The 54,297-nt window shown below is 39.8% G+C and carries 36 protein-coding genes, 1 tRNA gene, 1 pseudogene and 1 CRISPR repeat array (1 of these 39 cut by a window edge); of the genes and pseudogenes, 22 read left to right on the plus strand and 16 right to left on the minus strand.

Annotated features, from left to right (window positions below):
• Positions 1 to 1,101, minus strand: partial view of a translation elongation factor 4 gene (lepA, locus tag H6G73_RS08195; protein ID WP_190603117.1) — the 5' portion only. Its footprint begins 711 nt before the window's first position; 1,101 of the gene's 1,812 nt are visible here — the first part of the coding sequence; its start codon is at positions 1,099 to 1,101; the stop codon falls past the left edge of the window.
• Between the two features lie 249 nt (positions 1,102 to 1,350).
• On the opposite strand from lepA, the gene H6G73_RS08200 reads away from it, so the two are divergent.
• The 7 genes from H6G73_RS08200 (at position 1,351) to H6G73_RS08225 (ending at position 10,489) form a co-directional block, all read left to right on the plus strand.
• Positions 1,351 to 1,587: a hypothetical protein gene (locus H6G73_RS08200; RefSeq protein WP_190603119.1), complete on the plus strand. Its 237-nt coding sequence runs from the start codon at positions 1,351 to 1,353 to the stop codon at positions 1,585 to 1,587.
• 176 nt (positions 1,588 to 1,763) lie between these two features.
• Positions 1,764 to 3,512 carry a sensor histidine kinase gene (locus tag H6G73_RS08205; RefSeq protein WP_190603121.1) on the plus strand — a complete coding sequence of 583 codons (1,749 nt, stop codon included), beginning with the start codon at positions 1,764 to 1,766 and terminating at the stop codon, positions 3,510 to 3,512.
• A gap of 146 nt (positions 3,513 to 3,658) precedes the next feature.
• Positions 3,659 to 3,790: a hypothetical protein gene (locus H6G73_RS24755; protein WP_277925178.1), complete on the plus strand. Its 132-nt coding sequence runs from the start codon at positions 3,659 to 3,661 to the stop codon at positions 3,788 to 3,790.
• A 265-nt stretch (positions 3,791 to 4,055) separates the two neighbouring features.
• A complete protein-coding gene (locus tag H6G73_RS08210; protein WP_190603123.1) occupies positions 4,056 to 4,286 on the plus strand; it encodes a NifU family protein in 231 nt (76 codons plus the stop codon).
• 140 nt (positions 4,287 to 4,426) lie between these two features.
• The gene (locus tag H6G73_RS08215; protein WP_190603125.1) at positions 4,427 to 6,664 is read left to right on the plus strand and encodes a glycoside hydrolase; all 2,238 of its coding nucleotides are present in this window, start codon (positions 4,427 to 4,429) and stop codon (positions 6,662 to 6,664) included.
• 326 nt (positions 6,665 to 6,990) lie between these two features.
• Positions 6,991 to 8,061: a serine/threonine-protein kinase gene (locus H6G73_RS08220; protein ID WP_190603127.1), complete on the plus strand. Its 1,071-nt coding sequence runs from the start codon at positions 6,991 to 6,993 to the stop codon at positions 8,059 to 8,061.
• Positions 8,062 to 8,443: 382 nt separating this feature from the next.
• Positions 8,444 to 10,489, plus strand: coding sequence for a serine/threonine-protein kinase (locus H6G73_RS08225; protein ID WP_190603193.1), 2,046 nt, complete (start codon positions 8,444 to 8,446; stop codon positions 10,487 to 10,489).
• A gap of 761 nt (positions 10,490 to 11,250) precedes the next feature.
• Here H6G73_RS08225 and H6G73_RS08230 read toward each other — a convergent pair.
• A complete protein-coding gene (locus tag H6G73_RS08230; RefSeq protein WP_190603130.1) occupies positions 11,251 to 11,889 on the minus strand; it encodes a transaldolase family protein in 639 nt (212 codons plus the stop codon).
• A gap of 99 nt (positions 11,890 to 11,988) precedes the next feature.
• Here H6G73_RS08230 and H6G73_RS08235 point away from each other — a divergent pair, with 99 nt between their 5' ends.
• Both H6G73_RS08235 and H6G73_RS08240 read left to right on the plus strand, forming a co-directional pair.
• A complete protein-coding gene (locus H6G73_RS08235; protein WP_190603196.1) occupies positions 11,989 to 14,535 on the plus strand; it encodes a sigma 54-interacting transcriptional regulator in 2,547 nt (848 codons plus the stop codon).
• Positions 14,536 to 14,610: 75 nt separating this feature from the next.
• Entirely contained in the window at positions 14,611 to 14,892 is a 282-nt protein-coding gene (locus H6G73_RS08240; RefSeq protein ID WP_190603132.1) for a hypothetical protein, read from the plus strand.
• A 70-nt stretch (positions 14,893 to 14,962) separates the two neighbouring features.
• Here the strand turns inward: H6G73_RS08240 and H6G73_RS08245 are convergent, their stop codons facing one another.
• The 3 genes from H6G73_RS08245 to H6G73_RS08255 form a co-directional block, all read right to left on the minus strand.
• Positions 14,963 to 15,736 carry a hypothetical protein gene (locus tag H6G73_RS08245; protein ID WP_190603134.1) on the minus strand — a complete coding sequence of 258 codons (774 nt, stop codon included), beginning with the start codon at positions 15,734 to 15,736 and terminating at the stop codon, positions 14,963 to 14,965.
• 185 nt (positions 15,737 to 15,921) lie between these two features.
• Positions 15,922 to 17,004, minus strand: a complete 1,083-nt coding sequence (locus tag H6G73_RS08250) for a WG repeat-containing protein (RefSeq protein WP_190603135.1) — start codon at positions 17,002 to 17,004, stop codon at positions 15,922 to 15,924.
• Positions 17,005 to 17,416: 412 nt separating this feature from the next.
• A CRISPR array of direct repeats spans positions 17,417 to 18,250; the repeat unit is 37 nt; unit sequence GTTTTAAAACTCTATAATCCCTATTAGGGATTGAAAC.
• A gap of 290 nt (positions 18,251 to 18,540) precedes the next feature.
• Entirely contained in the window at positions 18,541 to 19,944 is a 1,404-nt protein-coding gene (locus H6G73_RS08255) for an aromatic ring-hydroxylating dioxygenase subunit alpha (RefSeq protein ID WP_190603137.1), read from the minus strand.
• A 126-nt stretch (positions 19,945 to 20,070) separates the two neighbouring features.
• On the opposite strand from H6G73_RS08255, the gene H6G73_RS08260 reads away from it, so the two are divergent.
• Entirely contained in the window at positions 20,071 to 20,823 is a 753-nt protein-coding gene (locus H6G73_RS08260; RefSeq protein ID WP_190603138.1) for a PAP/fibrillin family protein, read from the plus strand.
• A gap of 74 nt (positions 20,824 to 20,897) precedes the next feature.
• Here the strand turns inward: H6G73_RS08260 and H6G73_RS08265 are convergent, their stop codons facing one another.
• Positions 20,898 to 21,305 (minus strand): hypothetical protein, encoded by a 408-nt coding sequence (locus tag H6G73_RS08265; RefSeq protein ID WP_190603198.1) that lies wholly within the window; start codon positions 21,303 to 21,305, stop codon positions 20,898 to 20,900.
• A gap of 629 nt (positions 21,306 to 21,934) precedes the next feature.
• Here H6G73_RS08265 and H6G73_RS08270 point away from each other — a divergent pair.
• Positions 21,935 to 22,813 carry a 2OG-Fe(II) oxygenase gene (locus H6G73_RS08270; protein WP_190603140.1) on the plus strand — a complete coding sequence of 293 codons (879 nt, stop codon included), beginning with the start codon at positions 21,935 to 21,937 and terminating at the stop codon, positions 22,811 to 22,813.
• 81 nt (positions 22,814 to 22,894) lie between these two features.
• Here H6G73_RS08270 and psaK read toward each other — a convergent pair whose 3' ends face one another.
• Positions 22,895 to 23,155, minus strand: a complete 261-nt coding sequence (gene psaK / locus H6G73_RS08275; protein ID WP_190603142.1) for a photosystem I reaction center subunit PsaK — start codon at positions 23,153 to 23,155, stop codon at positions 22,895 to 22,897.
• Between the two features lie 314 nt (positions 23,156 to 23,469).
• Here psaK and H6G73_RS08280 point away from each other — a divergent pair, with 314 nt between their 5' ends.
• From H6G73_RS08280 to H6G73_RS08290, 3 genes are read left to right on the plus strand one after another with little or no spacing between them, the layout of a single operon-like run.
• Entirely contained in the window at positions 23,470 to 23,904 is a 435-nt protein-coding gene (locus H6G73_RS08280; RefSeq protein ID WP_190603144.1) for a SufE family protein, read from the plus strand.
• Positions 23,905 to 23,940: 36 nt separating this feature from the next.
• On the plus strand, positions 23,941 to 24,837 hold the full coding sequence (locus H6G73_RS08285) for an alpha/beta fold hydrolase (RefSeq protein ID WP_190603147.1): 897 nt from the start codon (positions 23,941 to 23,943) through the stop codon (positions 24,835 to 24,837).
• 47 nt (positions 24,838 to 24,884) lie between these two features.
• Entirely contained in the window at positions 24,885 to 25,856 is a 972-nt protein-coding gene (locus H6G73_RS08290; protein ID WP_190603149.1) for a CobW family GTP-binding protein, read from the plus strand.
• A gap of 223 nt (positions 25,857 to 26,079) precedes the next feature.
• Here H6G73_RS08290 and glmU read toward each other — a convergent pair whose 3' ends face one another.
• The 3 genes and pseudogenes from glmU to H6G73_RS08305 all read right to left on the minus strand — a co-directional run bounded on the left by glmU (position 26,080) and on the right by H6G73_RS08305 (position 29,548).
• Positions 26,080 to 27,435 (minus strand): bifunctional UDP-N-acetylglucosamine diphosphorylase/glucosamine-1-phosphate N-acetyltransferase GlmU, encoded by a 1,356-nt coding sequence (glmU, locus tag H6G73_RS08295; RefSeq protein ID WP_190603152.1) that lies wholly within the window; start codon positions 27,433 to 27,435, stop codon positions 26,080 to 26,082.
• Between the two features lie 114 nt (positions 27,436 to 27,549).
• Positions 27,550 to 28,167, minus strand: a pseudogene (locus tag H6G73_RS08300) (HD-GYP domain-containing protein); the annotation flags it as partial.
• A 499-nt stretch (positions 28,168 to 28,666) separates the two neighbouring features.
• Positions 28,667 to 29,548 carry a tRNA (5-methylaminomethyl-2-thiouridine)(34)-methyltransferase MnmD gene (locus tag H6G73_RS08305; protein ID WP_190603154.1) on the minus strand — a complete coding sequence of 294 codons (882 nt, stop codon included), beginning with the start codon at positions 29,546 to 29,548 and terminating at the stop codon, positions 28,667 to 28,669.
• Positions 29,549 to 29,576: 28 nt separating this feature from the next.
• Between H6G73_RS08305 and H6G73_RS08310 the strand changes: the two genes are divergently transcribed.
• Genes H6G73_RS08310 through H6G73_RS08320 form a run of 3 tightly spaced genes read left to right on the plus strand, consistent with a single transcriptional unit; the run spans position 29,577 to position 32,251 of the window.
• Positions 29,577 to 30,422 carry a sulfurtransferase gene (locus tag H6G73_RS08310; protein ID WP_190603156.1) on the plus strand — a complete coding sequence of 282 codons (846 nt, stop codon included), beginning with the start codon at positions 29,577 to 29,579 and terminating at the stop codon, positions 30,420 to 30,422.
• A 9-nt stretch (positions 30,423 to 30,431) separates the two neighbouring features.
• Positions 30,432 to 31,073, plus strand: coding sequence for a YqiA/YcfP family alpha/beta fold hydrolase (locus H6G73_RS08315; RefSeq protein WP_190603202.1), 642 nt, complete (start codon positions 30,432 to 30,434; stop codon positions 31,071 to 31,073).
• 32 nt (positions 31,074 to 31,105) lie between these two features.
• Entirely contained in the window at positions 31,106 to 32,251 is a 1,146-nt protein-coding gene (locus H6G73_RS08320; RefSeq protein ID WP_190603158.1) for a histidinol-phosphate transaminase, read from the plus strand.
• Here H6G73_RS08320 and H6G73_RS08325 read toward each other — a convergent pair.
• Together H6G73_RS08325 and H6G73_RS08330 are read right to left on the minus strand one after the other, a co-directional pair.
• Complete coding sequence (locus H6G73_RS08325; protein ID WP_190603160.1) at positions 32,248 to 32,778, minus strand: hypothetical protein; 531 nt, start codon at positions 32,776 to 32,778, stop codon at positions 32,248 to 32,250. The genes H6G73_RS08320 and H6G73_RS08325 overlap by 4 nt on opposite strands.
• A 306-nt stretch (positions 32,779 to 33,084) precedes the next feature.
• Positions 33,085 to 33,690 (minus strand): GNAT family N-acetyltransferase, encoded by a 606-nt coding sequence (locus H6G73_RS08330; protein ID WP_190603162.1) that lies wholly within the window; start codon positions 33,688 to 33,690, stop codon positions 33,085 to 33,087.
• A gap of 937 nt (positions 33,691 to 34,627) precedes the next feature.
• Here H6G73_RS08330 and H6G73_RS08335 point away from each other — a divergent pair.
• The 4 genes from H6G73_RS08335 (at position 34,628) to H6G73_RS08350 (ending at position 44,633) form a co-directional block, all read left to right on the plus strand.
• On the plus strand, positions 34,628 to 38,113 hold the full coding sequence (locus H6G73_RS08335; RefSeq protein ID WP_190603164.1) for a response regulator: 3,486 nt from the start codon (positions 34,628 to 34,630) through the stop codon (positions 38,111 to 38,113).
• A gap of 150 nt (positions 38,114 to 38,263) precedes the next feature.
• On the plus strand, positions 38,264 to 39,355 hold the full coding sequence (locus tag H6G73_RS08340) for a hypothetical protein (RefSeq protein WP_190603166.1): 1,092 nt from the start codon (positions 38,264 to 38,266) through the stop codon (positions 39,353 to 39,355).
• 50 nt (positions 39,356 to 39,405) lie between these two features.
• A tRNA-Gly gene (locus H6G73_RS08345) sits at positions 39,406 to 39,476 on the plus strand.
• Positions 39,477 to 39,641: 165 nt separating this feature from the next.
• The gene (locus H6G73_RS08350; protein WP_190603168.1) at positions 39,642 to 44,633 is read left to right on the plus strand and encodes a GAF domain-containing protein; all 4,992 of its coding nucleotides are present in this window, start codon (positions 39,642 to 39,644) and stop codon (positions 44,631 to 44,633) included.
• Here the strand turns inward: H6G73_RS08350 and H6G73_RS08355 are convergent.
• Complete coding sequence (locus tag H6G73_RS08355) at positions 44,630 to 45,046, minus strand: ATP-binding protein (protein WP_190603170.1); 417 nt, start codon at positions 45,044 to 45,046, stop codon at positions 44,630 to 44,632. The genes H6G73_RS08350 and H6G73_RS08355 overlap by 4 nt on opposite strands.
• Before the next feature lie 250 nt (positions 45,047 to 45,296).
• Here H6G73_RS08355 and H6G73_RS08360 point away from each other — a divergent pair, with 250 nt between their 5' ends.
• Positions 45,297 to 46,487, plus strand: a complete 1,191-nt coding sequence (locus H6G73_RS08360) for a SpoIIE family protein phosphatase (protein ID WP_190603172.1) — start codon at positions 45,297 to 45,299, stop codon at positions 46,485 to 46,487.
• A gap of 48 nt (positions 46,488 to 46,535) precedes the next feature.
• On the opposite strand, the gene H6G73_RS08365 is transcribed toward H6G73_RS08360, so the two are convergent.
• From H6G73_RS08365 to H6G73_RS08375, 3 genes are all read right to left on the minus strand, one after another.
• Positions 46,536 to 46,883, minus strand: a complete 348-nt coding sequence (locus H6G73_RS08365) for an STAS domain-containing protein (protein ID WP_190603176.1) — start codon at positions 46,881 to 46,883, stop codon at positions 46,536 to 46,538.
• 127 nt (positions 46,884 to 47,010) lie between these two features.
• The gene (locus tag H6G73_RS08370; RefSeq protein ID WP_190603178.1) at positions 47,011 to 52,839 is read right to left on the minus strand and encodes an ATP-binding sensor histidine kinase; all 5,829 of its coding nucleotides are present in this window, start codon (positions 52,837 to 52,839) and stop codon (positions 47,011 to 47,013) included.
• 273 nt (positions 52,840 to 53,112) lie between these two features.
• Positions 53,113 to 53,985, minus strand: a complete 873-nt coding sequence (locus H6G73_RS08375) for a hypothetical protein (protein ID WP_190603180.1) — start codon at positions 53,983 to 53,985, stop codon at positions 53,113 to 53,115.
• Positions 53,986 to 54,297 lie beyond the last annotated feature (312 nt).

Raw genomic sequence — 54,297 nt, forward strand, 5'->3', positions numbered from 1 at the left:
ATCTAAGTTATACTCTCGCTCTAGCCGTTCTTGGACAATTTCCATGTGTAGCAAACCCAAGAAGCCGCAACGGAAACCAAACCCCATGGCACTGGAGGTTTCCGGTTCATAATGCAAAGCCGCATCATTGAGTCGGAGTTTTTCTAAAGCTTCCCGTAAATCTTCAAATTGGTCAGCATCAATGGGGAACATGCCACAAAAGACCATGGGGTTGGCTTCTGTGTAACCAGGTAAAGGTTCTGTGGCTTTAGCATTGGAAAGGGTAATGGTGTCTCCTACCCGTGCGTCAGCTACAGCTTTAATGGCAGCAGCTAAATAACCTACTTCCCCCGCGTGTAATTCATCTACTTGCTTTTGGGTGGGAGAAAGGACACCTAACTCATCAATTTCGTATTCTTTACCGGATGCCATCAAATAGACGCGATCGCCTTTTTTCAGGTTACCATCCATCACCCGGAAGTAAACAATTACTCCCCGATAACTGTCGTAGTAGCTGTCAAAAATTAAAGCCCGTAACTTTTGATCAACCGTATTGGGTGCCGGTGGAACTCGCTCAACAATAGCCTCTAAAATTTCATCAATTCCGACTCCCTCTTTCGCAGAAGCCAAAATTGCACCGCTACAATCTAAACCAATAATTTCTTCAATTTCACCAATTACCCGGTCAGGTTCTGCACCAGGTAAATCGATTTTATTCAAAACAGGAATAATTTCTAGATTATGTTCCAGTGCCAAATAAACATTCGCTAAAGTTTGCGCCTCTACACCTTGGGACGCATCTACTACCAATAAAGCTCCTTCACAAGCTGCCAAAGAACGAGATACTTCATAAGAAAAATCCACGTGTCCCGGCGTATCGATTAAATTCAGCACATACTGCTGGCCATCCTTAGCAGTGTAATTCATCCGGGCAGCTTGCAGCTTAATTGTAATGCCGCGCTCCCGTTCCAGATCCATGTTGTCAAGAAATTGCTCCTTCATCTGTCGCTCATCGACAGTGCCAGTAGCTTGTAACAAGCGGTCAGCCAGAGTCGATTTCCCGTGGTCAATGTGGGCAATAATACAAAAATTGCGAATGCGAGCGGCGGGAACGTCAGTCATATACTATCTTTGCTTAAGCAGCAACCAAAGTGAAAGCTATTTACTTAATGTATTTTAATGCTTTCTTCGGTCAGACGCTGCATAGGATTGGAGAAGGAAATAAATATTCTGATCTACTAGTTTGCTACTATTTCAGGGAACTATGATTAAGTGTGCATCTTGCACATTTTCTAGTCCCAAAATTATGAAGATAACTGCTTGACAAAGTTTAAGAACACACAAATTTTAGAGTTAGAGCATCGAAAACCTATGAATATGCAAGAAAAACCTACCGGTGCAGACAGCCGATACACCGATAAGGTAGAAATCGCTGTCCGCTTAGATTCCGAACTATTAGCACAAATTCAACATTTGACTAATGATCCTAGTAAGGTGATTGAGGTGGCTATTCGTCAATGGTTAAGGGGAGATTTTAGTAGAGATGATGAATTAACCCGCACTCCCATGCGAACCCCTGTTCCCCCTAGAGGTGAATGGAATGATTAAAAACCTCATCTCAACTATCAGCAAATGATAAAAAATGTAAAATTTAATGCTCTAGATTCCAGAAAAATCAAAAATACATAATCGAAAATAGTCAAAGCTGTAAAACTTTATGCCAAAATTTAAACAGCTTTAGTACAAGCACGGTGGCAATAAACTTGTCTATCCAACTCGATTTCATGACTACTACTGCGAATACCCAATTGCCAAATTTATTCCCTCAAAATCTGGAATCAATTAACCGCAGTACCTGGGCTTCAATGCCAACTCTAGATGTTGAGTTGGTGTATACGCAAGATGGAGCAGGACGCTATCTGGCGTTTAATTGGCAGCATAGCGAACTTTTGGGGTGCAAAACTGAAAACATAGTTGATGCACTCAATGAGGATGATATCTTTGTGCCGGTGGATAAAGTTGTTTACTTGGAACAATTGCACCGGATTTTGACAAGTTTGGTACCGGAAAGGGTTCAATGCTGGTTTAAATGTCGTCAGGAATTATTAGAGTTGGAGTTGACAATCACTCCGATTATGCCTTGCTTGGGAGAAGCCGCGAATACGGTTTTGGTGATGGGTAGAGTGTTGCCAACCACAGCCAATGGTCTAGAGGTAGATAGGTCAGAAAATACACCCACACCTCTAGAGTTAACATTGCGATCGCAACAACACCAAAAATTATTAAACAGAATCACCAGAAATATACGGCGGACTCTGGATCTAGACATTATTTGGCAGCAAACAGTTGATAATTTAGGTCACATACTCCAGCTAGAGCGCTGCGTTATCTGTCCCTACCAGCCCTCTAGCCCTACCCTACGCATCATTGCTGAATATCATCAGTCCCATTTAGCTCCTATTGTGGGTTCAGAGCTAGATACATCTACTGAACCTGGGTTACTTCAAGCATTAACAACCCTAGAACCGATAGTCTTAGAAATACCTGGTTATACCAATAATCCCCAACAAAAAATATTAGTAATTGCTACTAGCTATCAAGACCAAGCCAACGGGTTAGCAATGCTCAGTCTGAGGCCAAATTGTTACCCTCTGACCCAAGCAGAAATAGAATTAGCAAAAGAAGTGGCAGATCAACTGGGAACAGCGATCGCTCATGCTACTTTGTATAAAGAACTAGAAGCCGCCAGACAAAAAGCAGAAGAAGCTTCCCGCTTAAAGAGTGAATTTCTAGCCAATGTCTCCCATGAAATTCGTACCCCTCTCAATGGCATGATTGGCTTCTTAAAGCTGATTTTAGAGGGTATGGCTGATGACCCGGAAGAGCAAAATCAATTTTTAACTGAAGCTCACGGTCTATCAATACATCTACTCAACATTCTCAACGACATTTTAGACATTGCCAAAATCGAAGCTGGCAAAATGGAATTGGACTGTGGGCCAGTGGCTTTGCATGAGTTATTTCACGATTTAGATAATTTCATGCGTCCCCAAGCCGAAATGCGAAATCTCAGCTTTGAGATGCAAATGCCTGCTACTTCCGATGAAGTAATTGTTCAAGGTAGTTACCAGCGGTTGTTACAAGTGATGTTGAACTTGGCGGGTAATGCCATAAAATTTACCCACGAAGGGGGCGTGACTATCTCTGCTGATGTGGTCATCAAAAAAACCAAAGGAAAATCAGCAAAATCAGGGCCTGGAATGGTCAGAGTACGTGTGGCAGACACTGGAATTGGTGTTTCTCTAGATAAACAAGACAAGCTCTTCCAATTATTCTCCCAAGTAGATGGTTCTCGCACTCGCTACTATGGTGGCACTGGCTTAGGTTTAACCATTTCCCAAAAGCTGATTGAAGCCATGGGGGGGGAAGTGCATTTTTACAGTTTAGGAGAAGGTCTTGGCTCCACAGTCACCTTTACTGTGCCACTATATCAGCAGCCAGTTATCTGTTCACCTAATGAACCAGAAGCGTAAGGAATTCAGAAGTTCAGAAGTTCAGAAGTTCAGAAGTCCAGAAGTTCAGAAGTTCAGAAGTTCAGAAGTTCAGAAGTTCAGAAGTTCAGAAGTTCAGAAGTTCAGAAGTATGCCTCCGGCACGCTGCGCGAACAGAAGTATGGCTGATGCCTCCGGCACGCTGCGCGAACAGAAGTATGGCTGATGCCTCCGGCACGCTACCGCGAACGCCACGCTATGCCTATGGCACACTACGTCAACCTAAACAGGAGTTTAACAACGCAACAATTCAGCCGTAATTGTATGAATGATTCTGTAACTCCTGAACTCCTGCAACTCCTGAACTCCTGCAACTCCTGAACTCCTGCAACTCCTGAACTCCTGTAACTCCTGCAACTTCTGAACTTCTGTCTTCTCCCCTCTGTTCCCTGTTCCCTGTCACCTAATTTAGCTAGGATCAACTTAAAACAGCGAGAAAATAAAATTTTCGGTATTTTGGTTAATGGGAAAGTTTTAATCTCAATTACCGATTACCAATTTCGTTAACTTACCAGGTCTAAAACAATGGAACTCACAGTAGACAATGTAGAAACTGTATTAGATGAAATGCGCCCTTATCTCATGTCTGATGGTGGTAACGTGGAACTCGTGGAGTTAGATGGGCCTATCGTAAAATTGCGGTTACAAGGTGCTTGCGGTTCCTGTCCCAGTTCGACTATGACCTTGAGAATGGGTATTGAACGCCGACTAAAGGAAATGATTCCCGAAATTGCTGAAGTAGAACAGGTTATCTAGAACTAGGGGATGGGAAGGGAGTGATAATTAACTGTCACCCTTCTGGGAAACTAGGGTAATAAATGTGAATTGCGATCGCACACAATTTATGATTGATAATTCAAGATTATCGATCTAATCCCAAATTCTGATCACTCCCTATGTCCCACCCCCTTTATGTGGCTTTTATCTGGCATCAGCATCAGCCACTATACAAATCTCCAGAAACTAGCACTTCCCTATTATCCAGCAGTCAAAACTATCATCTACCTTGGGTGCGCTTGCATGGTACTAAGGATTATCTAGATTTAGTTTTACTGCTAGAACAGTATCCCAAATTACACCAAACAGTAAATTTGGTACCATCCTTAATCTTGCAATTAGAAGATTATATTGCTGGTACAGCATTAGACCCTTATTTGAAAGCTAGTCTGACTCCTGTGGAACAGTTAACCCAGGAACAGAAAGAATTTATTATTGAACATTTTTTTGATGCTAATCACCACACATTAATTGACCCCCATCCTCGCTATGCTGATTTGTACCACCAACGGCAGGAAAAAGGGCAAACTTGGTGTTTAAATAATTGGCAATTACCAGACTATGGAGACTTACTCGCTTGGCACAACTTAGCCTGGATTGACCCCTTATTTTGGGATGACCCAGAAATTAGCGCCTGGTTAAAACAGGGCAAGAATTTTAGTTTAAGCGATCGCCAAAGAATTTACTCAAAACAAAAAGAAATTCTCAGCCGCATTATTCCCCAACACCGGAAAATGCAGCAAAATGGGCAAATTGAAGTGACCACAACGCCCTACACCCACCCCATTATGCCCCTGTTGGCGGATACTAACTCTGGGCGGGTAGCAGTGCCACACATGACATTACCTGAAAATCGTTTTCAGTGGGCAGAAGATATTCCCCGCCATTTACGCAAAGCTTGGGATTTATATACAGATAGATTTGGTATAGAACCTCGTGGTTTATGGCCTTCTGAACAATCCGTTAGCCCGGAAATCTTGCCATACATCATTAAACAAGGATTCCAATGGATTTGCTCAGATGAAGCTGTTTTAGGGTGGACTCTCAGACACTTTTTCCACCGTGATGGGGCTGGGAATGTTTTAGAACCAGAATTGCTATATCGTCCCTATCGCTTACAGACCCCCGCAGGTGATTTATCAATAGTTTTCCGTGACCATAGATTATCTGACTTAATCGGCTTTACCTACGGGTCAATGCCAGCTAAACAAGCAGCGGCAGACTTAGTGGGACATTTGCAAGCGATCGCTAAAATGCAAAGAGAACACCCCAGTGACCAACCTTGGTTAGTCACCATCGCCCTAGATGGAGAAAACTGCTGGGAATTTTATCCCCAAGACGGCAAACCCTTCCTAGAAGCCCTCTATCAAAACCTAAGCAACGACCCCCGCCTCCAACTCGTTACCGTTTCTGAATTCCTCGAAAAATTCCCAGCCACCGCCACCATTCCCAGTGAACAACTCCATAGTGGGTCTTGGGTTGATGGTAGTTTCACCACCTGGATCGGCGACCCCGCCAAAAATCGTGCCTGGGACTATCTCACCCATGCCAGACAAGTTTTAGCCAATCATCCCGAAGCCACAGAAGAAAATAACCCCGCAGCTTGGGAAGCCTTATATGCAGCCGAAGGTTCCGATTGGTTTTGGTGGTTTGGTGAAGGCCATTCCTCCAATCAAGATGCCATCTTTGACCAATTGTTTCGAGAACATCTTTACGGCATTTATAAAGCCTTAAACGAAACCATTCCCGCCTATTTGAAAAAACCCGTAGAAGTTCATACTGCACGGACAGATCATAAACCCACAAGCTTTATTCACCCCATAATTGATGGCAAAGGCGACGAACAAGATTGGGACAAAGCCGGACGCATAGAAATTGGTGGTGCTAGGGGAACAATGCACAACAGTAGCACCGTCCAAAGACTGTGGTACGGGGTAGACCACCTCAACTTTTACCTGCGAGTAGACTTTAAAAGTGGTGTTGTACCAGGAAAAGACCTACCAGCAGAATTAAATTTACTCTGGTTTTATCCAGATAAAACCATGGTTAATAGTCCCATTCCCTTAGCGGAAGTGCCAGACATTGCCCCAGCTAATTACCTATACCATCATCATTTGGAAATTAACTTATTAACCCAATCTGTTCTCTTTCGTGAAGCTGGGGAAAACTATCAATGGCACCCCCGCACCAGTCGGGCCCAAGCTACTTACAAAAACTGTTTAGAAATAGCAGTACCCTGGGCTGATTTACAAGTGCCTCCAGATTATCCTCTCCGCCTCATTTTAGTCCTGGCAGATGAAGGGCGTTTTTGTAATTATTTCCCGGAAACTGCTCTGATTCCCATAGAAGTTCCCTAATGTCAACCCCTGGCAAAAGGTATGTTTTTTCTTGACTGTAGAGGCGTTTAATATAGCGTTTCTACAGTCTTTTTAAGCGTTTAAGGTGAAAAATTTGCTTATTTTCTGCATCTACCTAACATAGTTCTCAAGGCAGAAATGAAAATCATAAAAACACATAAACTTCATACTCTAGGGTAGCTCGTCAGGAACAATTTCATAAAATTTTGGTTATTTTAAAATGAAAGACACCATAGTATCAAACAGACAAATATTTTGCAGCAGCTAATGGCACTAAACCGTAGATCGCATAAAATTGAAAATATAAATATGCTGTACCAAACACAATGAACCGCTTCGCTCATAACATCACTAATCTCAGGGATTATAATTTACAGCATACTCAGCTTAGTCAAATGTGTGGTTCTAAGCTGCTATTTCGTGGTTGTTATCAAATTTTACGAGTTTTAGGAAGGGGTGGCTTTGGGATTACCTTTTTAGCTCAAAATATGGTGTTACCAGGTCAACCTTTATGTGTTATTAAACAGCTTTGCCCTAAAATTACCAATGATAAAATCTGGAGAAGAGCTTGCCAACGCTTTGAAATTGAAGCTAAAACTTTAGCTCAATTAGGCAGCCATGCACAAATTCCCATGCTGATAGACTATTTTGAAGGCAATGGGGAATTGTATTTAGTCCAAGAATATATTCCTGGGTATACTCTAGCCAGAGAGGTCAGAAAAAATGGTGTTAAAACTGAATTAGAAGTTAAAAATTTTTTACGGGAAGTATTACCAGTTTTAAATTATCTCCATCAACAACATGTCATTCATCGCGATATTAAGCCACAAAATCTATTGCGATGCGAAGAAGACCAAAGAATTGTCTTGATTGATTTTGGCGCTGTCAAAGAAAAACTAGTACAAAATAGTTCTCATTCTAGTCATCTTGCTTCAACTAATTTTATTGGGACAATGGGCTTTGCCCCACCAGAACAGTTATCACTACGTCCAGTTTATGCTAGTGATATTTATGCTTTAGGAATAACTTGTATTTATTTATTAACTGGTAGAGGCCCATTAGACTTTGATTATAATCTCAATACTGGAGAATTATTTTGGCAACAGAGTGTGAGAGTTAGCTCTGATTTTGCTAGGATTCTAGATAAAATGGTCAAAGCTTCTTTGCACGAAAGATTTAAAAGTGCTCATGAAGTGATGGTAGCTTTAGATTGGGAAAATTCTTGGTATAAGTTGAATAGTTGTTTAACAAATCAACCATGTAGTCACACAAATCTACAAGTGCAGGAAACATCATCAGAATATATGTCACCTGCGACTCGCACAGCATTAGCTATTCGTTCTCGGAGAACTAGACATAAAAAATATCGCTCTTTCAGCAATTTTCATCCCCTCTGAAGATTTTTTCATTAAAGCATGAAAATCTACACACATTAAACTATTATCGTGTAATCATCAACTATCAAGCTAAAAACTTAATTTATTCAAATCTTCCAGTTTGCTATTTTTTTTAAAGTATTTATATATAGCAAATCTCATAGAGGTATATTCATCATTCCTTCAATTCAGTTGAGATATAATCAAAAATATATTTTTTAGACTCTCATGTTTTTCCTATTTTAGGAGAAATTACTATTATCTACACATGTTAAATATCACTAGTAATTCCCCAAATTATACCCAGGTATTGCTACTAAATCAATCCATGAGAGTTGATTTTTTTGGGGAACATGCAGTATAAACTCAGCGAAATTTGTCATGGAATCGCACCTATCAAGCCATGATTTGTTGCTTAAATCCCGATTGCCCAAATCCCCAGAATAAAGATGGTAATAAAGTTTGTCAAAGTTGCAACACTCCCTTAGTGCCGCTTTTACGAAATCGCTTTCGTGTGATTCGGGTACTTTCCGATGAAGGAGGATTTGGCAGAACTTATTTATCAGAAGATATTGATAAATTAAATGAACCATGTGTCATTAAACAATTAGCACCAAAATTTAATGGCACCTGGTCACAGAAGAAAGCAATGCAGTTGTTTGCAGAAGAAGCTAAACGATTGCAAGAGTTAGGTGAACATCCGCAAATACCTACATTAATAGCGTATTTTGAACAAGATGATTGTTTATATTTAGTCCAGCAGTTTATTAATGGTAATAATCTTTTAAAGGAGTTACAGCAGCGTAAAAATTATAAAGATTGGGATATTCAATCTATTTTGCTGGATTTATTGCCAGTAATTAAATTCATTCATGACCGGGGGGTAATTCATCGAGATATTAAGCCAGAAAATATTATTCGTCGTCAAAGCGATGGAAGGTTAACGCTGATTGATTTTGGTTCTTCTAAACAATTGAGGGCAAGAGTAAAGAGAAAAGTTGGTACTTCTATTGGTTCACATGGCTATTCTCCCATTGAACAAATCCGCGATGGCAAAGCATATCCATCCAGTGATTTATTTAGTTTGGGTGCAACTTGTTTTCATTTATTGACTGGCATTTCACCTTTCCAATTATGGATGGAACATGGTTATGGCTGGGTAACATCGTGGCAGAATTATTTACGATGTCCCTTAAGTCAAGAATTAGTTTATGTCATTGACAAGTTTTTACAAAAAGATATTCAAAATCGTTATCAATCAGCGGATGAAGCTATTAAGGATTTAACAAAGCACCATAATTATTTACTACCTCCAGCTAATAATACTATTACTCAAGCAATTCCTCAGAAAAAGTTAACTACTGGTATAGGATATGGAATTTTAAGAAATTGCTTTTTAGTTTTAGGAACATTTTTCTTTTTTGCGATGGGTGATGCTGGATATGAACAATTAAAACGGTTACAAATCACCATCGCTTCGAGTTTTAGCGAAACCCATAATAGTACAACTACTACAACTACAAAGGATGCTGTATTACATCAATCAGCAAAATTGTCTGCGGACAAGGTGAATTTAATCAAAACTCTTCCTGGTCATGAAGATTCTGTTGTATCTGTCACTGTGAGTCCAGATGGCAAAATCATTGCTAGTGGTGGAAATCACATGATTAAATTATGGAATTTGGCTACAGGTAAGGAAATCTCGACTTTGAAGGGACATTCACAAACTGTTAATGTAGTGGCTATTACCCCTAATGGTAAAACCTTAGTGAGTGGTAGTGATGATAGTAAGATTAAAATTTGGAATTTAAGTAATAAAAAGCTGATTCACACTTTACCTGGCCATGGTGATTCAGTACATACTTTGGCTATTAGTAATGATGGTAATACTTTGGTAAGTGGTGCAGATGATTACACGATTAAGGTATGGAATTTAGGGAATAGGCAGTTAAGTCGGACTTTAACAGGACATTCTTTTTGGGTAAGGTCTGTGGCTATTAGTCCTGATGGTATGACTTTAGCTAGCGGTGGGTTTGATAATTTTATCAAGTTGTGGGATATGGCTGAGGGAAAATCTATCTATACTTTCCCTCGTAATTCCCAAACTGTGACGGTGGTGGCTTTTAGTGCAGATGGAAAGATTTTAGCAAGTGGTAGTCGCGATCGCACGATTAGGTTATGGAATGTGGCCACAAAAGCTGAAATCCATGTTTTACTAGGACATACCAACACTGTCACCACTGTGGCTTTTAGTCCTGATGGGAAGATTTTGGCTAGTGGTAGTCGTGACCATACCATTAAGTTATGGGATGTGATGACTGGTAAAGAAATTCCTACGTCGATGAAACACGGTAATACAGTCACTTCCCTAGCTTTTAGTGGAGATGGAAAAACTTTGGTCAGTGGTGGGGAGGATAATCAAATTAAGATTTGGCGTTTGTTTGAATAGAATTGCTTTTGTTTCGCGCATATGCCGTAGGCATTCTCGTTCGCGTTAGCGTCTGCGAAGGAGAAGGGTAGACGCAAAAGGTTTTAACTTTTAATTGGTATTAGTTGTATACCCAAAAAAAGAGAGTGGGAGGAGGCATTATCAAGCGCCTGTCATCTCCCACTCTACTAGTTGCTGCTGAAGCGTTTCGGGAATATTCACAGACATTAACCGTTAATTAGGGGGGTAATTTGCAGGTTAACGGCAATGTCTATAGTGAGTGACTATTCCTATTGCAGCAAACTCTCGTTGTATTGATTTAATCGACAAATTTCACAGCAGCTTTGCTTGTCTTTGTCTCATTTAATGTAACTTGATTCATTTATCTATGGTTGCCAATTTGGCATTTTTGTTCATGTATTTTTTGGATGATGCTAATTTTAGAGAAACCAATATTTCTGTAAAATTCACACGTAAAACCACCAGTTAATTATAAAGAAACTGTTAGTAAACACAGAGAGTCGAAATACCCTATTTTTCAGTTAATTTGATTTTTGTGGCTTTAAATACAGTTTTTTGAGCAATGTTAATTGATATGTTTTTGCATCTTCCTAGAGGATGAATTCCCAAGTTGATAGATACAGTTGTTTAAACTTGGTGTTGGTAAAATATCCACGAGTATTCAATCAGAATAAAATCTGCTGTAAGCTTACATCCAATATCGATATTTTAGGGATGAGGGGCTGAACCTCTAATAGCCCCAAAGTCACAATGATAGGAATTTAAATTTTTAAACCAATACCGCTAGCAGCAAAGTCAGCTACAGTTTGCTCAGAAAGTTGGTGGGTGGCCATAGCTTGTAACATTGATAAAGGTAAAGTGAGATGATCTGCACCAGCTAGCAGAGATGCGGCTGCTTCTGATTGTGATTTGATGCTAGCTGCTAATATTTCTACACCACTACCTTTGAGAACATTTGCCATGTCCTGTACTAGGGCAATACCATCACCTAATAACCTTGTGGCACGATTAACATAGGCGATGGCAATTTTGGCACCTGCTTCTTTAGCTATTGTGGCTTGGGCGGGACTATAAATACCTGTGACGGAACAGGTGATTTCACTGGAGAGGGTAGCGACAACTTCAAAACCCACAGGTGTAGCGGGAATTTTTAAAATGGTTTGGGAACCGATAATATCAAAGGCTTTCCTAGCTTCGGTAATCATTCCCTGTTTATCACTAGATAGGAGTTGATAATACAGTGGCCCGGAAGTTAAAGCAGCCAAGGTTTTCAAGGTGGTTTCTGGTGGGGTTTGCGCTTGTGCTAATAATGTGGGGTTGGTGGTGATACCTTTAACCCAACCCCAATTTTGAACAATTTTTGCTTCTGAGGCGATCGCTGAATCTAAATACAATGCCATAACTGTTCTAGTATGATGTACAACTATTGAGCATAGCTATTTTGTCGGAAATTACAGCGACAATCTCTGTGATCAACAAGCCTACAGGGAGAACAGATGATGACATCTCCAGAAATTGTTCAATGGCTGCAAGAACGCACCACTTTAGGTATTCTCTCATGGGCAGTGTTGGATGCGATCGCCCAAATTATTGAAGAAAAAACTCTATCCCCTCAACAAAACCTAGTTAAGGAAGGAACTCACCCAGAGAATTTATATATTCTTGTTGATGGTCAACTAGACAGCGATACAACGAATAACCTTAACCCCGCTTTTGCTTGCGGCTTCCTTCCTGGTGCAGTTATTTACCTCAAAGAAATTCTCTTAGATGAACTAACTCCTTTTACCATCACCACCCTCAGTACATGTCATCTCTGGGTTGTTCCAGCCGAGAAATTACGCGCTTTAGTTAGCCAATACCCAGAAATTACTCAAGCCTTTTCCCGTATCCTGGCCCAGGAGTTAGCACAGTTAGCCTCTGCTTTAACCTATGAACAAGAACGTTTCATTGCCTTACGTCCCTATTTAGTCACCAAAGCTCAACGGGGAATTGTGGGGACAAGTCGCTATGCAGTGCGGTTACGGGAACAAATTCGTCAAGCTGCTAACGACCGTAAATCAGTGGAAATTTTTGGCGAACCTGGTTTAGAAAAAGATAACATTGCCGCCCTCATTCACTATAGCTCCCCCCGTCGTCGCGAACCAATTATTAAAATTAACTGTGGTATTCTCCAAACCAGTGGCATAGATTTATTTGGTCGCGCTGGTGGAAAACCAGGACTGGTGGAATGGGTGGGAGAAGGAACCTTAGTCTTGAATAATATTCAAGAACTACCCCCAGAATTATTACCTGCTGTTGTTCAATTACTCAAAACTAACACCTACACCCCTATTTCTCGTCCCGGAGAACCACCAGGGGAAAGCCGCACCAGCAAAGCGCGAATTCTCATGGTGGCAGAAAAAGCCTTACCATTGCTAGAACGTTGTGTAGGGCACAGTATTAAAGTTCCACCGCTGCGAGTGCGGAAAGCAGATATTAAGGCCCAGGTAGATTATTACACCAGCCTTTACACTCGTTCTAGAGGTTTAGCTAAACCCCGCATCACCCCAGAAGCCTTACGTCGTTTACAGTCCTACGATTTTCCAGGGAATTTAAAAGAGTTAAAAAACCTAGTGGAAAGGGCCATTGTCCAAGTGGGCAATGGCAAGGAATTAACAGAAGAAATTTTTTGGTCAGCAGAACCGAAGAAAAAGCAATTCCGCGTCAACTTATTAAACCTATATCCAGGTTTGCGGCGATTTTTGCGGAGTGACTGGTGGCCTGACCGTATCAACTATGGTTTTACAGCCATAGCTTTTCCCTTACTCATAGCTATTTTATTTTTAGGGCCACAAACACGCGATCGCAACTTTGGCTTAAATCTCTTTTGGGCTTGGTGGTGGCCTGTCTTCCTCTTTATCTTTCCCTTTTTAGGACGCATTTGGTGTTCCGTCTGTCCCTTCATGATTTACGGAGAAATCACTCAGAAACTGTCACTCAAACTCTTTCCCCGTACCCTCAAACGCTGGCCGAGAGAAAATGCCGAAAAATGGGGAGGTTGGTTTCTCTTTGGTTTATTTACCTTAATTTTCCTGTGGGAAGAACTATGGAATTTAGAAAATACAGCTTATCTTTCTGCCTGGTTATTATTATTAATCACCGCCGGGGCAATCATATTTTCTACTATTTATGAACGGCGGTTTTGGTGTCGCTATCTTTGTCCCATTGGTGGTATGAATGGCTTATTTGCTAAACTATCTATGACCGAACTTCGTGCCCAACAGGGCATTTGTTCTGCGAGTTGTAACACCTATCAATGTTATAAAGGCGGCCCCCAAAAAGGCGAAGGCATGGAAACAGATGGATGTCCTTTATATTCCCATCCTGCCCAATTAGAAGATAACAAAGACTGCGTTCTTTGTATGACCTGTTTAAAAGCTTGTCCCCATCGTTCCGTTGAATTTAACTTACGTCCCCCAGGAATTGAACTATGGACAACCCATGTTCCCCGCAGTTATGAAGTAGCATTATTATTATTGCTCCTGGGAGGAATATATTTACATCGCTTACCAGAAATCCAAACTTGGTTAGGATTAGAAATAGATTTAACTCAATTTTGGCCCCATTGTGGTTTATCATTCTTAGCTTTAATTATTCCCCCTAGCTTGACTTTTCTGGGATATGGGTTAATGAAAATATTCTCTCAGTTCTTTAATTTATTCAATTTCAACTGGTATAAACCAAAAGCATTTATTGAACTTGCCTATGGTTATTTACCATTAATCTTAGGGGGAAACTTAGCCCATTATTTGCGTTTGGGTTTAAACGAAGGTGGCAGAATTTTTGCCGTTACCTTTGCTACCTTTGGCTTTTCCGGTGATAATTTACCTATTTTAGTCGCTCATCCCGCAGTCATTGCTTTTTTACAAGGTGCAACTTTGATTTTTTCTGTGTTATTAACAATAGTTTTAACCCAAAAAATCGCTCGTCAACCCCTGCGGATGTTATTGTTTCAGCATTTCACCGCACTGGGTTTAGGTTTTAGTATGTGGTCGATTATTGTGTAATTTATTTTTTCTGTATTAGGGTGCAGAGAAGAACAGAGTTGGAGACTAAATTGCTCTCAAAGGTAGGATGAATCTATGTTTTCGGAAATTTATTACGTTGTGCGATTGCAAACTGATGGTAAGTATTTAATAGCACGTCCCGAAGGAGATACAACCGGATATTTGTTGATATTTCGAGAAAATTTTGATGCCCTTACCTATCTCAACACCCATGCTAGAGAAGTAGCAAACCGCTTTGCAGTAGAATCTGTAACTGGGACACAATTAGGACAGGTACTCCAACGTTGGGGTTTTCATGGTGTAGGAGTAGTCACCGACCCTTTATTACCCAAAGTTGAATTTTTACAGCATCCTTAACAGCAATATCACTCGAAAATCGACCAGTAGGGTGCGTTTTCATAACGCACCTCCACAACTTTAAAACACCCTAAGCAGACTTGAAAAACCTAATAATTTCCCGCACATTATCCAAAAATTGACCATCAGTAGAAAGTTGTGCGATCGCATTTCTCGCTTCTCTAGATAAACGTTCATGCTCTGATTGATTAGTAGCACGAAATTCTTCTAAATTCGCCATAATTCTTGCTAACTCTCTCCTCGTTTCTTCACTAAAACGTTGATTAGTTGCCGCTAGAGAATAGGGCTGTTCAACATTTAGTTGATCTTCTAGATTTCGGACTTTCTCTTCTAACTCATAAAACCGACTGCGGAGTTCCAAAATATCTTCACGAGGATAGGTAAAACCTTGGCGAATCATCGTTAATCGCGTGTATAAATATTCATAAGCACTAATCGCTGGACGTAGTAAAGTTAACAATAAAGCCGCACCAGAACTGATATAACCTACTGCACTAATTCCCGTAGCAGCTAAGACATATAAACCAATAGCAGACAAAATATGCAAACCAATTGCTAACCAGAAAGACCTCTGTGCTAACAATCTCACATATCTAACTTGTTTCTCATCTACAGGAATATTTCTTTCAATTGACTGGGCCGCTTCTGCTAACACCCCCTTGGCTTGAAAATGCACATTCCAAGGCACAGTTACAATCACTAATAACCACCAAAAACTGGCACCACCAATGACCCAATCTAAAAAACTACCCGCAGGTACATTGAACCATTGCAACACACCAAAAGCCAGTAAAACTACAACTACAATTCCTACAATAGAACTGATAAAAAAATTGAAATACATATTATTCCTGGGAAAAACTATTAACTTTATCTTGGCTATAAGTTACTAGTTATACTAATCTATCTGTGATAGTTTTTCTAGTAGCACAAGATATAGGTGATATGTGACAGAGGAAATTTATAGCTACCAATAGAGGTAGAATTGCAGCAGAAAAGCCAAAATCCTGTAAATATCTTTTGTCCATTCTACTTTTTACCAGGCAAGCCAATATAACCCCATTTATTACCTACCTTCACAGGAGCAAGATTTTCGGAAAAAGCAGAAACATCTGCAAATTGAGTAGAAATAGCAACCTTGCCAGATTTATCTATATATCCACAGGCATTTTCTCCACTACAAAACGGGGCTAAACCTTGAGAAAAAGCAGATGGCACCAGCAAATTAGGTGGAATCACAAACTTACCCGTTTTATCAATAAACCCAAAAGAACCACCAGAACTACCCGGTTTATTTTCAGCTAAAGCTAATCCTTCCGAGAAAGGATATACAACTCTAAATTGTGGTGGAATTATTACCTGACCTTGAGAATTAATAAAGCCAAAACCTTGAGCATTACCCACAGGCAATAAATTTTCAGAAAATACAGATAATGGTGCACTGCTGCGGAAATTATTCCTTAAAGTTCTCACAACCGTGCCGCTTTTATTAATGATAGTTTCTTCACCTATCACAGCCAATCCTTGGGAAAATTTATTGCCAGTACAACCAAATCTATGACTAAAAATAGTTTTCCCCTGCGGATTAATATACATTCCTTTTACACCTCTTGCTAGAGGTTCTCCCACCGCAGCTAAACCTTCAGAAAAATCATCAGCACAAGTAAATTTTGGTGGAATGACAAACTTACCTTGTTTATTAATATATCCCCACTTTTCACCCACTTTTACAGGTGCTAAACCTTGAGAAAAATTACCAGGATAACGCATCCGCAGCGGTTGTTTATCCATTGCAGATAAATTAAACAAAGGCACAGGAGCATCTACATCATAGCCATCAAACTGAGCAGGAATGACCAGTTTACCTTGTTTATCGATATATCCCCACTTTTCACCAATTTTCACTCTTGCCAAGCCTTCAGAAAAAGGTGAAGCATAATCAAATTGAGCCGGAATTAATAGTTTCACTTGGTTACTTGGTTTTGATGTATTTTTCTGTGAAAATGCCACGTTATCAAGAATAGGAACTGCCAATAAACTAACTACACATACCCCTAGTAATTTAACGAGTGAATATTGCTTTTCATTAGTTGAATTATTGAAATCATTCATATGCTATGACCCTGGTTATATGGTATAATTACTATTACTTGATATTCATGACTAAAAATCTACTTAATTAGATTCTCTGAATCAACCACTTTGTTAACTGTCATAAATATTGCGATCGCTTCAGGTACATAGACAGCAAATTTAGTGTTTTGGGTCAAGTCTTGCGCGGATGGGTAGGTGTAAAAATTTTTGTCGTTGCCAAATAGCTTCTATTGCCTATGTTGTCAGGACTTCCGGTAATACTGAGCCAATTCACATCCGTGCAAACCTGGAAAGACTTACTAGATAAAGGTTTGCGGTGTTTTGTTCAGTTGAGTCTCTTGTCAATCAACAGCGCAAATGCTACTATTGTTATTGAATCGCGCAACTGCACCTTGAAAACTAAATATAATAAGGGTTTCCAGCTTCCGCAGTTTTAAAACTCTATAATCCCTATTAGGGATTGAAACCTTCCATTCGCTCAATGTTGACTGGGCAACTCCAGGTTTTAAAACTCTATAATCCCTATTAGGGATTGAAACACGGTAGAGGCACAGGCGCAAAAGGCATCTGTTTCAGCCGTTTTAAAACTCTATAATCCCTATTAGGGATTGAAACGAACGGAAGTTCCTTCCAGGAAAAATACATAATGGTTTTAAAACTCTATAATCCCTATTAGGGATTGAAACACACCAAGATTTCAATCACAACTTGATAACGGCTATGTTTTAAAACTCTATAATCCCTATTAGGGATTGAAACTGCTTGCTTCATCCCTTGTGTAATTAACGTCTAACGTTTTAAAACTCTATAATCCCTATTAGGGATTGAAACTCCTAACACCTCCAGAAAGCCATCAAGTTTTCTTGTTTTAAAACTCTATAATCCCTATTAGGGATTGAAACATGATAATAATCTCCATTTTGGTGGAACTGAAGTTTTAAAACTCTATAATCCCTATTAGGGATTGAAACCCTGGTATTCTGGTAAGTACAAGCGATAGTTATTCCTTGTTTTAAAACTCTATAATCCCTATTAGGGATTGAAACTTGCCTATGTAAAATAAGTCTTATCGTTATGAGTTTTAAAACTCTATAATCCCTATTAGGGATTGAAACGATAATCACAATTCTGCCTGAATCATCGACCTCTATAGTTTTAAAACTCTATAATCCCTATTAGGGATTGAAACTCGCGTGGCGAAATAAACCTTACCTTTACCAATAAAATGTTTTAAAACTCTATAATCCCTATTAGAGATTGAAACCTAATCAAAAACAACCATTTGCGGTGCGTTAAGCGTTGCTGTAACGCACCCTACTGGACTGTATAAACCAAATCTGTGCATTAAGAAAGACCGAAAATTTTGATTATCTAATAGACCCTTTGCAAAAGTAATTCTTTGTGTTCTCTTCTGGAGCGCCTTTGCGTCTCTGCGTGAAACAAAAAAATATTTAATGCAAAAAGTCTAATAAATATTTCAACAATCTAATGCACAAATTTAGCCATGTAAATCCACGACAAAAAGTATCTCTTCGCGCTGCCACCTATCACCTGCTATAAATTCCGGGGTGGAATTTCCTCACCTTGATAAAACCGTTCTTCCAACTTACCCAAAGCAAACCAAATCCCTGCACCACTAATGACAGCTAAACTTAAAATACTGCCGATAATCACATCTAGTGAATGATAGAAAAACATCAATAAAGGTAACAGCGACCAAATTAAAATTGTTCCCCCAGCTATTCCCAAACGAATCTTTTTCAAGTTAGTTAAAGCTTGCCTACAACTAGCACAATGTTTGGTGTGAGAATGATATCTATCAAGCAAAACTTCTTTGGATAGTGCTGGTGATAAAGTTTGACCAGGAAAGGGGTCAATACTATATTGATTTACCCAAGAACGTAATTGAAAGACAAATAAATCGGCTTTGGTTGGTAAATAAAACGCCTTGGTAAAGTTGTGGCTACCACCCTTTTGTTCAAGATATCTTTCTTGATGATGGAGGAAAATTTGGTCATCTTCTAAAACTCGGTTTTGACCAATGTGAGAGTACCAACGGGGAGTTAATTTTAAAAATAATGCTGGTATTTTTGAGGAAAACTTAAAGGGGAAACGCGCAAATAATCGACATTGACCTTTGCGAATGGGAGTAGCATAAACTACGGTGAGTGTCCGTCCAAATTGTTTAGAGGTGAGGTCATGCCACATTAAACCAGGGGCAATAAATGTGGTATTTTGTCTGCCTAAAGTACCTTTACGTGGGCCTTCTGCCCATGTACCTTTAAATCCCCATTTTCCTGATTCTACAACTTCCAACTCTACAGGGGCAACGTTAGCTCTATTACCAACTGTTTTATGGTGGGTATAGGGAATATGACTAGAATCTAAGACGTTTTCCATCAAGGTTAAGGCATCATAGGGTAAGTCACGAAAGGTATTGAGACATACCCAACCTTCTGTATCTTCTTCCAAAACATCAACAATTGGGACTTTGGTGTTAGCTGCGTTTTCTGGACTACCAGGATAAACAAACAACAGTCCTTGACGAACTGTGGTCGGTAGAGAAGGGACACAAGCACGCTGAGAGGTTTCCGCTTTGCTATCAGGGGTTTGTTGGGGGATAATTTCACATTTACCTGTACCTGAAAAGGCCCAACCGTGATATGGGCATTCTAACCAACCGCTTTCGTTAATTCTTCCTTCGGATAATGGTGCTAAACGGTGGGGACATTGATCTAAAAATACTTGCCATGTTTGCTGGTTTTTGTCCCACCAAATGACAATATCCCGTTCTAACAGGGTGAAGCGGGTAGGTTGGGATTTGTCTAAGTCTTCTACATAGTGGACAGGATACCAAACTTCTTGCCAATCAAAACGGTCTGGGTCGAGTCCACCTGCGGTTAGTTCGGCTGTTACTTGGGGATGGGATGTGGCTGATTCGAGAATACTATTGGACATGGTGGAATCAACTTTATTTTTCGCTCTACCAAGAATGTAACAATTTTTTAAGCATCCTGACGGTAGAGGGGAAAATTCTGTCGGTTGTCTAAATTAATATCAAGTGAGTAAAAACGGTTTAAGGCTATGGTAGTAGATACGGGAAATGTTGCTGCGGCAAAAGCTGCTTTACGTCAAGCTTTGACTGCTTGTGGTGGGAATACTAAGGACGAGACTGTATTAGCGGCAATAACTAATCTCCAAACTCTCAACCCTACTCCAGCACCTACCCATAGTGGTCAGTTACTCGATAGTAATTGGTTGTTGATTAGTGCCCCAAGTTTTCCCCAAGGTGAACAACTTGCAGATGGTAGATTTGCTTATACTTTGGGTCGGTTGGCTTTTAATATGTTTCAACCCACAAAGTTAAGGGTGGTAATTGACCGAGTTTTTCAACCTGTGCGCTATTTGGGACAGGGGGAACAGCAAAGTCACGATATTGTGGTGGAATTTACTACTATTGATGAGTCTGTACCGCAGTTGCGGGGAATTGTTCGTAATTTGGGAGTATGTCAACCTGCAAGTGATACGGCTTTGCAAGTGCAGTTTACGGGGGGAGTTTTAACACCTCAAGATATGGGTCAAATAGAGGAATGGAGAAGGGTATTTGGTGAACAGGGTAAACCTGAGGAGACAAGTTTAAAAGAGAAGTTCCAGACTTGGTTATTGAAATTGATGTTTGGTTTGGTTCCCCCGGAGGGAATGAATTTGGATACGGGGGAAATTCGTTTTACAATGAAGCGATCGCCTAAAGGTAATTTGGAAATTCTGTATCTAGATGAGGAATTACGCATCACTCGCGGGGAAAAGGGAACTGTGTTAGTGTGTGAGCGAGTGTAGTTGTTGCAGGATATTCTGTTTCTTGCCCTGATATTCCACAATATAGCCGTAAACAAGGGCAGAGAATACCCAAACTAGAGAATTAGGTAACTGTGCCAAACTGGTGGTTTATCGGGGTCTGTGGACTCTGGAAGTAATAAACGCCAACTTTTACCTTCCCGTTGAATTTGCAGATATAAGTCAAAAGGTTTTTTAGCTTGGGTAAAGCTGCGGTTTGGTAACTTTACTGTCAGGTCATAGGTTCCACTGACCCGATATGCTGGTAAGTTTTCTACGCTAAAGGACTTTTGCTGCTTAATAGACAGTCGCTTAATATCGAACTGCTGAAAGTCTACACCTAGTTTTTCACTCAGTTGTTTTTCGGTTTGTTCTAGCTGGAGTGCGATCGCTTTCTGAACTAATTCAGGAGTTGGTATTAGCACCAATGTGCTACACGCTGTCACTAGCATCAGCAGAATTGCTATCACAACTAACCGCACCATATTATCTCTCATATTATCGCTCCAGCGATAGTATATCAGTATTTTTTATGCTGATCAGCTAAAAAGTATTTAATTTGCATATCTCTAGTTCATCAAATTCTTTTTTATTCTTTATTTTCTTTATTTAAATTGTTGCATATTTACTGTCAATATTGCATTGGCATAATCCATAATTAGCGCAATTATATTACCTGAGTGGTATATAGGAAAAAGTAGAGCAGGTTATTGTTTAAAAGCCAAAGCTCACCCAACAATATTATGCAACATATTGGCAATTCAATATTATCTTGTTGATATTTATTGGCTTTTCAGTACATTAATCACATGGGATTAAGATTTAGGAAATATTAATGTATTTTCGCCATTGTAATTACATATAAGCAATGGCAAACGCATATTTTTCCTAGATTATGTGAATCACAAGTAGATATAACAGGTGCATTTACAAGCCATATTAACTGCTAATTATTTATAGCTAACTTAGACAAAAGCAGATGAAAACAGATAATCATGCAAATTATTGATTTTCATGATTATATGCAGCCTGAAATTTCTATATCTAAGTTTTTGTTAATGTCCTAAATGCTTTGTCTATAGCTATAACAGCAACAATTAAAGGAAATAACTCTGTGGATAGATTTTTACTCAAGGTTAGGCATAAGTTTTTACAAACAATTGCTCAACATCCTCTGATAAAAAGCTATATTGACCAAAATTATCAAAGAAAAATCAACCAACATAGTCAAAATTTACCTATTCTAAATATGGAATCGCTCAAGTTAATTGAGAAAATTCAACAAGATGGAGTAGCGATAACTTCATTATCAGAATTGGGGATTAAAGATACTGAAAAAATGTTGGTTGTAGCACAAAAGTTAGCTAAAGAATTAGTACAACTTGAAGCTGAATCTGTACAGAATTACGTAATTCATGCTAGTTGTGAGGAAATGAGCAGATTTCCCCAGATATTTCTCTGGGGAATTGACCCTAAACTATTAAATATTGTAGAAAATTATCTTGGTTTATCTGTTGCTTATCAAGGTGCTTATTTACGTAGGGATATTGCCAACGGGTTAGAAATTGGTTCAAGATTATGGCATATTGATCAAGAAGACCGTAGAGTGATCAAAATTATTATTTATCTGGATGACGTTGATGAAGAAAACGGGCCTTTTCAATATCTTCCCTATGATATCAGTTTAAAAATAGCCCAAACTATCAAATATACTTCTGGCTACCTTTCTGACCAAACGATGCAAAAATTGATATCCCCTAAATCTTATCATTCATGTACAGGAGTAGGGGGAACAGTGATTTTTGCTGCTACTAGCAGTATTTTTCATCGTGGCAAACCACCGATTAATCGGGATAGATTAGCAATATTCTATGATTACACTTCTAAAAGCTATAAACAAAGATTCTATGGTACACCGACTCTACCCTATCGTGATTTACGTTTGATAGCGCGAAACCTATCAGAACAACAAAGAAATTGTATTTTTTGGTAAAATTTTGCAGCTATAAAAAAAGCCAGAAACATATGTTTCTGGCTGATAAATCAAAAATATAGGCAGACAGGATGTAAAAAATTAGAATCTACCAAGATAGTGCAATCCTAAGATAATACCTACACCGAGAATATGACCAAAAGCCGCTGTTGCTAAAACCGCAGGTAAGCCAAAACCACCAAAGAAATTACCAGCTGGTAAAGCAGGTTCAGCATTGGGGTATTGAATTGTAAATTTAGCAAAAACGATCGCAATGAGGTTGGCTGTGATCATAATCAAGCCAATGGAGGGAGTCCACTCTAAGGGTGCGGTTGCAGCAGCTAGTAAGGTTGAGGTCAACACCTGATACGCTCCTGAGACTTTTGTATGTTTGACAATAAGGGCAGTTGAGAAACGAAGATGATCGACTCAACTTCAAGGTTGTTTAGCTTAATGTACATATAATCTGAAAATTTCCGAAGAAAATTCAAGAAAAATCTTCACTTTGCAGCATTTTTTAACAGTTATTCTCAATACTTAACAAAAATGCCGGGGGTCAATTGCGGTCTGTGCGACCGATGATACCTGAAGCGAGGGTGATGACAACAAATCCAGAGGCGATCGCTCTACAAATAATTTAAACTCAAGGTGATAGTGATTATTTCCTGAATCTATTTATGTCCTCAACTCTTGACTCCTTACCACCCGCACTAGCTAAGATTGTGCAACGCTTTCAACGTGCGGCTGACCCAAAGCGGCGTTATGAACAGCTAATTTGGTATGCTCAAAAGTTGTCAGAGTTCCCCGAAGCAGATAAACTTCCAGAACACAAAGTTCCTGGTTGTGTTTCTCAGGTATATGTCACTGCATCTCTACAGGATGGTAAAGTTTTGTTTCAAGGCGATTCTGACTCTCAGTTAACCAAGGGTTTAGTCGCTTTGTTGATTGAAGGTTTAAACGGACTCACACCCACAGAAATTGTGCAACTGACACCTGATTTTATTCAAGCCACCGGTTTAAATGTCAGTTTGACCCCTTCTCGCGCTAATGGCTTTTACAATATTTTCAAAACCATGCAGAAAAAAGCATTGGAATGCAAGTTAGAGAACTAGCAGATAGGTGAGTGTCAAATCAGGGTTAGTTAAACAATGATTACTTTATCTACAACTGGTTTATTTGGTGGCCTAACCCAAGAATTTCCCTGGAATTGGCAAAATCAGCCTTTACGGGTGGTTTATGAAACTCTGGGTTCTGGTTCACCCTTATTGCTTTTACCTGCTTTTAGCAGCGTTTCCACTAGGGAAGAAGTGGGGGAATTAGCAAAACTCCTCTCTGCTAATTTCCAAGTGACAGCTTTAGACTGGCCCGGGTTTGGTGAATCTTCCCGACCCAGTTTAGATTATCGACCCGAAATATATCGGCAATTTCTCGCAGATTTTGTCAAATCTGTATTTAATTCTCCAATTGCGGTGGTAGCTGCTGGTCATAGTGCTGGTTATGTATTGCAACTAGCTAAGGCAAAACCACAGACCTTTTCCCGCATAGTCTTACTAGCACCAACTTGGCGTGGCCCCTTACCAACCATGGGAGCAAGTCCACAACTAGCAGGTATGGTGAAAGAAATGGTGCGATCGCCTATTCTCGGTCAAGGACTATATAAAATCAACACCTCACCATCCTTTTTACGCTGGATGTATCGTCGTCATGTTTTCACAGATATAGGGAAACTGACCCCTAGCTTCATCACCAAAAAGTGGCACACCACCCAGCAACCAGGGGCCAGATTTGCTTCTGCGGCCTTTGTCACAGGTAACATCGATACAATTCACTCACGAACAGAATTTCTTTCCTTAGTCCAGTCCTTATCAACACCGCTAATGGCCGTCATTGGTGCATCTAGTCCACCTAAATCACGTCAAGAAATGGACGCATTAGCAGCTTCACCAGGAGTTACCAGCATCATTGTTCCTGGGACTTTAGGACTCCATGAAGAATACCCCCCAGTGGTGTGTGAAGCCATCCTGCCATTTTTAAAAGGGTTATGATACACAGATAATGATTATCAATAAAATATCAAGGTTGTTTTGCACATATGATGACTGCTGAACTTTCTCACACAGTCCCTGTCACAGTTTTAACAGGTTATTTAGGCGCAGGTAAAACCACCCTCCTTAATCACATTCTCACCTACGAACACGGCAAAAAAGTTGCTGTCATCGTCAATGAATTTGGCGAAGTAGGCATTGATAATCAACTCGTTATTGATGCCGATGAAGAAATTTTTGAAATGAACAATGGCTGTATTTGCTGTACAGTTCGGGGTGATTTAATTCGCATCATTGGTAACTTAATGAAGCGACGAGATAAATTTGACCATCTCGTGATTGAAACCACCGGATTAGCTGACCCAGCCCCAGTAATTCAAACCTTCTTTGTCGATGAAGATATGCAAAGCCAACTGTCACTAGATGCAGTAGTGACAGTAGTCGATGCTAAACATATTTGGCAACATTGGGAAGCAGACGAAGCCCAAGAACAAATTGCCTTTGCCGATGTAATTTTATTAAATAAAACTGATTTAGTCACACCAGAAGTTTTAGACGAACTAGAACAAAGAATTCGCGGTATGAATGCTATGGCTAAAATCTACCGCACCCAAAATTCAGAGTTAGGAATGGATGCTTTATTGGGAGTTCAAGCCTTTGATTTAGATCGGGCTTTAGAAATTGACCCCAATTTTTTAGGAGAAGATGCCCATGAACATGATGAAAGTGTATATTCAGTAGCTTTAGTAGAAACACGCCCCTTAGATGGCGAAAAATTAAATGCTTGGTTAGGTGAATTACTGCGTAATCAAGGGCCAGATATATTCCGGATGAAGGGAATTTTAAATATCGCTGGTGAAGAAAATCGCTTTGTTTTTCAAGGTGTACATATGCTATTTGATGGTAAACCAGATAGACCATGGAAAGCCAACGAAACCCGTAAAAATGAATTAGTTTTTATTGGTCGTAACTTGGATGCAGATAAATTAAAACGAGATTTTCAAGCTTGTTTAGTGTAAGAACAATTAGAAAATATAGCAGGTGATAGGTGACAGGTGACAGTGCGAGGAATCTTTTATTGTGTAAATCTGAGGATTGGTTGATATTCTCCACTGCAATTAAATATGCGTTTCCCATCACCTCTGTAGAGACGTTACATGTAACGTCTCTACAGTCTTTACCGGATATAACAATGACTTGGGGATATTGCCATTTATGCTGTGTAATGACAGAAAATCGAGTTTAGCTTTGATTCTTTTTCTGCCATTCAGATTTTACTACCTGACGACTGCGAGCAATTACTAAAGCATCATTTGGTACATCTTCGGTGACTGTTGAACCTGCCGCAACATAGACATCATCACCCAAGGTGACAGGGGCTACTAAAACACTATTAGAACCAGTTTTTGTCCGATCGCCTATTTTGGTACGATGTTTTCTCACACCATCATAGTTAGCGGTGATTGTCCCTGCACCAATGTTGACTTGAGTGCCGGCTGTAGTGTCGCCTAAATAAGATAGGTGTGCTACGTTAGTGCGATCGCCCAATTGAGTATTTTTCAATTCCACAAAATTGCCAATGCGACAGCCAGCCCCTACTTCCACATGACCCCGCAAATGTGCATAAGGGCCGATTCTGGTTCCTGGCTGAATGACGCTATCTGTCACCACTGAATACTGAACAGTGACTTTTTCACCCACTTGGCTATTCTCAATCAAAGTGCCTGGGCCAATGCGACTCCCCGTCGCTATCAGCGTATTTCCCCGTAAATGGGTTTGCGGTTCAATGATGACATCTGGTTCTAATTCCACTGTTTCATCAATGGTAATACTTGATGGATCTATTAACGTCACACCAGCCATCATCCATTTTTCCTTGACCCTTTGTTGCAAAATAGCATGGGCTGTTGCTAATTGTAGGCGATCGTTAATTCCTAAAATTTCTTGGTAATCTTCCACATCCACTGCCATCACTTTCCCCACCTGGGTGACAGCATCGGTCAGATAATATTCTTTTTGGGCATTATTAGCTTGTAAATGGGGCAGTACCCTAGCTAAATCAGCCCAGCGAAAACAGTAAATTCCCGCATTAATGCGGCGATTTTGCCTTTGGGCCGCAGTACAATCCTTGTCTTCAACTATTTGTTGCACCACCCCTTCACCATCACAAAATACCCGTCCATAGCCTTTGGGGTCTGGTAAATAGGCAGTCAGAATAGTTGCAGCGTTTTGGTTTTCTTGATGAGTTTGCCACAGACTTTGCAACGTTTCTGTTCGTAATAGAGGCACATCGCCATTTAGTACCAGTAAATCACCACTGTAATCTGCCAAAGCAGGGAGTAATTGCTGAATGGCATGACCTGTTCCTAGCTGTACAGTTTGTTCCACAAACTCTAACCCAGAAATGGAATCCATAGCAGTTTTCACTTCCTGGGACTGATACCCAACAATCACTATGCGTCTTGAGGGAGAAAGCGGTTCTACACTATCAATCACTCTCTCAACCAAGGATTTCCCGCCCAAAGCATGTAAAACTTTGGGTAGATTAGATTTCATTCTTGTGCCTTTTCCCGCCGCTAGAATTGCTACAACAACCATAATGAGGTATCAGTAAATTGCGATGAATGCTTTGCTTATTTTCCCATTCAAGCCCAAATCATCAACAACTTTATTGGAGTTGGGAAACTCTGCATTAACTCAAATTTTGGCAGCCTAGACTGCAACTTGCACGTTTTCGCGAGAATAAATAAATTCCACAAATTTCTCTATCAATTGGGGATTACGCCAACCAGCTTCCGCTTCTTTCTGCATAATCCGCAGGGCAATGTCTGTACTTAAGGCTTTTTTATAAGGTCTTTCACTTTTGAGGGCATCATAAATATCAACCATTTGAAATACCTGGGTCAGGAAAGGAATTTGCCCTCCTTGAAGCCCATCTGGATATCCTGAACCATCCCAGCGTTCGTGATGATGGCGAATGATGGGTAGTACCTCTTTCATGGTTCGCAATGGTTGACAAATTTGTTCGCCAATGACAACATGTCTTTTCATTATTTGCCAATCTTCCCCTGTCAAAGGTTCAGATTTTAATAGCACTTGATCAGGAATTGCTAGTTTACCAATGTCGTGAAGATATGCACCCCGAATCAAGGTTTTGATTTCTGGATGTGAAAGTTCTAGATACTCACCAAACATTTTGCCTAAGTTAACTAGTCTTTCACAGTGGCCACCTGTATTAGAATCCCGATGTTCAATCGCGATCGCAAATGACAATAATACTTGTTCAGACAGCTCAAATTCATCCGTTGACAGACACTTTTCTGCCATTAACTGTGTGAGGGTGACGGATTCAGAACTACCATGTACATCTGATTTGAGCGATTGAGACATGTCCTGTTCTGGAACTAAAAATAGATTTCCTTTTCTGAGGATAGATGCAGTCTCATATTTTTTTTCAATCACAATAGCACCCCGATTTGTTGAGCGATCTGTTGGCAAAATGACTATCTGAAAAGCAGGTGTGGAAGATAAACTGTATTGTACTTAGCCAAAAGCTTTCTCCGTACAATCACGCAGGTATTAATTAAGCTACAAGATGTAGATAAATTTAAGTATATTTGCCGTCATTGTTATTTATACAAATAACAATATTTCTAGACCCTTGAGTGGAGGCTTGATAAATATTACCTGATAAATATTAAGATACTATAAAGAAGTTGGATTCAGTTTAACAAGAGTTAAGAAAAATATTATAGATACAGAAATAAAACTATATATAATATTTATAAATCAAAACTATCAATAAAAATAATATTTACTACCATCCTGATTATAACCATCTTTTCCGCCATTGAGATGTAGGTTCTAGGTCGCTAGTTTCCTGCTCTTTTTGTCTTCTTTGCAATATTGTCTGGGGAGAATCTTGTAGTTGGGGATCGCGGTAGGGAACTGCTGCACGAGTGAGTAAATGTTCTGTTTCTGCCAGAGATAGGGGCATAATTCCGCTAGTAGATGTCAATACATCGTCGCTATGGGCTGCGATTGTACCTGGTGTGCGTCTACCTACAGGTGGAGTAGAAGCTATTACTAAACCAGCATTTAAAAGCGCAGTTCGCACAGCAGCAGCACAGGAATAAGTGGCCAGTAATCCGGTAGTTTTTAAACAACAAGAAACCTCTTTGATAAATTCTACAGTCCATAATTGTGGACATTGAGGAGGAGAAAAGGGATCGAGAAATATGGCATCTGCTGTAAATCCAGATTCACGGATTTGTAAAATTGAATTTCTGGCATCACCTATCATTAAATGGCCATGACAATTAGTTGTTTGTATATGCTCCTTAAAAGCTAATAAATTGAGAATTTCTAAATATCCATAGTTCCAGTTATCAAATAAGTTATGGGTAAGAGCAGCTTGGGGTACTGTAGGGTTGAGTTCCAAAGCCATAATTTCTATATGACAACTAGGGTTGGCTGACCAAATTGTCTCTAAAGCGGCGGCTGTGTTGTATCCTAGACCATAACAAACATCTAGTAAGCGTACAAACCCAGTTTTGGCTTTGGTTGCTAGTTGTGTCGGGGCAGCAAATTTCAAAAAGCTTTCTTGTCTAGCTCCATAATGGCTGTGAAATGATTCTCCGAATTCTGGGGAGATAAAAGTAAATGAACCGTCTTGTGTAGATTGGGGAATAAAAGTTGCAAATTCAGCCATACTGTAAATGTTTAAATTGTGATTGTATATGAGTAATACTCCAGTTGTTTCTCCACAATGGCTCAGAGAAAATCTGCATAATCCTGAAGTGGTAATTGTCGATTGCCGTTTCTCTTTACCTGATCCCACCTTAGGACAACAACAGTATCAAGTTAGCCATATTCCGGGAGCTTGCTATTTAGATTTAAATGAAGATTTATCCAGTCCAGTGGGAGAACATGGTGGTAGACATCCTTTACCTAATGCTGATGAATTAGCCACAAAATTAGGCAAAATTGGCATCACTAATCAAAAAAGTTTTGTAGTTGCCTATGATGATTCCCGGTTTGCTTTTGCTGCGCGTTTGTGGTGGTTGTTGCGTTATTTGGGACATGAACAAGTTGCTGTGTTAGATGGAGGTTTTGCCGGATGGCAACAAGCTGGTTATCCCGTTACTAATGAGATCCCAACACCACCAATAACTCAATTTGTACCTCAAATTCAAGCCGAAAAAGCAGTAGATTATAGTTACGTCAAAAACCACAAAGATAGCCCAGAGGTAGTTTTGGTTGATTCCCGTGAGGGCGATCGCTATCGTGGGGAAAGAGAACCAACTGATAAAATCGCTGGTCATATTCCCGGTGCAGTTAACTATCCTTGGCCAGAGGTAACAGATACTGCTGGTTACTTACAACCTACAGCTGTTCAGCAACAACGTTGGCAACATATCGCCACGGCTGAGGAAATTTTAGTTTATTGCGGTTCTGGTGTGACAGCTTGTGTGAATTTAATTTCTTTGGAAGTGGCGGGGATCAAAACTGGTAAACTTTATGTCGGTAGCTGGAGTGATTGGATTACTTATGATGAAAACGATATCTCTAGGCAATCAGTTTGACGGGTGATTATTGGTAGCATGTTTATCTATCTCCACGGTTTTGCTTCTAGTCCCCAATCTGCTAAAGCCCAGGATATCAGCCAACGCTTTGCCCAACTCCAGATCCCAGTGCAAGTTCCTGACTTAAATGCTGGTGATTTTTCCCATTTGACAATTTCTCGACAGTTAAATCAAGTAGCCACAGAGTTTGCTGATAGTTCTGCACCTATTACTTTGATTGGTTCGAGTTTAGGTGGATTGACGGCTGCACATTTAGCACAAAAGTATCCCCAAGTACAACGTCTTGTCTTATTAGCACCAGCATTTGGGTTTTTGTCCCATTGGTTAGTGAAATTGGGTGAGGCAGAAATACAACGATGGCAGCAAGACAAATATCTGATGGTGTACCACTACGGTGAAAAACAACATCTGCCCCTACATTACGATTTTCTCACCGATGCTAGCCAATATCAGGAAGAAGATTTGCAGCGTCCTGTCCCTACCCTAATTTTGCATGGAAACCATGATGAAGTTATCCCCATCAGTGCCAGTCGTGATTTCGTGCGATCGCGTCCTTGGACAGAGTTAATAGAACTGGATAGCGACCATTCTTTAGGTAATGCCACATCGGCAATTTGGCAAGCTATTTACTCATTTTGCTTTGGTAGTTAACTAAGACAAAATATTCAACCATTACCATAATTATGCTTAAATTCATTCGGTCCGATTTATCTGAATTTACCGCCTATAAACCCCATCCCAGTAGTGATACCGGGGAACCTGTCGCTACTCAGTTTGACCGACTCGATACCAATGAAAGCCCCTATGATTTACCTTCAGATTTAAAAGAAAAGTTAGCTTGGCATTTCCAGCAAGTAATTGAAAGCAATCGCTATCCTGATGGTGGTCATGAAAACCTCAAAGATGCGATCGCTGAATATGTGAATGAATCTGCTGGCCTTTCCTCTCCCTTATTTACATCTGCCCATATCTCCGTTGGGAATGGTTCCGATGAATTGATTCGTTCTCTATTAATTGCCACTTGTCTCCAGGGAGAAGGCTCAATTTTAGTCACCAATCCTACCTTTTCCATGTATGCAATTCTCGCCCAAACCTTGGGTATTCCCGTGGTAACTGTGGGTAGAAATGAAAGCAACTTTGAAATGGATTTAGCCGCAGCAAAATCTGCCCTGGAATCAACTCAAACCCCACCCATTCGGGTTGTCTTTGTTGTTCATCCCAACTCCCCCACAGCTAATTGCTTAACAGACGCAGAATTAACATGGTTGAGAAGTCTGCCAGAGGAAGTGTTAGTAGTAATTGATGAAGCTTACTTTGAGTTTAGTCAAACGACCCTAGTGGCAGAAATTGCCCAGCGTCCCAACTGGATTATTCTGCGTACCTTTTCTAAAGCCTTTCGTTTGGCAGCCATGCGGGTAGGTTATGCTGTCGCTCATCCAGAAGCGATCGCTATTTTAGAAAAAGTCCGCTTACCTTACAACCTGCCTAGTTTTTCCATCGCGGCCGCTTTAGTAGCATTGCAACACCGCCAAACTTTACTGGCATCCATTCCCCAAACAATTAGCGATCGGACTCAACTCATCACTACTCTATCTTCTCATCCCGCCTTAGAAATTGTCCCCAGTGCCACCAACTTTATCTACCTGCGTCTGAAATCTTCACAATCTCCATCAGCAACCTTAACCCATCTCTACCAACAACTTAAATCTCATGGTACTTTAATCAGACTCCTACCCAGTGGATTAAGAATAACTATCGGCAGTCCAGCAGAAAATACCCGCACCTTACAACGACTACAAGCAGCTTTAGCTAACTTTCCATCACCTTAATAATTATCAACATCGCTGCCAAAACGTCTGACTATTGCCACCGTTTGTGGCAGCACTCCCACCAAATTAGCAAAAGCTTCATCCGGTAACTGAGCTACTATATCTGCTGTAAACCACTGTTCAAACTGATCTAGAATTTTTTGTACTCGCTCGTGAGCAATATGATTTTCTGTAATTTGCTTAATTAAGCGAATCCACTGTCTTCTAATCAAAAAAGCCTTTTGACGGTCTTCGTGGGATTCAGGAGACAGTAAAGACAAATTTCCTATAGCTAATACCCTTTGGCAGTCACGGTCATAATCCCCACCTACTACTGCTCCAGGTCCAGCAAACTCCGCATGGTATTTTTTAAACAGTATTAATCCATTACGCCTGCGACTATTGACCATCAAAACTTCATGATTATGTAGCATTGTCAGAATGTCAGCCTCTTCATCTGGCATAGCAACACGGTCAATAACATGAGTATCTAGGTGATAATTTGATACCATAACTGCTTGATAGCGTCGATTCTTTTCGCTATCCATATTTTCTCTAACTTCCTTGAGTTGGTTGACAAGACGCACTTCAAAATTAACTACCGGAAAGTGGAATTAGAGCCTGAAATTATCTTAAATTTTTAACTTTTTTTACTATATTTTGCTTATTTTAGTCATAAATCATTATACTTCGCAATTATTAACCTAATTTTAGGTGATTTGACAACCTTTGTGTCTCTAACAGGACATCTTTAACTTAAAGTTTTGATAAAGATCAATGGGAAAATGCAAAGTTATCATGGGTGATCTCCCTGTTACTCCATGTATTTACGAAACTCAGCAGCCTCAATGTGATTAACCATTCAGCCGTTTATGGAGAAAAATCTGCCTTGATTGGTTAAATAGAACCGTATTCCAGTCAGATTCTACCTGATGCACTCGATATCCCTGTTTAAAATAAAGCTGTCTAGCTGGGTAGTTTTTTTCCAAAACATGTAAGTATATGTCTTGAAACCCCCATTCCTGGGACAATTGTTCACACCTCATGAGTAAACTAGATGCCACACCATACCGCCGATATTGAGGGTTAACAGCCAAATTAGATAAATAAGGAAAGGTTTTTTGCACATAAGCCCAAGAATCACTGAAACGTACATTCAGTTCTACCGTTCCCACAATTTGATTACCTTTTTCCGGTGTAGCATCTATTGCTACCAAACAAGCATGATGGGGTGATGGAGAAATTAGACGGTATCTGAGGTCTTCGTAAATACCCAAGCGGAATAAGGGAAAGGCCCAACCCCAGAAACCAGTTTGAGAATGGAAGCTTTCAGCAATAATTTGGGCAATACCAGTCAAATCAGCAGATGTAGCTGCACGAATTTCCATCTGCCAGGAAGATTTAACTCCAGGGTCGGTGACTGGTTGTGGATGATGTGGGTGGAAAAACCAGGATTTCAAAGCCAGCTTACAAATTTATTTAATTGCGGAACTATATCTCTCCAGTATCCTTCATCCACCCTCTAAAACTAAATGACAAATCTTGTGAATTGCTAAAAATAGCACTGGATATAAGCTAAACTCATGACTGGTACGCTCAGACCACTAGAGAAGACAGGGTGAACGTTGGTATTGTCAGGTTAGAGACAGATGGGTTTCTCACTATCTGGAGTCTACCAGCATTTGCATAGCACAGATGGCTAGGAAAATTACCAATCAGTTTAGCAGTACCTATATTATTATGGTTGAGCGACTCCTATGGCTACGAGCTTGAGATTGTTTCTGACCTGGTTTTGCTCGGGACAGTTAGCACTCAAGTAAGACTATGGTTGATACTAGAAACAGAATTATGTAGAGATACCTCATATTCAATATTAAAAATTCCCAATTTACTGAAAACTACTCTTTGTCTTAGTATTAGTTCTAATTAAGAAATTGGAAATGGGTATTTGTTTGATAGTATACTGTGGTTGCAAGTAGTGCTGGCGTATTATTAATGACTCTAGTCGCGATCGCCATAAATTCAAAATAGGAGGTGTTAGGAAAGCTCAAGGACTGGGAAAAATGAATTTATAGGGGCAATTAGCTGTTATATCTAGCAGGTAATTGTGTCTGAAAAAATGGCAATTAATAAGAAAACACAGGTACAGGTTTTCAGGATGAGCAAAAATTTCAGCAATTTTCAAACACAGCGATCGCCATCCAGTCGCTGCTTGGCATCAGAGGCACAAAGCATGAATCATTAAATTTATTTAAGTAATTCCCACCTTTGTCAAGATAGCAGTCAAATAATTAAACAGTTTATTGGTCGAAATAACCTGCGCTTCCTTGACTAATTACAGTTCCCTGACTCAGCTTAATTCTTTATCCAACTGCCGTTGCAGCAGGAAAGCGGTGCATGATATCACAAGCACACAGTAAGCCAAAAATTTTAGTTGTCGATGATGAACCCGACAACCTTGACTTGCTTTACCGCACTTTTTATCGTGAATATAAGGTGCTGAGGGCAAACTCTGGCCCAGCGGCATTAGATTTGTTGGCCCAAGAAGGAGATATTTCAGTGATTATCTCCGACCAAAGAATGCCAATGATGAGTGGTACAGAGTTTTTAAGCCTGACAGCAACCCAATACCCAGATATTATTCGGATTATTTTAACTGGCTATACCGATGTCGAAGACTTGGTGGAAGCAATTAATGCTGGAAAAGTATTTAAATATGTCACCAAGCCTTGGGAAGCAGAGGAACTCAAAGCTGTAGTTCGTCAAGCGTTGGACACCCATAATGTACTCAAAGCCAGAACCCGCGAACTGACTCGCACTTTGCGGCAAGAGTCTTTGCTAAATACTGTTACTAATACAATTCGTAGTGCTTTAGACTATCGGCAAATTTTACAAACAATTGTAGATACCGTTGGACATATGCTGGAAGTGGATGTGTGTTTATTACGTCCCTTCCAAGATGAACAATTAGCTGACGAAGGATTTATTTATCAAAAAGCTGCTATCAGTGCCAATGAGGAATCAGGAGAATCTACTACAGAGGTAGGAGAAGTATCTGTGTGTGCATCTCCGGTGTTGGTGCAAACTGTGTGGGAAACCCGCGAAGTCCAGGTCATCCAAGATGTAACTAATGATGACCGGATTCAAGGAGACCGAATTGAAGCTTTTCGCATTGCGAATATTCACTCTAGCTTAGTAGTCCCCTTAATTTGTCAACAGGAACTCATTGCTGTCCTCGCATTACACCAATGTTCCCAATCTCGTCTCTGGGGAGAAGAAGAGGTACAGCTAGTGATGATGGTGGCAGACCAAGCAGCCTTGGCATTGTCCCAATCCTATGCCTATGAGCAAGTTCGTGCCCTAGCTAAAAGAGAATCATTAATCAATACTATTACAAGTGCTATTCGCTCCAGTTTAGATCCACAAGATATATTTGCTGCTATTACTCAACAACTAGGACAGGCTTTACAAGTTGATGGTTGTGTTTTGTCCCTATGGACAGAAGAAGATGAATTTTTAGAATGCGTTGGTTTATACGATAGCGCTGAAGATCCAGGTGTATTGGCAGATAATTACAGCCAAAATAATCTGGGTGGTTTAACAAAACAATTACCCAGTACACAAATACCAATTACCCACCCCATTCTGCAAGAAACATTGCGGACACAGGAACCAGTGATTATTGGTGATATTAGTAGCTCTAATTTAACATTACAGGGATTTAACTTACCGTTGCATACTGCAGTGCGATCGCTCATGGTAGTGCCCTTAGTCGCCGATGGTAAATGTATTGGTAGTATTGCTTTAGCCCAAGGAACAAGAACCCGCAGATGGCTAGTCTCAGAAATAGAATTAGCCAAAGCTGTAGCTTCCCAAGCAGCGATCGCTGTGCAACAATCTAGACTGTATCAAAAAACCCGTGAACAAGCAGAACGGTTATTAGAACTAGACCGGCAAAAAACCGAGTTTTTCCAAAATATCTCCCACGAGTTCCGTACCCCTATCACCTTAATCCAAGGGCCATTAGAATCCTCAGTCAGCGTAGGTGAAGGTTTATCCTACGATCAAAGTATGATCGCCCTGCGTAACTCCCGTCGGTTGTTACGATTAGTCAATCAACTACTGGATTTACAGCGCCTAGATGCTGGCAGAATGCAGCCTAGTTTCCGCCCTTGTGATCTCGTAGAATTCGTCACCCAAATCATTGAATCCTTTCGTCCCTACTGTGAGAAAAAGGGACTGCGAGTATTTAGTGATTTAGCCCTTTGCCCCCCAGTCTACTTAGACCTAGAAAAATTTGACAAGGTAATTTATAACCTGTTGTCCAATGCCATGAAATTCACCCGTGAAGGTGGGGTTATCTCTGTCAGACTACATGCCCGCACCGATCACTGTATTTTACAAGTCCAAGACACAGGGATTGGCATTAGACCAGAACAAATTCCCTACCTCTTCGACAGGTTTCGTCAAGCCGAAGGTTCAGCCAACCGTTCCTATGAAGGTAGTGGTTTAGGATTGGCTTTAGTGAAAGAATTGGTAGAACTGCACGGGGGACAAGTAACCGTAGAATCAGTTTATGGCCAAGGTACAACCTTTACCTTACAACTATTAACCGGTTCAGCCCATTTACCCCCTGAACAGGTCAAAGATACGCCAGGGGAAATCACCATCAGCCGGGCCAGTGTGGAACTAGCTGATTTAGAACAGTTGGAGTCAACCACAGAACAATTAGAAGTTAAGCCAGAATTACTCCCTCAACCAGCCAATTCCTCCACTGGAGGCAGTCCAACCATCCAAGGTAAGGGTGATACCATCTTAGTGGTAGATGATAACCCTGATTTGCGTAGTTATGTATCTGATATCCTCCGTCGCAGTGGTTATCACGTAGCGACTGCCCGCAACGGCTATGAAGGTTACAATACAGCCCAGGAAATAGTCCCCAGCCTGATTATCACCGATTTGATGATGCCATTGGTGACAGGCATGGAAATGATTCGGATGATTCGTAGCGATGGAAATTTAAAAGGAATACCCATCATTCTCCTCACAGCGAAAGTAGACGAAGAAACTCGCATTGAAGGGACTGAACATGGTGCAGATGCTTATTTAGCAAAACCCTTCAATGACCGGGAACTTCTAGCAGAGGCGCGGAATCTTTTAGCCTTGAAGGAAAATGAAAAACGCATCTTGGAACTCAACAGTTACCTGACAGAATCAGTCCTCAAACGCTTTTTGCCACCAGCGTTAGTACAGAAAGCTGCTGCGGGAACTCTTACCCTAGACTTGCGTCCAGAACCGCGATTAGTCACCGTGTTGTTTAGTGATATTGTCGGCTTTACTCAACTAGCCAATACCCTCAGATCCCGAAAAGTGGCAGAAATCCTCAATGAATATCTAGAAGTGATGACCAAGGTTGTCTTTGACAATGGCGGGACAGTAGATAAATTCATGGGAGATGCAATTCTAGCTTTATATGGTGCACCAGAAGAACTAACTCCCAATGAACAGGTGCGTCGGGCTATCAATACAGCTAGAGGGATGCAACGAGCATTGGTGAGTTTAAATGAACGCTGGCGTACCCAAGGTATCTTTGAGACTGACGGACGTGATGGCGTACAGTTCCGTTGTGGTATTCACCAAGGTACTGCGGTGGTAGGGATGTTTGGTAGTGCGGAACGTGCTGACTACACAGCTATTGGCCCCAGTGTGAATATTGCGGCGAGATTGCAAGTGGCGGCTACTCCCGGTACAATTCTGGTTTCTGCGGCGGTGGCTGATTATTTACAGGAAGAAGAAATTACTAAAGGTAGTCCTCTAGAGTTAAAAGGTATTGATGAAACTGTGCTCACCTTCGCTGTGACACCAGAGTTGATTACCCAATAATTATTTGGGCTGGGAAATGGGGATATGTTGCTATAATCCTGATTTTGCCAATGGGGAAAATTTGAGTAAAGCTATTCATGAAATGCTATAAAGGTCAGGGTGTAGGGAACAAATACCAATGAAAAATTAAAGATAATAAATTGGAAACCCATGACAACATCGGTTGCTGATAAAACTTCTATTCCAGTTGCTAGTGGGAGAAAACATACAGACCCACCTTTTTTGTGGTTTGTGGTGACTCTGAGTTCCATTAGCCTACATTTATTGGTGTTTTGGTGGTTAAATTCCTCATCCACTGGTACGGAATTTTGGTTTCCCCAGTCCAACCAAAGTGCAGAAATTCCTGTGGACTTTGTTGAAATTGCACCATCAACAAAACCTGTAGAAAAACCTCCATCACAGGTGGCGCAAGTAATACCAAAGACGACGGAACAGGAAAGTTCTGTTAGTGCAGTTGTCAAGCAACCAAAACCCACTCCCAGCAACAGGCAAACGGAAATCATTAAAAGTGAGCAGCAACGACCTCAGCCACAGGTGACAAGGAATCAAGTGCAGCGTCAACGTCAACCGTTCAAATCACAGGTAACTCCCGCACCGCAATCAACATTAACACCCCAGCCCCAACCTTCAATAGTCACACCACCAACGGGAGAATTACCTTGGGGTCGTCGTCAAGAAATCAAATTAGGACGGGGAACACAGCTACCCAATGATATTCCGGGGGAATCACCAGCACCCACACAGGAAGAAACGCCTACAGCTACACCCACACCTACAGGTGAAGTTTCTCCTCCTCCTCTGGCTGAAGCTACGCCAGAACCAACACAGACAGCAACTTATGGTGGAGCGATCGCTACTGTCAGTTCTATACTCAAAAATGAAGTTACTCAATTAATTAAACAGAGAATATTACTAGATGAAGCTTTACCCGATGTGCTTCCCCAATATCAAGGTAGTAGCAACAAACAGATAGATCCGAGTTTTCTACCTAGTGGGGGTGGACTAGAACCTGCGAATATTCTAGCTAGTTTAATAATTGATCAAAATGGTAACTTTCAGCAATCGGTAGTTCTCGATATTACGCCAGCTAAACTCCGCACAGAAAAAAGCATCTATGAGCAAGCACTAAATGAAGTATTTAAACAAGAAAAGTTTATTGCTGCCTATAACAACAATGGTTCTCAACCTGTTTTGAGTAATTTGTATGTACGAATTAAAATTCAACCAATTAATTCTCAATAACTACTTGAAATTTTAATTCCATTACGTTATAGTTATGTATGTGCCGATTTGCGGGCGTAGTTTAGTGGTAAAACTATAGCCTTCCAAGCTATTAATGCGGGTTCGATTCCCGCCGCCCGCTTAGAAAATGACTCAGCTTCAATATTTAAGTACAATGGTCTTGAGTGAGAGGCTAGCGGAGGCTGTGCTATTTGTATCAGTCACTGAGGAGAAACTGATATCATGTAGTCACCACTAATGATACATGCCTCCCCTGACGAAGGTCGGTATTGATTAAGGTTTAATTATGACAGCATCATTACCTGATAACGAAGCTCAAAGAATAGAGGCGCTGTTACAATACAGAATTCTCGATACATCGCCGGAAGTGGCTTTTGATGACCTCACTCGTCTAGCTTCGTATATTTGTGGTACTCCCATAGCCTTAATCAGTTTAATTGATACCAATCGCCAATGGTTTAAATCGAAAGTTGGGTTAGATGTTTCCGAAACTCACCGGGATTTGGCATTTTGTAGTCATGCGATTTTACAGAGTGACGTATTTGTTGTTCCTGATGCAACCAAGGATGAGCGATTTGCCCATAATCCTTTGGTGACAGAGCAGCCGGACATTCGTTTTTATGCTGGTGTCCCTTTAATTACTGCGGATGGGTATGGGCTAGGAACACTGTGTGTAATTGATCGCATACCAAGGGATTTAACACCTGAGCAAATAGAGGGATTGAAAATTATTGCTCGTCAAGCCCTGTATCAATTAGAAAGGCGACGCATCCATCATAGTCTATCCTTAACACAGGCGGAAGAAAACCATTCTCCTATTTTTAACAAATTTGCTTTTCCCTTCTCGAAAAAGATGAAGGGAGGATTGATTTTAGCAGCGACAATATTATTGATGCTCGGTGGATTGGCATATTATTATGCCAAAGTCTTTATCACAGCTGATAGTGAAGTCAAAAATAGTCAAAGGCAAATTAATAGCCAAGAAAAATTAATTTCTTTGGTGAAGGATACCGGAATCGGACAGCGTAGTTATTTACTCACGGGTAATCAATCAGATTTAGACCATTATCAAAGAGCCGTTAAAAATATTGATCAAGAATTGAAAACCTTGAAGTCTTTACCCTTCAAGGCATCTAGGCAAAAACAAATAAATAAACTGGAGAATTTAATCAACCAAAAATTAGCCCAATTACAAAGAACAATTAAATTACGAGCAGCAAATAATTTGCCTGTGTCTGTAGAGCCAAGCATTAGGCAATCTCAAAGTTTGATGAGTGAGATTAACCAGCTGAATATTGAGATTGAACAACAGGAAAAAGCATGGATTGAGCAACAGTCTGCCTTGGCAACAGTGAGCAAACGCAATACTATCGCCACAGTAGCGATCGCTATTTTGACTGGTTTTTTCTCTTTTTCTGTGCTCTACTACCTGATGTATCGGGTAGTTCAAGACCAACAAAAAGTCAAATCTGTCCTCAAACACGAGCGCAATTTTATTTCTGCCGTTCTAGATACCGCTAGTGCCTTGGTCATGGTGTTGGATCACCAAGGACGAATTGTCCGCTTTAATCAAGCTTGTGAGCAGGTTACAGGTTACTCCTTTGAAGAAGTGCGGGGCAGGTATTTGTGGAATGTGTGCATAGCTCCCCAGGAAGTTGAGCAAATTAAAGCTAATTTCCGACATATTCAAACCACTAGAGGCAGAAATAATTATGAACACTATTTGATTGCTAAGGATGGCACCCAAAGATTGACTACCTGGTCAACTACCACTCTCAACGATCCTCAAGGCAACCTGGAATATGTGGTGGGGACTGGGATTGATATTACAGAACGCAAAGAAACGGAAGACTATCTCCAGCGCCAAATCACAGCGGTAGAAGCTGCCACGGATGGTATCGCTATTCTCAATCAAAATTATGAGTACATTTATCTCAACAGTGCTCATATCCAGATGTTTGGATATAGTGATGCAGCAGAATTGCTAGGGCAAAAATTACAAACTCTTTACTCTCCTGTGGAAGTCCAATGGTGGGAAGAGCAGGTATTACCTGAATTATCCAGCCAAGGTTATTGGCGTGGAGAAGCAATTGCCAGAAAAAAAGACGGTATTACATTTCCTGAAGAAGTTTCTTTCACCCTGTTAGAACAGGGAGGATTGATTTGTGTTTGTCGAGATATTAGCCAGCGTAAACGAGCGCAACAGGAATTAGCAATTCAATATGCTGTAAGTAGCGCCTTGGCTGAATCTCTAGGGATGAACGAAGCCACCCAGCGGATTTTGCAAAGAATCGGTAAAAGTTTGGGTTGGGATTGGGGGGAATTTTGGCTGGTCAATCAACGAGCCAATTTTTTGTATTGTCTGGATATTTGGGATGGGGGATCTTCTGAGTTCCAAGAGTGGGAAATTATCACCAGACAGGTGACTTTTGGCTTAGGAATTGGTTTACCTGGACGTATTTGGGCTAAAAATGAACCGATATGGCTGCCGGATGTGCTGGAAGATGGTCAATTTGTGCGATCGCAAATAGCCCAAAAGCTAGGAATCAGAGCAGGTTTTGGCTTTCCTATTTGTAGCGAAAATAAAATCCTGGGTGTGATGACCTTTTTTAGCCACAAAATCCAGCAACCGAATGGAGATTTGCTGAAGGTTTTGAATTCCATTGGCAACCAAATCGGTCAATTTATCCAACGCAAACTGACGGAAGAAGAACTACAACGGCAAAACTTGCGATCGCAATTATTAGGTGATATCACCCTAAAAATCCGCGACTCCCTAGAAATTGACGAAATCCTGCAAATCAGCGTCACCGAAGTCCAAAAGCTACTTCAGGCAGACCGAGTAGTGATCATGCACCTACTGCCAGATGGTAGTTTGAATATGGTCAAAGAAGCAGTCATCCCTGGTATTCCTGTGTTAACCGGGCAAAAGATTACTGATAACTGTTTTACAGAAACTTATATTCAGAAATACTATCAAGGTCAGTTAGGGATTTTCCATGATATAGAACGCAGTGGGCTGGAACCTTGCCATGTGCAATTGCTCAAAAATTTGGGTGTGAGAGCTAACCTAGTCATACCCCTCTTCTTAACCCATAAACTTTGGGGATTATTAATTGCCCATCAATGTGACAAACCCCGCTATTGGCAAACTTGGGAAATGGAACTTTTACAGTCCCTGGCTGACCAAATCGGCATCGCCCTAGCCCAAGCAAAATTACTAGAAGCAGAAAAATTCCAACGTCTAGAACTAGAACATGCCCGTCAACAAGCTGAGTTAGCTTCCCATGCCAAAAGTGCTTTTTTGGCAAATATGAGCCACGAAATTCGTACCCCCATGAATGCTGTTTTAGGCATGACTGGACTGTTGTTAGAAACAACCCTCAACCCTGAACAACGAGATTTTGTAGAAACTATTCGCATTAGCGGTGATGCCTTACTCTCTCTGATCAACGAAATTCTAGATTTATCCAAGCTAGAAGCTGGGGAAATGATGTTGGAAAATCTGGATTTTGATTTATCCAACTGTGTGGAAGAAGTATTAGATTTATTAGCACCCCAAGCCCACAATAAACAGTTAGAAATCGCTGCCTTAATTCAACCGAATGTTCCCAATTTTTTGCAAGGAGATGCTAGTCGCTTACGACAAGTTTTGATGAATTTGATTAGTAATGCGATTAAATTTACCACTGTAGGTGAAGTGATAGTCAGAGTAGAATTGCAATCAGAAACTCCCACCACAGCCGTAATTCGCTTTACTATTGCAGATACAGGTATTGGCATTTCTCCTCAAGACCGGGAGAAGTTGTTTCACCCATTTTCCCAAGTCGATGCATCTATTACCCGTGAATATGGAGGAACGGGTTTAGGACTAGCCATTTGTCGGCAGTTGGTGAATTTAATGGGAGGTAACATTGCTGTTGATAGTGAGATTGGCAAAGGTTCCCAATTTTGGTTTGAACTTCCTTTTATCAAGCAAGCTCAGTCCCATGCACCATTACCAGAATTAAAATTACTGCAAAATCGCCGCTTGTTAGTTGTAGATGATAATGCCACAAATCGCAAAATCATCCATCAACAAGTCAGTCGCTGGGGAATGGATGTGAACGAAGCAGAGGACGCATCCACCGCAATCATAGCTTTACAAGCTGCGGTAGAGGCAGGAAATCCCTATGATGTGGCTGTTATTGATATGCAAATGCCAAGGGTAGATGGTATTACTCTTGGTTCTCAAATCAAGACTAATTTAGCGATCGCTTCTGTGTCTATGATTATGTTAACTTCCACTAATCAGAGAGATGAAGTCCAGAAGGCGATTAAAACAGGATTTGCCGCCTATTTGCTCAAACCTGTTAAACCATCCCGACTTCTAGATACGATCATGAATATCCTAGTCACCACCTCAGACTTGGAAAATGATCTCCAGCCAGAAAATCTGCCATCACCTTCCAATTTTATCCCAACTTCTCCATCCCCACTTATTAAGTCACCGAAATTAAGAGTTTTAATTGCTGAAGATAATTTAGTCAATCAAAAAGTAGCTCAAAAGTTACTACAAATTCTTGGTTATGATGCTGATGTGGCTGCTAACGGTCAAGAAGTTTTACAGTTAATTAGAAAAGTTCCTTATGATTTGATTTTAATGGACTGCCAAATGCCCATTCTCGATGGTTTAGAAACAACTAGAGCTATGCGCTGTTGGCAGCCAAAATCCTTTGCCAGTGGTCGTCAACCTGTGATTATTGCCATGACAGCTAATGCCATGAAAGAGGATAAGGAAAACTGTATCCGGTCAGGAATGAACGATTATTTAAGTAAACCAGTCATTAAAGATAAATTAGCAGCAGTATTAGACCATTGGAGTCAAGTAATTTTCGCTAACCAAACAGAAGAAACTTTACCAGTTCTGCCTATAACTGACCTAGACCAAAATTTATTTGCCTTAGATATTGATTGGCAACACTTACATCAATTATCAGAAAATAACACTGAATTTGAGTGGGAAATTCTACAACTATTTGTGGAAGATACTTTAAAACATTTAGAAGCTGCAAGAAATGCAATTCAAGCCAACGACTGTGAACAGCTATACAGAGAAGCACATCATTTAAAAGGAACTAGCGGTAATATTGGCGCGACTAATATTCAAAAATTAGCAGAAAAGCTGGAAACAATGGCAAGGGAAAAAGAGCGAAGGGGCACATATAATTTAGTGGCAGAAATGGAAACCTATGTCCACCGCATCTCTATTTTTTTAGCTAACCGCAATTCTCTTTAATAAAATTTCTGTATGAATAAGCAATAACGCTGATTTGGCATTAAATCATAGCTGAGATGATCTGCTAATTTGTCCATAATTTTTAATCCTCGACCACGGGCTTGATTATTTTCTTCTAATTCCTGAGTTTCACGTAGTTTTTTTTGTAAATCAAAAGGTTGGCCAAAAGACCAGATGCGGATTTCGATAGTATGGGGAGAACGGACAGCTTCTATTTCAATTGGTGTCTCTATAGGTAAATTTTTGTGAGCATGTTCCACAATATTTGTAAAGCCTTCTAATAATAATGTTTGACATTGCCACCAGATTTTTTTATCCTGAATAGGAGGCTGGTTGAGTTGGTCAAACCAAGATAAAACTTCTCGATAAACGTTTAAATCAGTATTGACTTTTAGATATATTTTCGTATCCACGGCTTGACCTCACCAGAAAATACTTTTTAAACCAGGCATCGTCTGACGATGAAAATAAAATTTTAATTAAATAAATTCTATTCTAAAATCATTTCTAAAATCATTTAATTAATCGCTTTTAGGTGGGTGAAACATCCAAATCATTCAATCCTGAGTAATTCACCACTTCTACAGCTATGATTTTCGTAATTGATAAACAATCTTGATGAGAGATGCTGATTATCAATCAACAACCAGTTAAATAAAATCTATGTTTAAAATTCTCATCATTGATGATGACCCTATTATCCGATTAGCTTTGAGCAAAACACTACAAAACCAAGGTTATGACGTAGAAACAGCTAGTAATGGTGAAGAAGGCATTGCTCAAGCACAACGATTAAATCCAGCTTTGATTATTTGTGACTGGGTTATGTCTAAAATGGATGGATTAGAAGTTTGTCGTCAAATTAAAGCTGACCCAGAATTAGCCTCTACATTCTTCATTTTATTAACAGCCAAAGGAGCTAATCCGGAAGGAGCAGGAGATAGGGTGAGAGGTTTAGATGCGGGAGCGGACGAGTTTGTTTCCAAACCTATTGATATTAACGAATTAAAAGCCAGGGTGAGGGCTGGTTTGAGGTTGCATCAACTGTATAAAGATTTACAAACACAAAAACAAGACCTGGAAACACTCAACAATATTTTACAAACCCAAAAGCAAATTTTAGAAACTGAGTTAGCAGAGGCCGCAGAATATGTGCGATCGCTTTTACCTTGTCCTTTAGTAGGAAAAGTAACAACACAATCACTATTTGTTACCTCTGCTCAACTAGGGGGTGATTGCTTTGATTATTACTGGTTAGATGATGATCATTTCGTTATGTACCTATTGGATGTATCAGGACATGGTGTTGGTTCTGCACTATTATCCGTGTCTGTATTGAATGTGTTGCGATCGCAATCTCTCCCCAATACTAATTTTTATCAACCTAGCGAAGTTCTCAAAGCTCTCAATAACGCTTTTCCCATGGCTAGCCATGGTGATAAATACTTTACAATTTGGTATGGAGTTTACCAACCTTCTGTGCAGCAAATAATTTATGCGAATGCAGGTCATCCACCAGCTTTACTCTGTGGGGTGAACCCTTACCAAAATTTTGAAATTCAGAAACTAAACTCTCTAGATTTACCCATTGGTTTTATTCCTGATATCGAGTTTGCCGATTCAGTCATCCCAGTTCCATCCCATAGCACCCTATACATTTTCAGTGATGGTGCTTATGAAATCCATCTTCCCGATGGAGATATTTGGGGTTACAACGCTTTATCGGCTGTGTTGAGTAAATATGCCCGCAGTGGTGATCACAATTTGCAACTACTTTTAGAGCAAATTATCTCTGTTAACCAAAAAAGCAATTTCTCAGATGATTTATCTTTACTTCAGGTCAACTTTACTTAAATTGCTCCTAGCAATTCCACTCACCAGAAAATAAAGAAAATATTCTAGTTAATCAATAGTGACAAAATTTATATTTAGGTTTAAGACTTGCCGATAAAATTCATCCCTATCTGCAAAAATTTGAAAAATTCTATCCATTTTTGTCAATTCAAATAACGCTTTCACTTGCTCATTGACTGTACAAATGAATAACTTGCCATTGACTTTATTCAGAATCTGCCGAGAAGATACTAAAGCTCCTAATCCAGAGCTATCAACAAAATTAACATGCTTCAAATCTACCAAGATAATATTTACACCAGTCTCAGCACAATCACTGATTTCTTGTCGGAGTTTATCACCTGTTTGAGCATTTAACATTCCTGATAACTTAAGGACTTTCACGTTGAGATTCATAAGTAGAGACCCTGTTAATTGCCTGTACACACATATATACCGTGCATAGATATATACATAATTATATTTTACATGGGTAAATGCCAGCCTGAACACCGAAAATTTGCAGTAGCAGCAGATTTATTTCTTAAGCAATAGGGATGGAAATGATAAACTCTGTACCCTTTCCAGGAGTGGAATTGACTGTAATTCCACCACCATGTTTTTCCACGATAATTTGTCGAGCGATCGCTAATCCTAACCCTGTACCTTTATTTACAGCTTTCGTGGTAAACAAATGTTCAAAAATTTTATTCTTTACTTCTGGGGGTATACCTGCACCATTATCTTGAATGTGAATATCAATATATTGGCGATCAAGACTCCAATTAGTGGCAATATGAATTAGATTCGGGGCAGATTGAATTTCCAGGAAATTCCGGCCAAGATTTGATTCTTCTATCGCATCAATGGCATTAGCCAGCAGATTCATAAACACCTGATTCAGTTGTCCAGGAAAACATTGTATTTGGGGTATATCTGCATAGTTAGTTATGACTTCAATCGCTGGACGAGTATCATTTGCTTTCAGTCGATGCTTCAAAATTAAAATAGTGCTATCCAAACCATCATGAATATTGAAAGGCACTTTATACTCAGTATCAGCACGGGAGAAGGTACGCAAACTATTACTAATACTATGAATGCGTTTTACACCTTCTTGCATTGATGCAATCAATTTAGGGATATCTTGACGGAGATATTCTAAATCAATATTAGCGATTTCTTCTTCTATTTCAATGCCTGGTTCAGGGAATGTTTGTTGATAAAGGTCTAGTAAAGTAAATAAATCCTGCACACCTTCATAGGCTGGTTGAATATTGCCAGCAATAAAGCCCACAGGATTATTAATTTCGTGAGCAACTCCAGCCACAAGATTGCCTAAAGCTGACATTTTTTCACTTTGAATCAAATGGATTTGTACATTTTTGATTTCTTGTAATGCTGCTTCTAATGCTGATGATTTTTGGATAATTTCTGCTTCCGCTTTTTTCTGCTTACTCACATCTCGCAAAATCGATAAAGCATGGGGTTTGCCATTATAGATAAAAGCTTTGGCTTTGACTGCAACAGGGAATAACCGACCATCTTTGTGGATACAAATCACTTCTTCATTAAATTCTTGATCTGCTTTAACTGCGGTGATAAATCTTTCAAAGCTAGATAAATATTCTTGGTGGATAAAGTCAGCGGGAGCCAGTTCTAACCATTCTTCAATTTTGTAACCATACATTTGGCAACAAGCTGGATTTGCCGCCACAAATTGCCCTGTTTCCAAATCAATAATTGATAAGCCATCAGCTACAGCTTCAAAAATACTCCGATATTGTGCTTCCTGTTGTGCAAGTAATCCTAAAAATTGCTCTAATTGTTGTGATTTTTCCTGGGCACGTGCATACAGACGGGCATTATCTAAAGATATGGCTACTTGGGAACATAAAAACTGAATAACTTCTAATCTTTCTTTTGTAAATACTCCAGCAGTAAGCTGATTTTCTAAGTAGAGAACACCAATTAATTTACCTTGGTTAAAAATAGGAGTAACGAGTAAACTTTTGGGTTGAACTCGTAGTAAATAAGGATCAGATGCAAAGGTCGTTAAATGCAGATTGTCATCAATGATAATAGTTTCCCTTGTATGTTTAACATAATTGATAGGAGCAATGGCAATATCTTCAGATGTATAAACAGGAATAGATTGTAGTATGCTGGCTTCCTGATCCAAAGTTGTGTAAGCTGCTATCACCCAGGAATTGTCTTGCGGTAAAATCAAGGCAGCTTTTTTCGCACCTGTATTTTCCATTAAGATTTGCATTAATTCCCATAGCAGTTTATCTAATTCAATGTTACTGCTTAAAGTTTGGGATATTTTAATGATGGCAGCTACATCGATAGAGTGAGAAATATGGTGATTAGATAAAGTCCCCACTGTGCTGATTGTGCCAATATGCTCACTGTTTTCTGTGGGAATAAAATGCAGTTTTTCTGGGTGTAAAATTGTGGACAGTAATTTGGGATAACGTTTTTCTAAATCCTTGACTTTGGCTGTTGCTCCCCAGCGACTATAACAATAATAAGCTTCCACCATATAAGCCTGGGCAACTTTTTCTTTACCCCAATCAAGGTAGAACTTAGCAGCTAGTTCATTAGCGATCGCTTCTTCTTGGATATAACTATTTTCCTTGGCTGTGGCAATAGCCTGGTCGTATAATTCCAAAGCATTAGCTTTTTCATCTAATACTCGATATTGTTCTGCTGCTACTAAATAAAATTTGTGTAAGTAATTCATGGGGGCATAATCAGCCCAATTTTTTAACAGAGACTGATTTGCTGCTACTTTCTCTAAAATTTGTGTTCTTTTTCCACTATCTACTTGGGAATAAATTGATAGCAGGGCTAGTGAATCATAGGTATAAAACACGGGAGTCATCAGAGAACCTACCCCCGCATCTAAATAATTTTCTGCCTCTAGAGAAGCGTCTACTGCTACTGAATAATCTGCAAATAAATAAGCTAAAAATGATTTATGCAGATGTAAATAATATAAAGCTCCACGATGATTTGATGCTAAATGGAGAGGTAACATTTTTTGTTCATCATAAACTTGACCAACAAGATAGTCATGATGTTGTATTTCTCCCAATAAATTCATCACTGCTTGGAGATTAATTTGATGAATTTGCAGCACACTTTCTTGTTTGACACTACTAATAAAATCTCCATAGGTTTGCATTTGCCCTGCTAGGGTAGACAAGTCTACCAAACCACTAAAATAGGCAAGATGGCTATAGTATTGCAGTGAAAAACTAGCGTGTTCTAAATCTCCTGTATTCAGTGCCGCGGTGTAAGCATCAAATAACTGCGGTAAACAAGTTCTGACATGCTGTTTCCAATGTTGGGTGAAACAGGTAGCAACAAGGATACCAGGTGCACGAAATGTCTTAATTTTGAGTTTTTCAATTAACTTTAATGCTAGTTGTCCATACTCATAGCCAGACTCAATTTCTCCAAATACTCCACATAAAATCATGCCGCAGGTAGCATAACCATGAGCATGAGCAGGAGCGTTACCATATTGCCAGGCCAGTTCTACTTGTTTTGCGGCAATAATGGGTAGAAGTTCTGGTAAAGCTAAATGTGCAGTGGGGCTTAAACTCACAAAAATTCTGGCTGCGGCTAGTTTCAAAGGGTCTGTCATGACTGGTAAGTCAATTAAGTCCTCAATCCTTCCTGTTGGTAGACCCTGCAACACAGTGGACATAACTGCTTCAATATCTGCTTGGGTAGGCTGTTTAGGTACATCCACACCTAAATGCTGGAGAACATCCAAGCCAAAAGCGATCGCTGCTTGTAGACGATTTTGAGCCTTTAAACCTTGGAGTTTGACTTCATAGGCTGTAATTTGATCTTCTAGGGTGGTTGTGTTGTCTAATATCTCTTTTACATAGGTTTCCATCTGGTCAAAATGTCCGTTGAGATAGGCAGCTTCTGCGGCTGCTTCATGTAGTGCTAAGGTCAATTGAGCCTGGTTTTGCCAGCAATCTGGGGGTAATAGCTGGATGCCTGTGGTCAAGTAGGCGATCGCATCTACATAGGCCGTTGACAGTTTGGCTTTTAAACCAGCACTGAGATTTAATTGAGCTAACTGCAATTTTTCTTCAGTTTTGGTCAACAGTTCTTGTCCACAATTTAACTGATTGACAATTTCAAAAATTCGTTCTTCTTGATGGTTTGGAGCAATTTGTTGCAGTAACAATTGCCCAATCTGGAAATGGGTAATTTGCTTTTGACTATCAGCAATTAAAGCATAGGCAGCTTGTTGAACTCGGTCATGAAAGAATTTATAGCTGACAGTTTTACCAACATCCTCCCCCAGTGATTGATGATCGTTGCCCACATAAATTTTATAAATCTCATTATTTGGTACAATCAACCCCTCTTGTAACCCTTGCCATAAACAAGCTGCGGTTTCTATCTCCGACTGTTGAGAAACAATGGCTAAAGTTTTTAAATCAAATGTATTTCCTATACAAGCTGCTAACTGCAAAGCCCGTTGAGTAGATGCAGACAATTTTTGTAACTGTATAGTCATAAATACCACCACGTCATCTGTCAGAGTAGATTGATTAATTTGGGTGATATCACATTGCCAACAGCTAGCTTGACAATCAAACTTGATTAAACCATCTTGATATAATGACTTGAGAAATTGTCTAGCAAAAAATGGATTACCTTGAGTTTTTTGATATACAAGTTTAGTTAAAGGTAAGGATGAGTTTTGGCTACAACCTAAAGTATCGCTAATTAAATTATTTAACTTTGATTCACTCAGTGGCGCTAAAGTAATAGTTTTTAAATGAGAATTTGACAATCTAATTTCATCCACCATCAGCATCAATGGATGGGTTGGAGAGACTTCATTATCTCTGTAAGCACCAATCAATAATAAATAACAGTTACTTTTTTCAGTAATTAATAACTTAATTAACTGCAAAGAAGCCAAATCAGACCATTGCAAATCATCTAAAAATATTACTAATGGATGGTCTTTAGTCGCAAAAACTTGTAAAAACTTCTGAAATAATAAATAAAAGCGATTTTGACTCGCACTACCTGATAATTCAGGAACTGCTGGTTGTTTACCAATAATACCTTCTAATTCAGGCACAACATCAATGATGACTTGGGCATTTTCTCCCAAAGCAGCAATAATTTTCTCTTGCCATTCGTGCAATTGCTGATCATTTTCTGACAGTAACTGACCCATTAAATCCCTTAAAGCTGCGACTAATGCTGAAAAAGGGATATTCCGATTAAATTGGTCAAATTTACCTTTAATAAAATAACCACGTTTCTCAACAACGGGTTTATGAATTTCATTGATGACTGCCGTTTTACCAATACCGGAAAAACCAGCTACTAGCACCATCTCTGTTTGGACTAAACTCACTCTATCAAAAGCATCGAGAAGAAATTTTACTTCTTTTTCTCGTCCATACAGTTTTTCTGGAATAATAAACCTTTCTTGAATATCCTTACTACCGATGACAAATTTAGGGATTGTACCTGTTGCAATTAAACTTTGCCGACAGGTTTCTAAATCAAATTTTAAACCCAAAGCACTTTGATATCTTTCTTCCGCATTTTTTGCCATTAATTTGCCAATAATTTGGGAAATTATCGGAGGAATATTCGGGTTAATGATATCCGGTGGAGTGGCTTTTTTCGCTAAATGATAATGTACCAACTCCATTGGGTCTTCAAAATCAAAGGGAATTTTTCCTGTTAATAATTGATAAAATGTCACTCCTAGTGAATAAAAATCTGTCCGGTAGTCTATGCTGCGATTCATCCTACCTGTTTGTTCAGGAGATAAATAGGCTAAAGTTCCTTCTAAAATATTGACAGCTTTTAATTTTTGGTTTTCTTTTGGTAAAAGAGAGGCAATACTAAAGTCAATAATTTTTACTTGTTTTGTGATGGGGTTGATAACTATATTGGCGGGTTTAATATCTTTGTGAATAATACATTGACGGTGAATTTCTGCTAAAATATCGTTAATTTGAATAGCAATATCCAAAAAATCCCCTATAGGTAATCTATGATGAGGATAGCGTTTAACATATTCATTTAGTGCTATTCCTCCATCATCTGCCATCACCAGGATATAACCATTTTGATAAGGTTCTAATCCCAACGATTGAACGACACCAGGTATGTTTATATTTTTAGAAATAGTATACTGATTACGAAATTGCACCAGTTCATTGAAAGTAGGAAATTCTTTCCGCATCAATTTGAGGACAACCGGAAAATTATCAGTCATGCGGATACCCCGATAAACTAATGTCCGTGTTCCTACGTGAATTGTTTCGGTAATCCTATATTGGGCTAATTTGTTCTCATCTTTAGCCATCTTCATGAAAATACCTTTGATATTGATTCAAGTTACCTTCATTGTTTATTGTGCCCACATGAGCACCTGAAGTATCAAAGCATAGGGATGTTTATTGGTACTTGATGAAGATAATTTTTGTCTACTCAACCGCTGTCATCTTCTCTGGTTGAAGCTTGTGTCATCTCCCATCCAAAGCAAAAATCCCCAAATTACTATGGAGATGTTGTATATATTGACAATCTCTAGGCTGAAAATTTCAGCCTTTGTGCAAACCCTATCACTGTTATCCTCTTAAATATAAACAAGTGATAATTCTGTGAGGCTGAAATTATTACTGTCTTCAATGACCATAATTACCTCTTCAGTAAAGGGCAACAGATTATTGTTATCTAAGCCGATTCCCAGACCAGATGTAAACATATCGCTATCCAGCACATATAAGTGAGAATTATCAACTAACTCAAGATTCTCTTCCCCATTGTTGAACTCTATTACCAAGGGATAATCTGGTAATTCAGCCGAAAAATTAGTTCCCTCATTGTAGAATGTCTGTTGTTCATCTGAGGGCAAATATTCTGTAGGGACACCATTGCCTCTATTCACATCAATCAAATATTCATTATCTGGACATGGGCAAGCAACTAACACCTCACTGCCGCTGGGAGATAATGACAGGTTTGTTATCACATCTGCTTCTACTAAGTCTTGACCGCTAGTGTTAAATACCCAGTCACTACCTGAACCATCATCGAGAGACTTGTTTTGTACTGGTTCTAATAAAGAGTGATGACTATCTCCGCTAGATAAAGTATCAACTTCTGCACCAGCTTCTAAATCTTCGTTGCCAGATGGCAGTTTATTTTCTCCATCAGCATTTGTGGAGTGATCCTTGCGTTCACTACCGTCGGGAATCTCGATATCAACGAAACCTGGGAGGCGATCGCTACTGTTATTATTACTAAACAGGTGATTTTCTGTGTCAAAGGTACTAGTATGATCAGCTTGTCCATTAGTTAGGGATTGAACATCACTAAAGTTAATCCCAAGAATATGATTGTCATCATGAACGAAAATGACATATTCATCTTCAATGAGAATAGAATTGCTTTGGTCTTTTCCAGCTTGCTGTACTAGGTTGTTGCTTATTTGTAATGGCTTAATCATAAATTTTGGTTGTTGTTTTTACATATCTCAATATCTTGTTTTTAACAGTGAAATATGGAAAATACGTGGAATATTTGTGATCAATAAAATTCAGAAATAATACTGTAATCTCAATAATTTTCCTGTGCTCAATCATGATTAGCACACTTAATATAGGCAGTATGCGTAAGTATTGACAGTAGACACTGATTCAGCAAACCCTATTTATAGCTGTAGCCAGATTAATTAGGACGCTGCTTGCTTGAGAACGATTTCCATTGCTTCACGTAAATTATCCGATGTGGCTAAAAGCTTGCGAACCCTACTTTTCAA

This window comes from Richelia sinica FACHB-800 (assembly GCF_014698825.1).
In the GTDB taxonomy this organism is placed as follows: domain Bacteria; phylum Cyanobacteriota; class Cyanobacteriia; order Cyanobacteriales; family Nostocaceae; genus FACHB-800.

What these genes read in the sequence shown, in the direction of transcription:
- glmU (WP_190603152.1), bottom strand. Translation starts at nt 27,435, where the DNA reads ATGGTTGTTGTAGCAATTCTAGCGGCGGGAAAAGGCACAAGAATGAAA.
- H6G73_RS08285 (WP_190603147.1), top strand. Translation starts at nt 23,941, where the DNA reads ATGATTACTTTATCTACAACTGGTTTATTTGGTGGCCTAACCCAAGAA.
- H6G73_RS08360 (WP_190603172.1), top strand. Translation starts at nt 45,297, where the DNA reads ATGTTTAAAATTCTCATCATTGATGATGACCCTATTATCCGATTAGCT.
- H6G73_RS08215 (WP_190603125.1), top strand. Translation starts at nt 4,427, where the DNA reads ATGTCCCACCCCCTTTATGTGGCTTTTATCTGGCATCAGCATCAGCCA.
- H6G73_RS08235 (WP_190603196.1), top strand. Translation starts at nt 11,989, where the DNA reads ATGACATCTCCAGAAATTGTTCAATGGCTGCAAGAACGCACCACTTTA.
- H6G73_RS08340 (WP_190603166.1), top strand. Translation starts at nt 38,264, where the DNA reads ATGACAACATCGGTTGCTGATAAAACTTCTATTCCAGTTGCTAGTGGG.
- H6G73_RS08240 (WP_190603132.1), top strand. Translation starts at nt 14,611, where the DNA reads ATGTTTTCGGAAATTTATTACGTTGTGCGATTGCAAACTGATGGTAAG.
- H6G73_RS08365 (WP_190603176.1), bottom strand. Translation starts at nt 46,883, where the DNA reads ATGAATCTCAACGTGAAAGTCCTTAAGTTATCAGGAATGTTAAATGCT.
- H6G73_RS08370 (WP_190603178.1), bottom strand. Translation starts at nt 52,839, where the DNA reads ATGGCTAAAGATGAGAACAAATTAGCCCAATATAGGATTACCGAAACA.
- H6G73_RS08255 (WP_190603137.1), bottom strand. Translation starts at nt 19,944, where the DNA reads ATGTCCAATAGTATTCTCGAATCAGCCACATCCCATCCCCAAGTAACA.
- H6G73_RS08310 (WP_190603156.1), top strand. Translation starts at nt 29,577, where the DNA reads ATGAGTAATACTCCAGTTGTTTCTCCACAATGGCTCAGAGAAAATCTG.
- H6G73_RS08230 (WP_190603130.1), bottom strand. Translation starts at nt 11,889, where the DNA reads ATGGCATTGTATTTAGATTCAGCGATCGCCTCAGAAGCAAAAATTGTT.
- H6G73_RS08290 (WP_190603149.1), top strand. Translation starts at nt 24,885, where the DNA reads ATGATGACTGCTGAACTTTCTCACACAGTCCCTGTCACAGTTTTAACA.
- H6G73_RS08305 (WP_190603154.1), bottom strand. Translation starts at nt 29,548, where the DNA reads ATGGCTGAATTTGCAACTTTTATTCCCCAATCTACACAAGACGGTTCA.
- H6G73_RS08245 (WP_190603134.1), bottom strand. Translation starts at nt 15,736, where the DNA reads ATGTATTTCAATTTTTTTATCAGTTCTATTGTAGGAATTGTAGTTGTA.
- H6G73_RS08325 (WP_190603160.1), bottom strand. Translation starts at nt 32,778, where the DNA reads ATGGATAGCGAAAAGAATCGACGCTATCAAGCAGTTATGGTATCAAAT.
- H6G73_RS08200 (WP_190603119.1), top strand. Translation starts at nt 1,351, where the DNA reads ATGAATATGCAAGAAAAACCTACCGGTGCAGACAGCCGATACACCGAT.
- H6G73_RS08225 (WP_190603193.1), top strand. Translation starts at nt 8,444, where the DNA reads ATGATTTGTTGCTTAAATCCCGATTGCCCAAATCCCCAGAATAAAGAT.
- H6G73_RS08265 (WP_190603198.1), bottom strand. Translation starts at nt 21,305, where the DNA reads ATGGTGCGGTTAGTTGTGATAGCAATTCTGCTGATGCTAGTGACAGCG.
- H6G73_RS08280 (WP_190603144.1), top strand. Translation starts at nt 23,470, where the DNA reads ATGTCCTCAACTCTTGACTCCTTACCACCCGCACTAGCTAAGATTGTG.
- H6G73_RS08260 (WP_190603138.1), top strand. Translation starts at nt 20,071, where the DNA reads ATGGTAGTAGATACGGGAAATGTTGCTGCGGCAAAAGCTGCTTTACGT.
- H6G73_RS08205 (WP_190603121.1), top strand. Translation starts at nt 1,764, where the DNA reads ATGACTACTACTGCGAATACCCAATTGCCAAATTTATTCCCTCAAAAT.
- H6G73_RS08375 (WP_190603180.1), bottom strand. Translation starts at nt 53,985, where the DNA reads ATGATTAAGCCATTACAAATAAGCAACAACCTAGTACAGCAAGCTGGA.
- H6G73_RS08320 (WP_190603158.1), top strand. Translation starts at nt 31,106, where the DNA reads ATGCTTAAATTCATTCGGTCCGATTTATCTGAATTTACCGCCTATAAA.
- H6G73_RS08350 (WP_190603168.1), top strand. Translation starts at nt 39,642, where the DNA reads ATGACAGCATCATTACCTGATAACGAAGCTCAAAGAATAGAGGCGCTG.
- H6G73_RS24755 (WP_277925178.1), top strand. Translation starts at nt 3,659, where the DNA reads ATGCCTCCGGCACGCTGCGCGAACAGAAGTATGGCTGATGCCTCCGGC.
- H6G73_RS08335 (WP_190603164.1), top strand. Translation starts at nt 34,628, where the DNA reads ATGATATCACAAGCACACAGTAAGCCAAAAATTTTAGTTGTCGATGAT.
- H6G73_RS08210 (WP_190603123.1), top strand. Translation starts at nt 4,056, where the DNA reads ATGGAACTCACAGTAGACAATGTAGAAACTGTATTAGATGAAATGCGC.
- H6G73_RS08220 (WP_190603127.1), top strand. Translation starts at nt 6,991, where the DNA reads ATGAACCGCTTCGCTCATAACATCACTAATCTCAGGGATTATAATTTA.
- H6G73_RS08250 (WP_190603135.1), bottom strand. Translation starts at nt 17,004, where the DNA reads ATGAATGATTTCAATAATTCAACTAATGAAAAGCAATATTCACTCGTT.